The sequence below is a fragment of the uncultured Enterovirga sp. genome, from assembly GCF_964242715.1.
Lineage (GTDB): Bacteria > Pseudomonadota > Alphaproteobacteria > Rhizobiales > Beijerinckiaceae > Enterovirga.
Window position 1 is genome coordinate 1 of the sequence record NZ_CAXTAZ010000031.1, and the last position, 56,545, is coordinate 56,545.

The following is a 56,545-nucleotide window of genomic DNA, read 5'->3' on the forward strand; positions in this document are numbered from 1 at the left end:
GGGATTGAACCCCCGACCTTCGGTTTACAAAACCGCTGCTCTACCGCTGAGCTAAGCCGGCGTCCCGCGCGGTGCCGGGCTACCATGCGGGGGCCGCTCCGGGAAAGAGGCCGGAAACGAAGAACCCCGCCACGAGGGCGGGGTTCGGCATTTCTGGGTAGTGAAGTAATTGCTGTTAGCGGCGCTCGCCCTCGTAGGTGAAAATGTCCCGGTCCTTGGTCTCCGGCACGAACAGAAGACCGATCACGAAGGTCATCAGGGCGATCACGACCGGGTACCAGAGGCCGTAGAAGATGTCGCCGGTCGCCGCCACCATGGCAAAGGCCGTGGGAGGCAGGAAGCCGCCGAACCAGCCGTTGCCGATGTGATAGGGCAGCGACATCGCCGTGTACCGGATCCGGGTCGGGAAGAACTCGACCAGGGCGGCGGCGATCGGCCCGTACACCGCCGTGACGTAGAGGACCATGATCGTCAGGATCAGGATGGCCTTCAACGCCTGCCAGTTGAACAGCGCGGAGAAGAAGCCGTCCACCTTCACGATGCTCGGGTCGCCTGGCCGGGCGGGAGCAGTGGCCGTGGCCAAAACCGCACCCTGAGGATAGCCGGCATCGATGGCCGCCCGATTTAACCCGGCGATGTTGGCGTTGAGCGCAGAGACGGCTGGACGGGCCGGGGTGGCGGCCGTCGTGCCGGCCGCGGGCACGGCCGCAGCCGCCGGCGTGCCGGTCGAGATCGGCACGTCCTTGCCATTGAACGTGACTCTCGGCGGAGTGCCGGCGGGCCCCGGCACGAGCTCGTACTTCACGGCCGCGCGAGCCAGAGCCACCCGGGCGATGTCGCAAGGTTCGGTGAAGGTCCGGATGCCGACGGGATCGAACACCGAGCCGCAGACGGCCGGGTCGGCGACGACCTGCACCTTCACGTTGTCGAGCGCTGCCGACAGTTTCGGGCTCACGACGTTCGTCAGGGCCTGGAACAGCGGGAAGAAGGTGATCGCCGCGATGAGGCAGCCGCCGAGGATGATCGGCTTGCGGCCGATGATGTCCGACCACCATCCGAACAGGATGAACCCGCCGGTGCCGAGGATCAGCGACCACGCGACCAGGACGTTGGCCGTGAAGAGGTCGACCTTCAGGATCGATTGCATGAAGAACAGGGCGTAGAACTGGCCCGTGTACCAGACCACGGCCTGACCTGCGACGAGGCCGAGGAGAGCGAAGATCACGACCTTCGCATTCCTCCACTGGCCGAAGGCTTCGGTCAGCGGCGCCTTGGAGCGGGTGCCCTCGTCCTTCATCTTCTGGAAGGCGGGAGATTCGTTCAGCTGAAGCCGGATCCAGACCGAGATCCCGAGCAGCACGACCGAGAGCAGGAACGGGATGCGCCAGCCGGCGATCGGCCAGCCTTCGCCGGTGGTGAAGCCGGCCTCACCCATGAACACCCGAAGCGCGAGGATGACCATCAAGGACAGCAGAAGACCGACTGTCGCCGTCGTCTGGATCCAGCTCGTGTAGAAGCCGCGCCGACCGGGAGGCGCGTGCTCGGCGACGTAGACCGCCGCGCCGCCATATTCTCCGCCGAGCGCGAGGCCCTGAAGCATGCGCAGGATGATGAGGACAACCGGAGCGATCCAGCCGATCTGGGCGTAGGACGGCAGGAGCCCGACCATGAATGTCGACACGCCCATGATCAGGATGGTGATCAGGAAGGTGTATTTCCGGCCGACGAGGTCACCGATGCGGCCGAAGACGAGCGCGCCGAATGGACGAACCAGGAAGCCTGCCGCGAAAGCGAGAAGCGCGAAGACGTTTCGTGTCGTGACGTCAAAGGCGGAGAAGAACTGGTTGGCGATGATCGCGGCGAGCGACCCGTAGAGGTAGAAGTCGTACCACTCGAAGACCGTTCCGAGCGAGGAGGCCAGAATGACCTTCCTCTCCTCTTTCGTCATCGGCCTCTGGGCTGCTTGTGTCGTGGTCGCGGCTGCAACAGCCATGGTGGCGCCCTCCATCTCTCGTTCGTGTCCGACGGGTCTTGCGCGCGCCGGAACGTCGCCCCGAACCAGTCGGGACGCGATGTCGCAGCCATAGGCGCGGCATCGCAGCGCGTCGACGGGGATCGCCTCGGCATTTCGTCGTGCAACCTAGGTCTAACGTCGGCGTTCGTGTGATGCGGAGTCGTGGTGCTAAGGTTGCGGTGAGGAGGCCGGACCAGAGGGGTGTCGCTATGCGGCCTGTATTGTCCCGCCTTGTGTTGTTGACCGTCGCCGCCTCCGGCCTCGTCCTGGCCGGACTTGCCGAAGCGTCCGCGCGAAGCCGCGGGTTTGCAGGGCCCGGTTTCGCGGCCCGGCCGACCGGAGGCGTGCGGGCCGGGTACGGCGCCCGCTTCGGCCGACAAGCCGGCTTCCTGCGCTTCGAGGGCCGCGGCTTTCGCGGCGCCGGCCGGTTCGGCCAGCATCGTCGGTTTGGACATGGTCGCGGTCCTGGCCGGGAGGGCTACAGCTTGGCCGGCTTCGGCGGCTACGGCTTCGCCGGTGCCTACGGTGGCCTCGCCTACGGGGACGCCGGCTACGCCTCGCCGCGCCTCCCGCTTCCGCGCGAGCCGGGGCTGCCGGTCGCGGCCGGCATTCCGGCTCCCGCCGTCCTGCCGCCCGCGATCTACGTGATAGCGCCGAAATCCTCGCGCGTGGGCGCGAGTTCGCGCCGCTCCGGCCGCGCGGTCGCGGCACGGTCGGACGATGCCACGGGCGAGAGCGGCGTGGTGTCCTCCGGACCGCGCGTCACGCGTCTCCGCTGACCGGCTCGGAGCCCGGGCCGCACAGGGCATAGAGCGCGACGGCCGCCGCATTCGAGACGTTGAGGCTCTTCACGGCGCCCGGCATGTCGAGCCGAGCGACGACGTCGCAATTGTCGCGCGTGCGCTGGCGCAGGCCGCGGCCTTCGGCGCCGAGCACGACCACGGCCGGACGCCCCGGCGGCACCGCGCCGAGCGGCGTGTCGCCCTCCGAATCGAGCCCGATCCGCCGGAACCCGCGTTTCCCGAGGACGATCAGCGCGTCGGAAAGGTTGCGCACGCTCACGACCGGCACGTGTTCGAGCCCGCCCGAGGCGGCCTTCGCCAGGACGCCCGTGGCGGAGGGGCTGTGTCGGTTCGTGGTGATGATGGCGTCGACCCCGAAGGCGGCGGCCGTGCGGGTGATCGCCCCGACATTATGCGGGTCGGTGATCTGGTCGAGCGCGAGGACGAGCGCGTCGGGCCCGAGATCGTCGAGATCGAGGGACGGAAGCGGGTCGGCCTCGAGATAGAAGCCCTGGTGGACCGCATCCGCCTCGACGAGGCGGCTGATGGCGTCGGCCCGGACGATCTCGGGCTCGAATGCCAGTTCGGGATGCTCGGTCCGGAGCCGCACCGCCGCATTTTCCGTCAGGAGCAGGCGACGGATGCGGCGGCGGGGGTTGGCGAGCGCCTCGGCAACCGGGTGGAAGCCGTAGAGCACCACCTCGTGGCCGTCGGCCGGCGCGCCCCGCATGCGGGCTCCGGCCGACCTCGTGCCCGGCATTCCGGCGCGATCGTCTCCGGGGCGGTGATCTTTCTTCATCCGACGGTCATCGGGGACGCCTCGCCCATTGTCCAGGGGCGCCGGCGGCCGTCGGGTTGACACCCTCGGGACCGCTCACCATAACCCCGCCTCCCGGCGCCGTCAGGTTCCGGGACATGGTCGCGCGTGCGCCTGTGACGGGGGAATGTCCCGAGCGGCAAAGGGGGCGGACTGTAAATCCGCTGGCTATGCCTTCGTAGGTTCGAGTCCTACTTCCCCCACCATGGCGTCCCGCCCGATCAGCGGGTGTAGCTCAATGGTAGAGCAACAGCCTTCCAAGCTGATGACGAGGGTTCGATTCCCTTCACCCGCTCCAACCCTTCTTCGTCCTAGGCTCCGTCCGTGGGTCGGGCGTCGAGGATGGCCAGCAAGTCGAGTGCGTTCGCACAGGCGGCGCCCGAAGCCGTATTGTCGAACATGCACCAGGTCTCGACCGTGGCGCCGCGGAGACGCTCGGCCAGTCCGGACAGATAGTCCGAAACGTAGTCCGAATAGTACATCCGGGGCGCGCCGTGCAGGCGGATATAGACGAGGCCCGGCCACCCACCGGGCTCGGCGCTCGTGCCAGTCCGGACGGGATCGGCCGCGACGCGGGCCACGCCGAGGTCGCGCAGCATGTGGTCGGCCGGCTCGTCGAACCAGGTCGGATGCCGCGGCTCGCAGACAATCGGGCCGGGGCAGAGGTCGCGCAACTGCCGGAAGAAGCACTCGGCGACCGCTTCGTCGAAGCCGAGGCTCGCCGGGAGCTGGACGAGAAGCGGCCCGAGTTTCGGGCCGAGATTTTGGATTACCCCGACGAAACGCTCGAGTTCGGCCCCGGCGTCCACGAGCTTGAGGCCGTGCGTCACCGTCTTCGGGACCTTCACGGCGAAGCGGAAGCCGTCCGGCACGGAGGCCGCCCAGCCCGCATAGGTGCCGGGCCGATGCGGTCGGTGGAAGCTCGAATTGATCTCGGCCGCGCCGAACCGGCCCGCATAGCGCGCGAGCGAGTTCCCGGTCTCGGCGAAGCGGTCTGCGACCGCACGAGGGATCGCCCAGCCGGCCGTCCCGATCCGGAGGTCGTGGCTCATGCGGGCGAGAGCCCTCCCCTCGTCACTTGGCGAGGACGCCGACGATCGGGCCGAGAGGCTTCAGCGACATGTCGGTGCGGCCCAGCGCAGGGGCGTGCAGCGCCGAGATGGAGCCGTCGAGGAAGAGGGCGTTGCGGCAGCCGAGTTCGTCACGGAACAGGCGCGCGAAGGCCCCGAAGCTGACCGGTTCGTCGGAGATCGCAAAGACAACGCTGTTGGCGTCCCGCAACCCGACCCCGTTCCGGATCTTGCGGGACGGGCCCTCGTCGGAGAAGCGGGGATGGAGCCGCCCGTCGATGACCAGCATCGGGCCGGATTGCGTGGCGATCGTCGCCCGGAGACGCTTTTTCAGGAAGGCGCCGGTTTCGAGAAGGCCTGCACGGCCCTCCGCGACGTAGAAGACGCCGTTCGGCTTCATGTGGAAATTGCCGGGCCCCGCGGCCTGGTTCGCGGGCTTCAGCTGCCGCCCGTCCTCGACATAGAGGCCGACGGGCGAGAGGTCGTGATGATACATGCCGGCATTCATCGCCATCGCGAGATTGGCGCCCGCGGGCGAGCGCGCCAGATTGGCGAGGCTGCCATAGGGCTGGCCGTCGGCATTGCCGAGGAAGAGCTTGAGCGCGTAGCGGCGGAGGTCGAAGCTGCAGATCGTGTAGCTCGCGCCGCCATGGGCGAGCGCGCGGCAGCCGGAGGCCGGGACCGGCGCGACGGCGCGGGCCGGGGCGACTGCGACGAGTGCCAGCGCGACGACGAGGAATCCCCGGAGGAGGTTGCGGGGCCCCGGCCGTTCGGTCATCGGGGCGGGAGAGAGCGGCCGGAGATGCAGCATGGGCGGCGAGGAGGATCCCGTGAGGCGACGGTCGGAGTTGAGATTCGCCATGGCCGCGCTTGTCGCGACCGGTTGGGGCGGGAGCGTGGCCGCGCAAGGCGGGCCTTCCCCGCCTGATCAGGGCGCCGCCCTGGACGGCCAGGTCAGCGCCTCCGAATCGACCCTGCCGGGAGCCGGGATGAGAGTGACTTACCGCACCTTCCGCAAGGTGCTGACACGCGCCCGCTGCGCGACGGGCGAAACGCTGCTGTCGGCCTTCTGCCCGCCCGACTCGCAACCGATCCTGCTCGACGACGCGGAGGCGCCCGGCGGCAAGTCGGCGACATGTCGAACGGGACCGTTCACGCTGGTCTGCGCCCGCTAGGGATCAGGCCGGAGAGACCTTCGAACCGCCGCCGGCCCAGACGTCGTAGCTCGACCGCGCAGCGCCGTTCCTGGCCAGCGCCTCGGCGACCTCCGGCGACAGGAGGGCTGCGAATTCGTCGGCATAGCGGTAGCCCGGCGCATGCCCGTCGAAGCCGCCGGCCAGGGCCGGGTGCAGGTAAATCTCTGTGCGTCCCGGCGGAAGCCGTTCGAGCAATCCCGCGAGGCGGCCCGCATCCACGGCGCCCGACCAGGCGAGGCCGAAGACCTGGTCGGCGACCGCCAGACCCGCGGCGCGGGCCCGTTGCCGCAACGCGATTGCCCACCAGCCGACGAGCCGGGCCTCGACACCGAGACGGCCGCCGGGTTCGATGGCCAGCAGGGTCGTGCGCGGCTCGACCGGGACGCGGAGTGCCCGCATGCCGAAACGCGGGCCGATCTCGAGGAGAAGCCGCGCGATCGTCGGGTGAAGGTGAAAATGCTTGTGAGCGTTGACGTGGTCGAGCGGAAGCCCGGTGTCCCTGTAGCGTTCGAACTGCGCCGCGATCTCGGCCGCAACCTGCCGCTGGACCGAGGGCCGAAAGAATATCTCCGTGCCGTAGCGGGCAAGATCGGTGCGGAGACGTCCGTCAGGACCGAGGAGATCGGGGATCTCGCCGGGCGGCAGCACCGCCCTCCCCTCGACCAGTGTCAGATGCAGGCCTACGGCGAGGCCCGGAAGGGCGCTCGCCCGGAGAACGGCATCCGCAGCGGCCGGTTCCGCCACCATCAGGCTCGCGCCCGTCAGGATGCCGTCGCGATGAGCGATCTCGACGGCATCGTTGACCTGCGGCGCGAGGCCGAAATCGTCGGCCGTGACGACGAGGGATCGAGCTTCCCCCGTCATTCCGGGGCTCGCAAGGCGAGAACCCGGTACCTATGGAAGCATCTGTGTCTGGTCATGGGTTCCGGGTTCGCCTTCGGCGCCCCGGAATGACAAGTAGATCAAGCGGCGACGGCCCGGCGCTCCCTGAGGAAGCGGAAGAACTCGACCCCTTCACGTAGGCGGCGCTTCATCATGTCGGGCTGGGTGACCATCTCGCCGACGATCGAGGCGATTTTCGGTACCCGGAAATAGAAGCGCTTGTAGAAATCCTCGACCGACGAGAAGATTTCCGTGTGCGACAGGCCCGGATAGGTGAGCGGCGCGATCTGAATGCCGTTGTCGTTGATCAGCTCGGCATTGGCCGCATCGAGCCAGCCATTCTCGAGAGCCTGCTTGTACAGGAAGGTACCCGGATAAGGGGCAGCGAGCGAGACCTGGATCGTGTGCGGGTTGATCCGGGTCGCGAACTTGATCGTCTCCTGGATGGTCTCCTTCGTCTCGCCCGGCAGGCCAAGAATAAAGGTCCCATGGATCATGATGCCGAGTTCGTGGCAATCCTTGGTGAACTGCTCGGCGACCTCGATCCGCATGCCCTTCTTGATGTTGTGCAGGATCTGCTGATTGCCGGATTCATAGCCGACGAGCAGCAGCCGGAGCCCGCCGTCCTTCAGCACCTTGAGGGTCTCGCGCGGCACGTTGGCCTTGGCGTTGCAGGACCACATCACGCCGAGCTTGCCGAGTTCCTTCGCGATCGCCTCGGCGCGCGGCAGGTCGTCGGTGAAGGTGTCGTCGTCGAAGAAAAGCTCCTTCATCTGCGGATAGGCCTGGAGGACGAATTTGACCTCCTCGATCACGTGCCCGACCGACCGCGTCCGGTAGCGGTGCCCGCCGACGGTCTGTGGCCACAGGCAGAAGGTGCAGCGGCTCTTGCAGCCCCGTCCCGTGTAGAACGAGATGTAGGGGTGCTTCAGGTAGCCGATGAAGTAATTCTCCATCTTCAGGTCGCGCTTGTAGACGGGCGTCACGAAGGGCAGGGAGTCCATGTCGTGCATGACCGGCCGGTCTTCGTTGTGCATCACGACGCCCGAGCCGTTCCGGTAGGACAGCCCCTTGATCGTGGACCAGTCATGGCCGTCGGCGACGTCCTTGATGGTGAAGTCGAACTCGTTGCGGGCCACGAAATCGACGATCGGCGCCTCGGCGAGGCTCGCGTCGGATTGGACCGCGACCTTGGCGCCGATGAGCCCGACCTTGAGGTTCGGGTTCTCGGCCTTCATCGCCTCGATCACCTTCACGTCGGAGGCGAAGGAGGGCGTCGAGGTGTGGAGGACGGCGAGATCGAAATCGCGCACCTGGCCGACGACGTCGGCGAGCGTCGTCTTGTGCGGAGGCGCGTCGATCAGCTTGGAATTCTCGACCAGGGCGGCCGGCTGGGCGAGCCAAGTCGGGTACCAGTAGGACTGGATCTCGCGGCGCGCCTGGTAGCGCGATCCGGCGCCGCCATCGAAACCGTCGAAGGAGGGAGCCTGGAGGAAGAGGGTCCGCATCATAGGGGGTCGGGCCTCGTCTTGGGGATGAGCGCGCCGGACCGGGCCACCTCGTAGCGATAGCCGCGCCAGCTGACGCCGCGTCCGAGGAAGCTCGCGACGAACAGCGCGAACGACAACAGATCTCGTGCGGGCACGAGCCAATAGGGATGCGTCCTTAGGCTGAAACCCCTCTCCACGGCAAGGCAGAGCCCCACCCTGGCTGCGAGCGCAGTTAAAAGGATACCGGCCGCCACCGGGCCGGGATCGACCGCGAGCGCCGCGATCGCGAAGGGCAACGGATGGGTGAGGACGGAGCCCAGATGGCCGGCCGGCGCCACCTGCCGCACCGTGCGTTGCCAGCGCAGCTCCTGCCTGGCGAGTTCCCCGAGCGAGCGCTCGGGGCAGACATGCCCGATCGTGAAGGGCGTCAACGCGATGGAAAGTCCGAGCGCCCGCACGCGCGCGCCGAGTTCGTAATCGTCGGCGAGCGCGTCGGCCAGCGCCGGCAAGCCGCCGATCCGGTCGAGCGTGTCCCGGCGCAGCGCGATGGTCGAGCCCATGCAGGGCTCGGCCGCGCCAAGGCCGCTTCCGAGCGCCACGCCGGGCAGGAAATGCGTGTCGATCCCCAGCCCGGACAGTTTGGACCAGAGATGCCCGACCGGCAGCCCATGGTATGGGCAGGTCACGGCGCCGACGCCCGGCCGGGCGAGTTCGGCGACGAGGCCGGCGAGATAGGTCGGCCCGACCCGCATGTCGCTGTCGGCCAGCACGAGGACCTCGTGCCGGGCCGCGCCCATCATGTTGACGAGGTTCGAGACCTTTCGGTTCGTCCCGTGCTGCCGGCCGTCGATCACGAGGTCGATCAGGAGCGCGGGATAGGCCGCCTGCAGTTCCCGCGCGACCGCGATGGCCGGATCGGCCGGGTTCTGGACCCCAAGCACGATCTGGACGGGCGCTGCATGATGCTGGCGGGCGAAGGAGGCGAGATTCTCGAACAGCCCCGGCTCGGCGCCATGCAGCGGCTTCAGGATCGTGACCGAGGGCACCGCCGCAACGGTAGGAGCTCGCCGTAGGGAGAGGCGGGCGACCATCACGGCCGCGAGGCAGAGATAGACGATGCCGATCCCGGCCGGCAGCAGGAAGAGAGCGCCGAGGACGCTCACCCGCCGCGGCCGACGAAAGAGCTCGCCGCCGGATCGGGCACGGGCGGCGTTGCGCGCAGCGCGTGCCGGCCTTCCAGCACCTGCCAGACGGCCAGGAAGGGCAGGCCAAGGACGAGATCGGCCACCCGTTTCACGAGCGAGAGCGCGAGAGCCGGACCCGGCGGGATCCCGAACAGAGCGCAGAGCGCGACATAGCCGCCCTCCTGCACCCCGAGCCCGCCCGGGATGGCGAAGGCGGCGCCCCGGACCGCCTGGCCCAGGCTCTCGATCACGATCGCCTCGGCGACCGTAATCGGATAGCCCATGGCGTGCAGGGCGACATAGACCTCGACCGAGCCGAAGACCCACACGACGAGATGCAGGAACGCCGAGCCCGCGACCTGACGGGGACGGTCGTAGACGGCGCCGAGCCGCTCCCAGAGCCGCTCGACCAGCCTCACGCCGGCCCAGTCGCGGCCTCCCCCGACATGCTGGAGCGCGCCGCCGATCCAGCGCGATCCCTGCCGTCCCTGGATGAACAGGAAAGCGCCGATGCCGGCGGCCCCCAGCCCCAGCCCGAGCGCGGCGTAGCGGACCAGTTCGCCGTCTCCCTTCAGGACGAAGAGGATCACGAGGCCCGCCACCGCGAACAGGAACTGCGTCCCGGCCTGGATCGCGACATCGGCGAAGATGGTGGCCCCGGCGAGCGCGCCGTCGGTCCGCCAGAAGGTGGCCAGCCGTGCGCCCACGACGTCGCCGCCGACCGCCGCGACCGGAAGAAGCTGGTTCACGGCCTCGCGCACGAACCGAAGAAGGATGCAGATGCTCGTGCCGAGGCCCTGCCCGGGCGGGAACAGCATCTGCCAGGCAACCCCCTCCACGACGATCGCGACCGCGCGAGCCAGCACGACGATGGCGGTCGCCCAGCCGGCGCTGAGAACGGCCGCGCTCACATCGTGGAAGCCGGACCAGGCGATCAGCACGCTGAAGAGCGTGACGCCGACGAGGAATGCAGCGAGGGCGAAGCGTTTCATGACGTCCGGTCGGCCGTCGGCGGGACAGCGGCGAGTATTCCGTATTTTCGGCTCCTCTAGCCGAATCCCCGTATCGATGCCCGCGAATTGTCGCCACACCCCGCCTGAAAAGGTTGGATTGGTTAGGGCCTCTGCTATAGGACCCGGCCCGGCTGATCCCCGCGTCTGCGGGGATGCCGGTGGCGTCGTGCCGGAGGTTCACCTCGGCGCGCGCCGCCGACCCGCATTCCGGGCCATCCGCCGACGCCGTTTCGCGGCCGGTCGGAGCGGGACCCGAGAGGACCCGAGACCGAAGCCCATGCGCACGACCGACATGCCAGACCGCCCCGCCGCACTCAACGGCGCACCCGCTTCCGCCCGCCAGGATGTCCGCCTGCCGGCCGCCTCATCGAACGCGACGGTGATGTCCTGGACCGAGTGGGACCCGCTCGAGGAGGTGATCGTCGGACGGCTGGAAGGCGCGACGATCCCGTCCGACCACGTCACCGTCACCTTCAACCTGCCGCCGCTCGCGGCCAAGCTCTACCGCTTCGTCGGCGGCTACCGCTATCCCGCCTGGATGCGGAAGCTCGCCCAGAGGGACCTCGATGCCTTCATCGCGATCCTGGAGGGCGAGGGCATCACCGTGCGCCGGCCGGACGTGATCGACTGGAAGGCGAAGTTCTCGACACCGGCCTGGTCGTCGCGCGGCTTCTGCACGGCCTGCCCCCGCGACGGCTATCTCGTCGTCGGCGACGAGATCATCGAGAGCCCGATGTGCTGGCGCACCCGCTATTTCGAGGGCGACGCCTACCGGACCCTGTTCAAGGAATATTTCCGGGCCGGCGCACGCTGGACCTCGGCGCCGAGGCCGCAGCTTCTCGACGACCTCTACCGCCACGATTACCGCATCCCGGCCAAGGGCGAGGCGATGCATTACACCATCAACGAATGGGAGCCGGTCTTCGACGCGGCGGATTTCGTGCGCTGCGGCCGCGACCTCTTCGTGACGATCTCGAACGTGACGAACCGCTTCGGCGTCGAATGGCTGCGCCGGCATCTCGGCGACGGCTTCCGGATCCACGAGATCCCGAGCCTCTGCAAGCAACCCATGCATATCGACTCGACCTTCATGCCGCTCGCCCCCGGCAAGGTGCTGGTCAATCCGGATTATTGCGACGTCGAGAACCTGCCGGCGGCGCTGAAGAATTGGGACATCCTGGTCGCGCCGCGCCCCGACGCGGTCGAGGGCGTGATGGCGAAGATCTCGATGTGCTCCCCCTGGACCTCGATCAACGTCCTGTCGCTGACGGACAAGAAGGTGGTCGTCGACCAGTCCCAGCCGACGCTGATCAAGGCCCTGAAGGATTGGGGCTTCGACCCGATCCCTTGCCCCTTCCTCGGCTACGGCCCCTTCGGCGGCGCCTTCCACTGCGCGACACTCGACGTGCGCCGCCGCGGCACGCTCGAATCGTATTGCTGAAGCCCCGCCGCCTCACTGATGTCCGAAGAGCACAGGCGGCTCCGGATCGTGACGGAACGGTGGCAGGAGCGTTGAAGCCGTTCACCTGAAGCCGGTATTGGTGGAGCAGCAATGAGTCGCTGTGAAGCGTCGGTCGGGGACATTTGGATGACGTTTCGCAAGGTCGTGCTCGGACTGGCGCTCGTGTTGGCGGGCCCCATCGCCGCCTCGGCGCAGCAGGCGCCCATCCTGACGCGTTACCGTCCGCCCCCGGCTGGGACGAGCGACACCTACATCGTGACCCTGTCGGTCACAGGGGCCGCCGCTCCCTCCTATGTCGGATCGGACCAGATATCCGGAAACTTCTTCCCGTCCCTGAACTACCGCCGCTCGGACGAGCCGGCCCGCTTCCTCGCGCCCGATGACGGCGCATCGATCTCCATCATCGAGAACCCGTCCCTCCGCTTCGGGCCTGTCTTCCGCTTCCAGTCCGGCCGGAACCGGCGTGACGACCGCGGCCTCACCGGCCTGCGCAGCCGTCAATACGACGTCGAATCCGGCCTCTTCCTCGAATACTGGCCGCTGACCTTCATCCGGGCGCGGATCGAGGCCCGGCACGGTTTCCGGGACGACAGCGGCTTCACCGGCAATCTCGCGCTCGATTACGTGCATGAGATGGGTCCGTTCACCGCCTCGATCGGCCCGCGCCTGGCGCTCGGTGATTCCAAGCAGCACAACCGCTATTTCGGCGTGAGCCCCTTCGAGGCGGCGATCAATACGCGCGTCGGGCGGAGCTTCCGGCCGGACGGCGGCGTGACCTCGGTCGGCGCCTTGGCAGCCGTGACCTATCGCTGGAACGAGACCTGGGCGACGACCGGCTTCGTCGGCTACGACCGCCTCGTGAGCGACGCGGCCCGGAGCCCGATCGTCCGCAACATCGGCTCCGAAGACCAGTTCACCGTCGGCCTCCGGGTGTCCTACTCCTTCGCCTACTCGACCCGCTGAACGAAGCTGATCCGGCGGAGCCGGATCATGCATCGCATCGTCGTCCTGAACGGCCCGAACCTGAACCTGCTCGGGACGCGGGAGCCCGGGATCTACGGCGCGCTGAGCCTCTCGGACATCGAGCGCCGCCTGCGGGAACGGGCCGCGTCGCGCGCGGACCTCGCCTTCCACCAGTCCAACCACGAGGGTGACCTCGTCGGCTGGATCCAGGAGGCGGGGCTGGCCGGCGCGGGCGTGATCCTGAATGCCGGTGCTTATACCCACACCTCCGTCGCGCTCCGTGACGCCATCTCCGGCTCCGGCGCGGCCGTCATCGAGGTTCATCTCTCGAACGTTCATGCCCGCGAGGACTTTCGGCATCGCTCGCTGATCGCGCCGGTCGCGCGCGGCGTGATCGCCGGGTTCGGCGCCATGTCCTACGATCTCGCGCTCGAGGCATTGCTCGAAGGCGACCGCGCATGACCCACCTGAAACTCTGGGGCCGGCTCAGCTCAATCAACGTCCAGAAGGTCGTTTGGGCGCTCGACGAGCTCCATCTCCGCTACGAGCGCGTCGATGCCGGCGGCGCCTTCGGCATCGTCAACACGCCGGAATATCGGCGCATGAACCCGAACGGGCTCGTGCCCGTGCTCGAGGAGAGCGACGGCTTCTCGCTCTTCGAATCCAACGCCATCATCCGCTACCTCGTCGCCCGGCATCCCGGTTCGACGCTCCTTCCGGCCGACCTCCGGATGCGGGCCGACGCCGAGCGCTGGATGGACTGGCAGGCGACGACCGCGACCCCGGCGCTCCGCGACGTCTTCTGGCAGCTGGTCCGGACCAAGCCGGAAGCGCGCGACGCGTCCGTCATCGCGCAGTCGACCGGGGCGAGCGCGGCCATGGCCCACATCATCGACGCCCGGCTCGCCGACCGGCCCTACCTCGCGGGCGACAGCTTCAGCATGGGCGACATCCCGCTCGGCTGCCACGTGAAGCGCTGGCTGGCGTTGCCGATCGAACGCCCCTCGCTGCCGAATCTCGAGGCTTGGTTCGCCCGCATCTCCGAAAGGCCTGGGGCCCGGGTCGTGATGGCGGTACCGCTCAGCTGATCGTCAGCCGGCCGACCCTGGTCAAAACCTCCGCCACCTACGCCGGCCGTCCTCGCCCAAGCGGAGCCTGGGGTACGAGCGGCGGGCGACGGAGATCCCTGCAGTTCGGTCACGAGTTCGACGGGCTCGCGCGTTGTTATTAGGCCGCTTTTAGCGGCTGGTATTTCAGCACGAGGAGCTGGTCCTTTCTCAATGCGGCTTGCGCGTAGGTACGCCCCTCATCGTCCGAGAACTCGACCTCATAGACGTCGGGGGCAAGCGCCTCGACGATCGTACCAACCTGCCCTCGCAGCAATCCCGCACCAGGGAGGTCGGCGATGATGGCGACCATATCCAGAAGTTGAACGGTGGACGTCATGGTCGCTTCCGCCTGTCTTCCAACCGCATCACAGAACGTAACAGCTCGTCAAACGTAGCACATTCGTTCCGGTGATGACGATCCAGGCGGAACGGACCACTGCATGTCCGACGGCCGTGGTGATCGGGATATCCCATACGTAGCGCTGGCCGAAACCATCGGACGTCGAAAGCCTCAGATCGGGTCGATCCTGCGCAGCCGCGAGCATCGCATCACGCAGGAGGCTCGCATCCTGCGCCGAAAGCCCAAGTCGGGATCGGAACACGCGTGCATTGTGGCGACCCCGCGGATGTGTCTCACTCAAGCAGTAATCCCGAAGCTTCTCGAGGTCGACGACGATGCTGCTGAACCGCTGGTCCAAGGCTGACAGTCTCCGAATGCGGTCTTCACGATGACCCTAACCGCTCGCGCCTGACCGCGCATATTGACGGCTGGTGTTCATACGTGAATGCCTTCGGCCCTCGGACCCTTTCATGAGTGTCGCATGACTCAGGCCCACACCGTCACCGCGCACGGAGCCGCCATCCCGGCGATCGGGCTCGGCACCTTCAGGCTCGAGGGAGAGCGGTGCAGCGAGGCCGTGAAAGCGGCGATCGCGGCCGGCTATCGCCACATCGACACGGCGAAGATGTATGGCAACGAGCAGGCCGTCGGCGCCGGGCTGAAGCTGAGCGGGATCGCGCGCGCGGACGTGTTCGTGACGACCAAGATCTGGCTCGACGACATCGCCCCGGGAGACCTCGAACGGTCGGCCGAGGAAAGCCTGAAGCGGCTCGGGCTGTCCGAGGTCGACCTGCTGCTTATCCATTGGCCGAACAAGGCCGTGCCGCTGGAGCGCTCGACCGCCGCCCTTTGCGAGGCGAAGCGCCGGGGCCTCGCCCGCCATGTCGGGGTGTCGAACTACACCGCCGCCATGCTCGACGAGACTGTTCGGCTCGCCACCGAGCCGCTGGCGGTGAACCAAGTCGAGTATCATCCCTTCCTGGCCCAGGATTCGGTGCTGGCCGCCTGCCGCCTGCACGGCATGGTGCTGACCTCTTATTGCCCGCTCGGCCGCACGGCGGTTCTCGGCGAGCGCGCCGTCCGGGAGATCGCGACCCGGCATGGTAAGTCCGCGTCGCAGGTGATCCTGCGCTGGCACGTGCAGCAGCCCGGCGTGGTCGCGATCCCGAAATCCGGCACGCCGAGACACATCGCCGAGAATCTCGACGTGTTCGACTTCGCGCTCACGGCCGACGAGATGTCCGCGCTCTCCGCGCTGCGCCGGCCGGGCGGACGCGTCGTCGACCCAGAATTCGCGCCCGACTGGGACCGGGACGCCGCGTGAGGACCAGATCATGCCGCTCGACAAGGCCCTCGCCGACGCGCTCCGGGCCACCTCCACCGGAACGATCACCACGATCCTCCTGAAGAAGGGCATCCGGCGCACCTGGATGCGGGGGCCACGGCCGACCTTCCAGGCCGGCGAGCGCATCGTCGGGCCGGCCTTCCCGCTTCGCTTCGTGCCGGCTCGCGAGGACCTCGCCACACCCGAATCCTGGTCGTCGCCGAAATCCACCCGCGGCGCGATCGAGGCGATGCCGGACGGCGCAATCGCCGTCGTCGATGCGATGGGCGTGACCGAGGCCGGCATCTTCGGCGACATCCTGTGCGCCCGGATGAAGAAGCGCGGCGTCGCCGCCCTCGTGACCGACGGTGTCGTGCGGGATGGTGTCGGCGTCGAATCGACCGGCCTCCCCGTCTGGTGCGCCGGCATCGCGGCCCCGGCCTCGGTCGCCGGCCTCACCTTCGTCGGCTGGGGCGAGCCGATCGGTTGCGGCGGCGTGGCCGTCTTCCCGGACGACGTCATCGTGCTGGACGGCGACGGCGCCGTCGTGATCCCGGCCGCCTTCGTCGAGGAGGTCGCGAAGGCCGGGCCCGACCAGGAGCTGCTCGAACTCTGGATCATGAAAGAGGTCGAGCGGGGCACGCCCCTCCCCGGCCTCTATCCGCCGAATGCCGAGGCGAAGGCCCGTTTCGAGGCGGAGCGCAGCCGGAGCTGACGCAGGCCGCCGGCGACGGCGATGTTCGCCGTCTCGAAGGTCGCCGGGTATCTCGCGACGCCGTCGAACCTCCTCGTCATTCTGGCCCTGCTCGGCGCCTTGGCCGGGGCGAGGCGGTGGGGCCGGCGGCTCTGCCTCGCGAGCCTCCTTCTCCTCGCCTTTCTGGGGCTCGCCCCGGCCGGCTTCTGGCTGCTGCTGCCGCTCGAGAATCGCTTCCCGGCCTTCGGTGATGATTCCGGGTCGGTGGCGGGCGTGATCGTGCTCGGCGGCGCCGTGCATCCCAATACCGGGTTCGCGCGTGGCCAGCTCGTGGTGGGCGACGCGGCCGAACGGGTAATCGCGATGGCGGATCTCGCCCGCCGCTACCCGCAGGCCCGCATCGTCTTCTCCGGCGGCAACGGCGCGCTGATCAAGGGTGGCAAGCCGGAGGCGGACGCGGTCGAGCGGTTCGCCCCGACGCTCGGAATCGAGGCAAGCCGGATCATCTTCGAGAACCGCTCGCGCACCACGGCCGAGAATGCCGGGGAGGTCCGCAGGCTCGTCACCCCCCAACCGGGCGAGCGCTGGCTCCTCGTCACCTCGGCCTGGCACATGCCACGTGCGATGGGCGTCTTCCGGGCTGTCGGATTCGCCGTCACGCCCTATCCTGTGGATTACAGAAGCGGCGCGCGGAGCGACCTCCTGGCCGCGGGATCGTCGATGGCCTCCAGCATCGACCGCTTCGATCTCGCGGTCCGCGAATGGGTCGGCCTCGTGATCTACCGCCTGTCCGGACGCTCCGAGGCGCTGTTCCCGGGGCCGTCCTCACCCTCTCCCGTCGGTCCGGACAGGGTGTCGGCAGGCCCGATCCGGTAGACGCCCCGAAAATCGTCGGAGTCGACCGGGCGACCCTTGCGCCGGATCACCACCCGGCCGTCCTTCATCAGCGCGACCGCGACCCGCCGGACCGGCGTCATCAAGGGTCCCCATCCATCCGGATGAGGTCCGCCGAGAGCCCGGGCGACCTCGGACGGGCAGATCGTCTTGCCGGCGCCGCGCTCGGTGACGAGGTCGAGCATGGTGCGGGCGATGTCGTCGTCGGAGAAGGAGAGTCGGGTCATGGCCCGTCCGGCCAGGGGCCGCGCGACAGGGCGGCGACCGCGTCCGAGGCGAATTGGCGGTGCCACATCACGTAGAGCACGAATCCGGTGGTCGCGATCAAAACGTAGGCGGAGATGAACCAGCCCAGATAGGCGAGCGCGAAGAAGAAGGCCCGCTGACCGCGGTTGAAATGCCGTCCCGCGACCGTGTTCATCGAGGCCGCGCGCCAGGCCGCGAGCTCGGCCGCCTCGCTCGGCCCGAGACTCCGCTCCGGCACGGCCCCGATCAGGATCGCGCTGTAGTTGAACAGGCGATACGACCAGGCGAACTTGAAGAACGCGTAGACGAAGATGACCGTCAGACCCATCACCTTCGCGTCCCAGGCGAGACGCGAGGTCTCGAGCCCGAACGGGAGTTGCGAGAACAAGGTGACGGCCTCGTCAGCGGACCGGAGCAGCGTCAGCGAGCCGCCGATGGCGAGGAACGAGGTCGAGGCGAAGAAGGCCGTGCCGTTCTGGAGCGAGGCGTTGATGTTCGCGTCGATGATGCGGTTTTCGCGCGTGAGAAGGGCACGCTTCCAGGCGTAGCGGTGCCGGTTCATCAGGCGGTTCAGGCTGCGAGGCCCGGCGGAGCTCCGCTCCACGGCGAAATGGTAGGACAGCCAAGCCATCGCGAAGAAGCCGAGCGCGACGAGGTCGGCGACCGTGAAACCCGAACCTGCCATGCTGTCCGCCGTTGACCTCCCGCCGCGCACGGCCCCATCTCCCCCGGCGAGGAGACCGAGCGACCATGCCCCAGACCATCACCCACGGCTACAAGGCCATGATCGACGAGGCGAATGCCCGGATCGAGACCATCCCGGCCGCGGATGCCATCGCGCTCGCCGGCCGCGACGACGTCGTGCTCGTCGACATCCGCGACCCGCGCGAACTCGAACGCGACGGCCGCGTGCCGGGCGCCTTCCATTGCACGCGCGGGATGCTGGAATTCTGGATCGACCCCGAGAGCCCCTACCACAAGCCGGTTTTTGCCGAGGACAAGCGCTTCGTCTTCTTCTGTGCCGGCGGCATGCGCTCGGCGCTCGCGGCCGGGACGGCGCAGGAGATGGGGCTAAAGCCGGTTGCCCATATCGAGGGCGGGTTCGGCGCCTGGAAGAAGGCCGGCGGGCCGGTCGAGGCCTGGGCGCCGAAGAAGGTTTAGACAGACCTCGCCCCGCCAAGCTGGGAGAGGCAGTGCGCTACTCCGTCGGCAACTGCCTGAACCCTCCCTCCCCGGCCTCCTCGGCCGAGGCCGGATGCTCCGCGACCGCGTCCACGCGCGCGCCGGCCGGGCCCTGCCGGCAGGCTTCGAGCATCGCGGCGACGGCCTCGGCGGGTCCGGCGAACACGGCCTCGACCGAGCCGTCGCGGCGGTTACGCACCCAGCCGGCGAGGCCATGCCGCCCGGCTTCGCGCCCGGTCCAGTAGCGGAAGCCGACGCCCTGGACGCGGCCGCTTATCACGACCCGGATGGCGCTCACGGCGTCCAGCGCCAGCCCGTTCCGCCGACCGGCCGGGGCGGGTCGAGCGGCGTCCGCCGCGTCGGGCGGACGGCCGGGACCAGAACCGGCGCCCGTCCCTCGCCGCCCGGTCGCCCGGACAGGGCCGCGATCTCGGCCCGGTAGGGCTCGGGAAGGCCGGCCGCCCGGGCTGCCTCGATCACGCCTTCGAGATAGCCCGGTCGCGGCACGCCGGGCCCGGCATTGGTGCCGAGATAGACGAGCGCCCGGCGGGCTCCGACGCCCGTCATGACGGCGAGGTGGCGCTTCACGTAGAGCCCGCCCGAGACGCCCTCGTAGCGGTCGAGCGCCAGGACATCGGCCAGCGACAGGTCCCAGAGCAGGCCATGCACCGCACGGCGGGGGTCGTGGATGACGGAGGCATAGCCTTCCCGCATGATGACAAGCCGATGGCGTTCGAGCCGGGCGGGGCCGAGCGCCCGCGACGCCGGACAGCGCGACGCCATGGCATCGCGGTCCATGTTCGAACCATAGGCGAAGTAGAGCGGCATCGGGCCACTTCTCCCCGGCTGCCGCGAGATGTCCAGTCGCGCCGCCGCCTGCCCTGCCTTCGGGCCACGGCTTGACCCACATCACGGCCGGTCCGACAACGCCCCATGTTCCTGCGCTTCTTCACCGAGCTTCGCGCCGCGAAGGTGCCGGTCACGCTTCGCGAATACCTGACGCTGATGGAGGCGCTCGACCGCGACCTCGCCGAGAAGCGGATCGACGACTTCTACTACCTGTCCCGCGCCTGCCTCGTGAAGGACGAGCGCAATCTCGACCGCTTCGACCGGGTCTTCGGCCACGTCTTCCAGGGCGTGCAATCGCTGGCCCAGGCACTCGAACAGGCCGACATCCCGGAGGAGTGGCTGCGCAAGCTCGCCGAAAAATTCCTGACAGAGGAGGAGAAGAAGCAGATCGAGGCGATGGGCTGGGACAAGCTTCTCGAGACCCTGAAGGAGCGCCTGAAGGAGCAGAAGGAGCGGCACCAGGGCGGCTCGAAATGGATCGGGACCGGCGGCACGTCACCCTACGGCGCCTATGGTTACAACCCGGAGGGCATCCGGATCGGCCAGGACGGCAACCGGAATTTCCGGGCCGTGAAGGTGTGGGACAAGCGCGAATTCAAGGACCTGGACGACAATGTCGAACTCTGCGTGCGCAACATGCGGGTCGCGCTCCGGCGGCTGCGCCGCTTCGCCCGCACCGGCGCGGCGGAGGAGCTCGATCTCGACGGCACCATCCGGGAGACGGCCAGCAAGGGCTGGCTCGATGTGAAGCTGCGGCCCGAGCGCCGCAATGCCGTGAAGGTGCTGCTGTTCCTCGATGTCGGCGGCTCGATGGACTGGCATATTGAGAAGGCCGAGGAGCTCTTCTCGGCCGCCCGTTCGGAATTCAAGCATTTCGAGCATTTCTACTTCCACAACTGCCCCTATGAGAGGCTCTGGAAGGAGAACCGGCGCCGGCATAGCGAGACGACGGCGACGCTCGACGTGATCCGGACCTATCCGTCCGACTACCGGGCGGTCTTCGTCGGCGACGGCTCGATGAGCCCCTACGAGATCGCGATGCCGGGCGGGTCGGTCGAGCATTGGAACGAGGAGGCCGGTCAGGTCTGGCTCGACCGGCTCGTCACGCATTTCCCGAAATCGGTGTGGCTGAACCCGATCCCGAAGAACCAGTGGGGCTACACGCAATCGGTCGGCATGGTCGGCCGCGCCTTCGGCGGCCGCATGTTCCCGCTCACCCTTGAGGGGATCGACGGGGCGATGCGGGCGCTCGTCCGCTGAGGCGCCCGCAGCCTATCCTACCGGAGGCCGAAGAAGGAGAGGACCGCGAGGATGATGACGATGGCTCCGACGAGCCAGACGATGTTGTTCATGGAGACGTTCCTTCCAAGGGGCGCGCGGTCCAAACGTACTCGGTCCGGCCCGGTTCCGGACACCGCGGTATCAGCGGTGAACGGGGCGGTCCAGCGCGTCGGCGGGCGGGGACGCACCGCGTCAGCGGCCGCCGGACACCTTCAGCTTGGCGCCGGAGATGTAGGATGCCCCGTCCGACATGAGGAAGAGCACGGCCTCGGCGATCTCCTCCGGCTGGCCGACGCGGCCCATCGGGATCATCGGGGCAATGCGACCGACACGGCCCGCGTCGCCCGTCGAGCGGGCGTGGATTTCGGTGTCGGTGAGACCCGGCGCGACCGTGTTGACCCGGATGCCCTCGGCCGCGAGTTCCTTCGACAGACCCGCGGTAAGCGAGTCGACTGCGCCCTTCGAGGCTGCATACCAGACATATTCGCCGGGCGAGCCGATCTCGGCCGCGACGGACGAGATGTTGACCAACGAGCCGCCCTGTCCGCCCCGCTTGGTCGAGAGACGGCGGGCCGCCTCGCGGGCAACCAGGATCGCGCCCGTCACGTTGATGTCGATCGCGGACCGGATCACGGCCGGGTCGGTATCGGCGAGCGCCCCGGAGCGGCCGGTGATCCCGGCATTGTTCACGACATGATCGATGCGGCCGAATTCGCGGGCGGACTCGTCGAAGAGGCGGAGGACGTCGTCCTCGCGGGAGAGGTCGCCCGCGACCGCGATGGCGCGAGCCCCAGCCTCGCGGCACTCGGCCAGGGCCCGCTCGGCCGCGCCCGCGTCGCTGACATAGCTGATGGCGACATCATAGCCGCGCGAGGCGGCGAGCCGCGCGACGGCGGCCCCGATCCCGCGGCTGCCGCCGGTGACGATGACGACGGGACGTTCGCTCATCGGGGGTTCCTCAGCCTTGCCGCTCGGGGGTCCGGACGACGAGCCCTTCGAGCTCGGGCTTCACCTTGATCTGGCAGGACAGGCGCGACGTCGAGCGCACGTCGGAGGCGAAGTCCAGCATGTCGGCCTCCATCGGCTGCGCCGTCCCGACCGCGTCCATCCAGGCCTCGTCCACGTAGACGTGGCAGGTCGCGCAGGCGCAGGCGCCCCCGCATTCCGCCTCGATCCCGGGCACGTTGTTCTTCACGGCGGCTTCCATGACGGTCCAGCCGAGCGGCGCCTCGACGCTGCGCACGGCGTCCGCCATGTCGATGAAGGTGATCTTGGGCATGCGGTCTCCGATGGCGGGGCAGAGCGGGCCTCGCGCGGGCGAACCCCTTTAGGCGACCCGGTTCGGCTTGGCGAGGTCGGAGGTGCCGGAGGACGCGGTCTCTGCGAGGTACCGGCGCAGCGCGAGCCGGACCTCTGCGGACGCCTCCATCATGGCGGCCGAGACTGGGTCCGCCCTCCCCTCCTTGCCCGCCGCCCCGAGGCAGGCCTCGAGTTCCGTCGCGAGCGAGGCGATCCGGTATGCGCCGACGGCCCGAGCCGCCCCTGTCAGGGCGTGCGCCGCTTCGGCGCGCTCCCCCCTTGGGCATTCTCCTGTCATCAGCGGCACGAGGCGCGCGCATTGTCCGTCGAAGAGGACCAGCAGGTCGCGGGCGAGCTGATGGTCTCCGAAAGTCTGCCGATCGAGATAGTCGAGGTCGAGGATGGAGGGGTGCGGACGGGTCTGCGGCATGGGCGGAAGCCGGCTCGGTTCGTGCGGTCGTCCGTGGATAACCCGGCAAAGCTCGATCAATGATACGAAAACTCGCCTCGAAAGCCGGCAATTGGGCGGGCGTAGTTACCAGGACGTTAACGGTGTTCGAAGGTTGCGGCCTGGCTTGGGTTTCCATGGCGGCGGGTCGCCCATAGACTGGTTCATGGTAAATGCGGGTTTAACCGTCTCGTCGTGACGTCTGAGGAGGCGCGCGCGACGGATGGACAAGGCTCCGGCGCGCGACGACATCGCGCCCGCGTCGGAGCATGATGCCACCCGCGCGTTGCGTCATCGAGGCGGCTATGGCGACTGAACCGAAACTCACCCCCACCACGCAGGCCGGCATGTCGGCCGTGGAGCAGGCGCTCTTCGACGGCGAGGAGCAGGCCTCCGCCGCCCCTTCCACCGGTCCTGCTGCACGCCGCGCCGTGGTGGCCCCGGACCGGGATGCCGTCGCCAATGACGACCGGCAGGAGGTCGGGCTCCTCATGCAGGCGCTCCGGGTCCGTCCGTCGCGGGCCGCCTATGCGTGGGCGATCGTGGCGAGCCTCGCCTGGATCGGCGGCATCGTGGCGCTCGCCTGGTGGCAGTCGGGCGGCGAACTTCGCGCCTACGCGACGACGCTGTCGCCGCTGCAATCGGCGACCGCGGCGGCCGTCGCCCTCGGTCCGCTCGTCCTCTTTCTCATCGCCGCCATGTTGGCCGTGCGTGCGCAGGAGATGAAGCTCGTCGCCCGCGCCGTCGGCGAGGTGGCGATCCGGCTGGCGAAGCCCGACGATTTCGCGAGCGAAGGCGTCATGTCCGTCTCGCGCGCGGTCCGGCGCGAGGTCACGGCCGTCGGCGACGGCCTGGAACGCGCCCTCGCGCGCGCGGCCGAACTCGAGACCATGGTGCGGTCGGAAATCTCCACCCTGGAACGCGCCTTCTCGGACAACGAGAACCGGATCCGCGCCCTCGTCGGCGAACTCGTAACCCAGCGCGAGGAGGTGCTCTCCAACGCCGACCGGATCCGGGGCGCGATCACCGGCACCCATGAGCATCTCGCGGCGGACCTCGTGACCGCGGGCGGCCGGGTCGTCGAGGTGATCGAGGCGGCGGGCGCCCGGGTGGGAAGCAGCCTCGACAAGCGCAGCGACGATCTCGCCCGCGCCCTCGACCGGGCGGCCGCGAGCCTCGTCACGGATCTCGGCGAGCGGGGCGCGGAACTCGTCGAGCGGCTGACGGCCACCAAGGAGACCGTGACGCGCGACGTCAGCGCGGTCGGCGACGGCGTCACCGCAGCCCTGTCCCAGAAGGCTGCCGACGTGACCTCGGCTTTCGAGCGCACGGGCGATATCCTGACGCGCAGCCTCCAGGAAGGCGCGACCCGCGTCACCCGCACGCTCGCCGAGACGGGTTCGGAGGTCATCCGCTCGCTCGTCTCGCAAGGCGGCGAGGTCAGGGGCTCCCTCGAAGAGTCAGCACGGACCCTCGAGGAGAGCTTCGTCACCCGGGCCAACGAACTCAACCTGAAATTCGCGCAGTCGGGCGACATGATCCATGCGGGGATCGAGGCCCGGTCCGACACGGCCCGCCGCGTCATCGAGGCGGCCGGTCTCACGCTCGCCGAAGAGATCACCCATCGGGGCGAGGCGGTCCGGCAGGGGATCGAGGCCGCCGGCCATGCGATCTCCGAGGAGATCACGACGCGCGGCAGCGCCGTCCGGCAGGGCATCCAGACGGCCGGCCTCGGCGTCTCGGAGGACATCACCGTCCGGGGCGGAGCCGTGCGCCACGACATCGAGACGACCGGCTCTGCTATCGTCGAAACCCTGATCGGGCGCAGCGCCCGCCTTCGGGACGAGCTCGCCGCCATCGGCACGGGCCTCGTCTCCGAGATCGTGCTGCGCGGGGGCGAGGCCCGGACGGAGATCGACCGGGTCGGATCGGCCTTCCTCGACGAGGTCGCGACGAAGACGGTCGAACTGCGCGACGGCATGACCGCCGCGGCCCATGGTTTCGTGGACGGCATCTCGGCCCAGCATCAGGAGGCGCGCGGCGCCTTCGAGGCGAGCGTCGACGGCCTCCTGGAGCGCATCTCGACCCGCGGGCGCGAGCTGACCGACACCCTCACGGTGACCGGGGGCGAACTCGTCTCCGAGATTCGGGGCCAGAGCGAAGAGGCGCGAAGCGCCTTCGGCGAAGCCTCCGCTCTCGTCTCGCACGCGATCACGGATCGGACTCGCGAGCTGCACGAGGCGCTCTCGGCCGCCGGCAATGGGGCCGCCGATCAGATCCGGCTGCAGGGCAACGAGGTCCGCGACGGGATTGCTACGTCCGGGGCCGCGGTCGCCCGGGAGCTCGGCGTTCGCGGCCAGGCACTCGAGACGGTGCTGGAGACGGCGGGAACGCAACTCCTGTCCGAGTTCGACCGCGTCGGCGAAACGCTGCGCGAACGCATGCGGGAACTCGGCCGCGTCGGTGCCGAGGAGATCGGCGAGCGCGGCGAGGCGCTCGCGGCACGGTTCGACATCACGAGCCGCCGCATCGATGAGAGCATCCGCGTCCAGGGCGGCGCGCTCGAAACGAACCTCGCCGGCTTCGGCGAGCGCCTGAGCCACGCGCTCGAGACGCAGACGGCGGAAGCCAAGGGTGCGCTCGACGGCACCATCGGCCAGGTCACCCAGGATCTCGTGCGCCGCCTCCACGAGGCGGGAAGCGCGGTGGACGCGCAGGGTCGCCAGGTGGCCGAGGAGCTTGCCCGGCGCACGGCCGAGACGAACGACCTCCTGGCCGGCTCGGGCAAGGAGGTCGTGAGGGCGATCGCCCTCCAGACGGTGCGCATCCACGAGGTCCTGTCCAGGACCGGCGAGACACTGACCGAATCCATCGCGACGCGCGGCCGCGAGGCGGACGAGGCCTTCGCGGCCCGCCTCGCCGCATTCGAAACAACGCTGTCGACCCATGGCGTGCCGCTGGCCGAACGCTTCGGCCGCGACACCGCATCCCTGGCCGAGACGGTGAATGTCCGGCTCGAGGAGATGAACCGGCTCGTATCCCAGGATGGGCCCCGGCTCGCCGCCTCGCTCGGGGACAGCGCGGAGCAGACCCGGGCTGCGATCGAATCCGGGCTCACGGGCCTCGGCCAACAGACGGCCGAGCGCACGGCCGAAATCGGCCGCACGGTCGAGGCGCTTGCGCGTCAGCTCGACGACCAGTTGGCGAGCCGCACGACTGCCCTGGTCGACACCTTCACGACCCACACCTCCGACATCGGCCGCATCGTGGACGAGCAGGCGGGCCGGATCGAGGAGGAGATCGGAAACCGGACGACGGCGCTCGGCGAGATGCTGTCCGCCCGCGGCGCGGAGATGGGCCGCAGCGTCGAGGGCCTGACCGGCCAGCTCGATACGCAGCTGGGCGACCGGACGGCCGCCCTGTCGGAGACGCTCACCGCCCGGACGGCCGAGATCAACCGCACCGTGGAAGCCCTCACGGGCCAGGTCGAGGACAGGCTGTCCGGCCGCACCGTCGCGCTGAGCGACACCCTGGTCGAGCGGACTCGCGAGATGGCCCGGATCCTGGCCGAGAACGGCCGCGGGCTCGCCGGCCTTCTGGCCGACAATTCGCGCGAGGTCGGGGATTCGCTCAGGTCGCACGCGGACCGTGTCACCCACGAGGTTCTGGCCCGCACGGCCGATCTCACCGGCGCGCTCGCCGGCAAGGCCGACGAGATCGCGGCCACGCTCGAGGAGCGCATCGGCCGGTTCGAGACGCGGGTTGCAACCCCGCTCGGCGAACTCGCAGCCACCCTGGACGAGCGAGGACGCGCGATCGACGCGAGCCTCGGCACGCAGGCGACCGGCCTCGTTGCCGCCCTCGAGGAGCACGGCCGGGAGGTCGAGCGGGCCATGGGCGACAATGCCCGGAGCATGATCGCCGCGATCGAGGACAAGAGCCGCAATCTCACGACGACGCTGGACGAGCGCTCGCAGGATTTCGCCCGCGCGGCGGACGAGCGCGCGGCCGCGCTCGGCGCCCTTCTCGACGAGCGCAGGGGCGCCCTGTCCGAGGAGATCGACGGCGTCGGCCGCTCGATCTTCGGCACGCTCGGGGCCCGGATGACGGACCTCGCGGTGCTGTTCGACAAGGGCGGCGCCTCGATCGCCCAAATCCTGGAGCAGCGTGGCCAGGCGATCGTCGGCGGCTTGAACGAGCGCACCTCCGAACTCACCGAGACCATCGATCGCGGCGCGGAGACGCTGTCCGGCACGATCGCCGGCCGGCTCGACACCTTCACCCGCATCGTGGACGAGCGCAGCGCCGCCCTCGCCCACCTCTTCGACGAACGCGGCAGCGAATTCGCCAATCTCGTCTCGCGTCGCGGCGAGGAGATCCTCGGCACCTTCGGCAATCGCGTGTCGGAGACGATGCAGCTCCTCGACCAGAGCACCGGCTCGATCGGCACGCTCGTCTCGGAGCGCGGCACCGAGGTGGCCGACCTCATCACCGCCCGCGGACAATCCGCGATCGGAACGCTGGGCAACCAGACGGCCGAACTCGCGCTCCTGTTCGAGCAGCGGACGCAGGCTCTGGAGACCGTGATCGCGCACGGCTCGACGGGCCTCGTCGAGCGCCTCGACCGCGCCGGGCTCGAGGCGAGCACGCGGATCGAGGCGCAGGCGGACGCGCTCGAGACCGTCTTCGAGACGCGGACGACGAGCCTCGCGGCACTCATCGACGAGCGTGGCCATCACGCCCATGAAACCCTCGGCCGGCGCGGCGACGAACTCCTCGCTACGCTGGAGAAGCAGGTCGGCGCCACGGGCGAACTCCTCGACGACCGCATGGGCGCGATCGGCCGGATTCTCGACCAGCGCGGCGCCGGGCTGATCGAAGTGGTGGCCCGGCAGGGCCAGGGAATCACGACGTCGATCGGTGGCCAGATCGCGGACTTCACCCGCATCTTCGACACCGGCAGCGCGGAGTTCCGGGATCTGCTCGCGTTACGCGGGCCGGAACTCGTCCAGGAACTCTCGCGTCACGGCGAAGCCCTGACGACGTCGCTCGACCGGCAGGTCGGCGAGGTGGATCGCCTTCTCGGCGAACGAGGGGGCGACCTCGTGGCCGCGATCGAGCGCGAGGGACAGACTCTCGCCGGCCGCTTCGAGGGCCACATCGCGGGTGTCGAGCGGGAGAGCCAGGCGCTCGCCGCACGGCTCGACGGCCATCTGGCCGAGGTCGAGCGCGAAGGCCGCGCCTTCAGCGGCGAGGTGCAGGGTCATGTGGCCGAGATCGGGCAGAGGATCGAGGCGGGGCGGGCCGGCTTCTCGCAAACCCTCGCAACGGTCGAGCACGGCATGGCCCAGGATCTCTCCCGCGTCACGGCCGAGATCGGCGACCGGGTGTCCCAGCTCGCTCAGGTCTTCGACGAACGCGGCCGCTCGGCGGTGCAGGATCTCGCCCGGCAGGGCGAGGTGATCACGGCCGCCCTCGGCGGACAGATCGAGGAGGTCGCAGCGCTGTTCGACGGCGGCACGACCCGCTTCACCCATCTCTTCGGAGAACGCGGCCGGACCGCGGTCGACGATCTCTCCCGCCAGGGCGAGGCCGTGACCGCAACCCTCGGGAGCCAGATCGACAAGGTGACGCAGCTCTTCGACATGGGCTCCGACCGCATGTCCCGCCTCTTCGACGAGCGCGGCACGGAAGTCGCCCTCGGCCTCGGCCGGCAGGGCGAGCTGATCACCGGCGAGATCGGCAGCCGCATGGCCGAGGTGGCCCGTCTCTTCGACTCGGGCAGCGCGGCCTTCACGCGGCTCTTCGACGAGCGCGGCATGGCGATGGTCGAGAGGGTGGACGAGCGCGGCCGCGCGGTGACCGGCAGTGTCGAGGACGCGATCATGCGGGTCGAGCAGATGTTCGACACCCGGACCGCCGCCTTCACCCAGGTCGTGGAGGGCGGCGGCACGAATCTCGCCGACCTCGTCGGACGCCGCGGCCAGGCCGTCATCGCGACCCTCGGCAACCAGATCGCCGAAGTGACGCAGGTACTGGACCGCCAGGCCGGCGCCATCGCCGAACAGGCAGCGAGCGCCTCGCGCCTCATCGAGGAGCGGGCAACAGCCTTCACGGACCTCTTCGAAAGCCGCCGTCAGGCCGTCGTCGCGACGCTCGGCAACCAGATCGCCGAGGTCACGCAGGTGCTGGACCGCCAGGCCGGCGCCATCGGGGACCAGGTCGCGACCGTGTCCCGCATCATCGACGAGAAGGCGACCGCGTTCACGGACCTCCTCGACCGTCGCAGCGCGACCTTGGGCTCGATCCTGGAGCGCCGCAGCGACTCGATCGCACTCACGCTCGGCAAGCAGATGTCCGACATCTCGACCCTGTTCGAGGACCGGACCGGCGCATTCGCGAACCTCCTCGAGGATCGCAGCTCCAGCATGGCCGACATCATCGAAACCCGCAGCATCGCGGCAGCGGATCTCCTGGGAACGCGCGGCTCGGCTCTCGCCGCCGCGATCGACACGAGCAGCCGCAGCGCGGCCGAGCTGATCGAGGCGCGGAGCTCGGCTCTCGCCGCCGCGATCGACGCCGGCGGCCGCACCGTCACGGCGTCGCTCGCCGACCATACGCGCCAGCTCGAGACGGTTCTGGGCGAACGCACGGCCGCCTTGCACGACCTCGTCGACACGCGCGGCGTCGCGCTCGCCGACGCGATCGAGCGGCGCGGCGCGGCCGCGGCCGAGATCCTGGCCAGCCGGACCCGCGAGCTCGAGAGCGCGCTCGACGAACGCACCTCCGCCATCCGGGACATCGTGGAGGGGCGTGGAAACGAGCTCGTGGCCGAACTCAGCCAGCGCAGCGACGTGATGGCCGCCCATCTCGGCGAGGCGAGCGAGCGCGTCGTTCGGCTGCTCGACGAGCGGTCCGAGGCGATCCTCGCTTCGCTCCGCCAGCGCCTGGTCGAACTCACCTCGCTCTATACGGGCTCGGTCGACACCCTCCGGGCGGCCGTGGACGAGGGGACGGCCGATGCCGTCCGCAACCTGTCCGAGACGCAGGAGAGCCTCCGGACCGAGTTCGGCGCGATCCTGAACCGCCTGGACGACGCCAATCGCCAGCTCGGCCAGGTCTCGGCCGAAGCCAACGGCAATCTCGGCGCGATCGAGGACGGTCTCGCGGGCCGCATCCATCAGCTCCAGAGCCTCCTGTCCGACGTCTCGGTCGAGACCGTGCGGGCGGTGGACCAGCTCTCCGGCCAGGTGGACGCCCTCAAGGATGCCTCGGGCGGAGCGCTCCGTGACGTGTCCTCGCTCGTCGAACAGATGGACGAGCGCGGCCGAAACCTCGCCGTCGGCACCCGGAACCACCTGGCAGCCCTCGTCGAGGCGGCGAGCGAACTCGGCGAAGCGGAGAACCGCATCGGGGCCTCTCTCGCGGACCGCACCGCCGTGCTCGACGGCCTCCTCGAACGGGTGGACAGCCGCAACACCGCCTTCTCTGAGGAGACGCGCGCCTTCTCGAATGCCCTCGCCAAGGGTCTGGCCGGAGCGGAGAGCCGGGCGATCGAGATCGGCTCGGCGCTCGCCGCGAGCGCCGAGGCCGCGACCACCGCGATCGGGCAGCATTTCGAACGCCTTCGAACGACCTCGAGCGGCGACGCTCAGCGCTCGACCGAGGAGCTTCGAGAGGTCGTGGACGAGATCACGCGCGAGGTCAGCGACCGCCTCGGCCGCGCCCTCGACGGCTTCCGGCAATCCGCCGGCGAGCTGCGCGGCATGGCGGCCACGATCCACGACGAGCTCGACCGTACGCGCGAAGAGCTGAAGCGCGGCGTTGCCGGGCTGCCGCAGGAGACAGAGGCGACGACGGCCGAAATGCGCCGCGTCGTGGCCGACCAGATCAAGGCCTTGGGCGAATTGACGGCGCTCGTCTCGCGCTCGAACCGGAGCGTCGATGTCGCTTCGGCCCGCCCGCGCGGCGGCGCAGCCTTCGCGCCCGCCCTCGCCCCGGCCATGGCCGTCGAGCTTCGGCCGACGATCGCGCCGCCCCCTGCTCCGCGCCAGGCGCCGCCGATCGCGAGCCCGGCCGAGTCGCTCCTGGCTGAAGCGGTTCGGGGCGCCCGTGTCCCCGACGAGTCGGCCACCCGCGCCGCGGAGGAATCGCCCGTGGCGGCGGAGCGCGAGTTCCGGCCGGAGCCGGCGGCTGAAGCCCGCCGACCCGTCGGTGCACTCGAGACGATCTCGGCCGACGTCTCCCGCATGGTCGACGGAGAGCAGGCGCTCGATCTCTGGGATCGGCATCGCCGCGGCGAGCCGGGCGTCTTCTCGCCCGAACTCTACGCGCCCGGCGTACACCGGGAGCTGTTCGAGGACATCCAGCGGAAATATGCGGCAGAGATTGGTTTTCGCCGCACGGTCGACCGCTACGTGGAAGAATTCGAGCGGCTGCTGGACGGCCTTCCGAGCTATGCCAACGGCGACGAGATGCGGCGGGCCTATCTCACCTCCGAGACCGGGCGGGTGTTCCTGATCCTCGCCCATGCGAGCGGGCGCCTCGAATAGGTGATCCTGCGGGGCCGGAGACGCGAACCGCTCGGGCCGCGATTTCCGGCCGGAGCCCTCCTTGGGACCGCGTGAAAGGGTCCAGGTCCGGCAGGTCGGGGCGGCGAGTCAGCTGGTCCAACCAGCCGATCGCGAGAGGCTCGGTAGAGGGCCCTGAACGGGACTCGCCGCGCATATCCGCCCCACGTTCCGGGTGGCCATCGCAGGTAGGCCGTGCTTGCATGGCGGTCGGCCGCGCCTCTGCCTCGGCGGCCTGGAGCCCCATCCGGACGATGCCCCTCGATACCATCCTGAGCCAGGTCAGTGCCGACCGCATCCGCGCCCATGTTGAGCGGATCACGACCGAGATCCCGTCCCGCCTCGCCGGGTCCGAGAATGGCCGGCGCATGGCGGAATATAGCCGCGACGCCCTCACCGAGATCGGCGCCGACGCCGTGATCCACGAGATGCCCGGGCTCGTCAGCTTTCCCGAGAAGGGCGAGTTGCGGGTGCTCGCGCCGCGCGAGATCTCGATCGAGGCGAACACGCTCGGCCATTCCGTCCCCACCCTGCCGGACGGCATCTCGGGCGAGCTCATGGATGTCCGCACCGGCGCCTTCGAGGAATACGAGGGCCGCGAGGCGACCGGCCGGATCACGCTATCGGAACTCTCCTACCATCCGGCCCGCCACGAGAAGCAGCGCATCGCCGGGCTCCAGGGCTCGACCGGCTGCATCATGATGAACTGGGGCCACCCGGAGAACACGGCCGTGCCCTTCGGCTCGGTGAAGCCGGCCTGGGGCAACCCCACGCCCGAAACGATGCGGAGCGAGATGCCGACGCTCCCCTGCATCGGCATCGCCCGCACGGCCGGTTTGCAGCTTCGCGAGATGCTCGCGGCCGGGCCGGTCCGGGTCTGGTTCCGGGCCAATGTCGAGAATGGCTGGCGCCCGGTCCAGATCACGATCGGCGAGATCAAGGCCGAGGCGAGCGACGATTTCGTCATGGTCGGCGGGCACCAGGATTCCTGGGCCGGGCCGCAGGCGACCGACAACGCCGCCGGCAATGCCTGCATGCTGGAACTCGCCCGCGTCTTCCAGGCCCATCGCGGCGAACTCAGGCGCGGGATCGTCACCGGCTTCTGGACCGCCCACGAGACCGGCACCATGGTCGGCTCGTCCTGGTTCGCCGACCGGAACTGGGACCGCCTGCGCGAGCATGCCGTCGGCTACCTTCAGATCGACCAGCCCTCCTGCCTCGGCACGAGCGGGTGGAGCACGGCGTCCGCGATCGAGATGCGGGACTTCCACCAGCGGATCGAGAAGGAGCTTCTCCCCGGCCGCGACATCACGTGGCGGCGCTCGACCAAGACGGGGGATTCGTCCTTCTTCGGCCTCGGCATCCCGATGCTGACGGGCCAGGGCTATTACACCAAGGCCGAGCTCGACGCCTCCGCGCTCGCGACGCTCGGCTGGTGGCACCATTCGGTCGAGAACACGATCGACAAGATGGATTGGGGCTACATGCAGGACCACATCCGCATCTACGCGGCGTGGCTGTGGGAGATGTGCACGAGCGTCGTCCTGCCCTACCGGTTCGAGCCGGTGGCGGATGCCTTTCTCGAGCGGCTCGACGGGGTGTCCGGCGCCGGAGCACCTGTCGGGCTCGGCTCGGCGGCCGCCATCGCCCACGACTTCAAGGCCGCGGCGCATGCCTTCGACGACGCCTCGGCCGCCTGGCGCCGACGCTACGGCGAGGGCTATGCGGACGAGGAGGCGGCCGGGATCCTGAACGGCTGCATGAAGCGCCTCTCCCGCCTCCTGATCCCGCTCGCCAGCACCGCCAAGGGCACCTACGGGCAGGACGTCTACGGCTTCACCCCGCAAGGCTCCATGATCCCGGGGCTCTACGACGTCCCGGGGCTCGGCGGGCTGCCCGAGGGCGAGGCGCGCTGGATGCTCGAGACGAAGCTCGTCCGCGAACGCAACCGTGTCGCCGACGGCCTCGTGGATGCACGATCCGCGATCGAGGTCGCGCTCCGGAGCCTCGCATGACCATGCGCATCCTCTACCAGCTCACCTCGCCCATGGACCGGACCATGGGCGAGGGCGAGATCGCGCGCCGGCGCGCCGTCCTGGCGGACGCCGCTGCGTTCGGCACGGACATCGAATGCCGGCCGGTCGGCGATGGCCCGGCCGCCATCGAGGGCGCGGCCGATGCCGCCATCGTGGTGCCGGAGATGCTCAAACTCGCGCCCTCCTGGGCGGCCGATAGGGTCGATGCCGTGATCGTCGGCTGTTTCAGCGATCCCGGCCTCGACGCGCTGCGCGAGCGCACGCCCGTGCCCGTGATCGGGCCGGGCGCCGCTGCGCTGCATCTGGCTGCGCAGCTGGGCACCCGGATCTCCATCCTGTCGCCCTCGGGCCGGAGCCATGGCCGCGTCGCGGCGCGCCTGCGCGCACTCGGCCTCGCCGACCTGTTCGCTTCCGTCCGGGGCGTCGGCGCGAGCGTCATAGACCTGGCCGAGCAGCGGCCCGGCGCCTTCGAGCGCATCGTCGCGGCCGGGCGCGCCTGCGTCGAGAAGGACGGGGCGGACGCGATCGTGCTCGGCTGCATGAGCATGGCCTTCCTGCCCGGGGTGGCCCACCGCTTGCAGGCATCGGTCGGCTGCGTCATCGTCAACCCGGTGCTGGCCGCGCTGAAGACCGCCGAGATGACCGTTGCGCTGGGGCTTGGCCGACCCGTCCCGACGCATGTTGCCGAAGCCGCCGAGTAGGAGCCATCCATGAGTCTCACCCGACGCGAAGCCGGCGCGCTCTCGATCGCGGCGCTTCTCGCCGCCTCCGCCGAAGCCCGGGCCGCGACGCCCGGCGTGATGGTCCGGTCGGACAACCAGCCCCAGAATCTCGATCCCCATCAGGTCTTCGACGTGCCCATGATGGGCTATTCGCTGAACACCTACGACACGCTCTACCGCTATCTCGACAACCCGCCGAAGATCACGCCCTGGCTGGCCGAGAGCCACACCTCCTCGGAAGACGGGCTCACCTGGGAGTTCCGGCTCCGCTCCGGCCTCAAATTCCACGACGGTTCCGATCTCACGGCCGAGGACGTCGTCTACAGCTTCCAGCGCGTGCTGAAGCTGGGCCGGGCGCCCGCCGCCGCCTTCCTGCCGATCCTCAAGCCGGAACAGATCACCGCGCCCGATCCGAAGACGGTGCGGTTCTCGCTGACCCGCGTGTACGGCCCGTTCCTGGCCGCGATCCCGATCGTCTGCATCGTCAACCCGCGCCTGCTGAAGGCGAACGACAAGAACGGCGATTGGGGCGCGTCCTGGCTCGCTTCGAACGAAGCCGGCTCGGGCGCCTACCGGCTCGATCCGGCGAGCTACGGCCCGAACGAGAAATACGAGCTCAACCGCTGGGAGGCGCATTGGTACGGCTGGACCGACAATCCGAAGCCGATCCAGAAGATCGCCTCGCGGGTCGTCAAGGAGACCTCGACCGGCGTGCTCGGGCTCCTCAACGGCTCGATCGACATGACCGACAGCTATCTCCCGACCGACCAGGTCGAGCAGATCATGGCGAGCAAGGTCGCCCGGGTGGAGAAGAACGTCTCCGCCCGGACCTTCATCATCCGGATGAACAACGCCAAGGCGCCCTTCGACAACATCAATGCCCGCAAGGGCTTCGCGCATGCCTTCAACTACAAGGGCTTCATCGACGACATCCTGAAAGGCTATGCCGAGCGCGATGCCACGCCGATGCCGAACACGATCTGGGGCTTCCCGAAGGGCGTCGCCGGCTACGAATACGACCTCGACAAGGCCCGCGACTATTTCAAGAAGGCGGCGGCGGAAGGCGCGCCGATGAAGCGGCCGATCCAGATCCATATCCAGAACACGCTCGAACAGACGAACCAGGCCGCCCAGCTCTTCCAGAGCGACCTCGCGCAGGTCGGCGTCAACCTGAAGATCGTGAACGACACCTGGGCCAACATGACGACGAACACGTCGAAGCCCGACACCACCCCGGACATGTGGGTCCATTGGGTTTCGACCTATTTCGCCGACCCGGAGAACTGGGTCGGCCAGATGTACGACAGCCAGTTCCACGGCACCTGGAAGGCCTCGTCCTGGTTCAAGAATGCCGAGGTCGACGAGCTCCTCCGCAAGGCGCGCGGGCTCGTCAAACAGGAGGAGCGGGCACCGCTCTACGAGCAGGCGACGCGGCTCATCGTCGAGCGATGCCCGGACATCTTCGTCTACAACACGGTCGAGCTGAAGGGCGTCTCGAACAGGCTCTCCACCACCCGCTTCTCCCCGGTCGGCAGCGGCACCGAGATGCGCTGGGTTCAGCTGTCTTCGTGAGGGTCGGGTCACCCGCGCGCTCCGCCTCGCCCCGCGGAGCGGGGAGAGGTCTAATCCGCGGTCACGCGGACCGGGTGAGGGGCGACGGAAAGGTCCCAGTCGAAGGCGTGTCTCTTTGCCCCTCATCCGGTCGCGCCGACGCGCGACTCGACTTCTCCCCGCTGTCGCGGGGAGAAGCAGGCGCGCTCCCCTGATGCTGCGCTTCATCGCCCGCCGCGTCCTCCTCGCCATTCCGTCGCTCTTCGGGCTCCTCGTCGTCACCTTCGTGATGATCAAGCTCGTGCCGGCCGACCCGGCGGCCGCGCTCGCGGGAGACAATGCGACTCCCGAGCAGATCGCCCGCATCCGGGCGCAATACGGGCTAGACCAGTCCCTGCCCGTGCAATTCTGGCGCTACCTCTCCGACGTCGTACGGCTCGATTTCGGCGACAGCCAGTATTCGTCCCGACCCGTTGCCCAGGACATCGCGCAGCGCCTGCCCGCGACCCTCGAACTGACCTTCGTCGCCCTGTTTCTCGCGACCGCGCTCGGCATCCCGCTCGGCGTCGTGGCGGCGCTGAACCACAACCGCTGGCCCGATTTCCTGCTGCGCATCCTGTCGATCGGCGGCATCGCGCTCGCGACCTTCTGGGTCGCGATCATGTTCCAGCTCCTGTTTTCCATGCGGCTCGAGTGGCTGCCGTTGCGCGGGCGAAGCTCGGTCGGGATCGCGTTTTCGTCCGGGCCGACGGGCTTCCTCACCCTCGACGCGCTGCTGTCGGGACGCCTCGACGTCTTCACGGACGCGCTTCGCCATCTCGTCCTGCCCGCGCTGACCCTGTCGCTTGGCGGAATCGCGACCATCACGCGCTTCACGCGCGCCGGTGTCTTGGACACGATGCAGAAGGATTTCGTCACCTATGAGCGCGCGGTCGGCTATCCGCGCCGGCGGCTCGTGTGGGTGTATGTCCTGCGGAACTCGGTCGTGGCGAGCGTCACGCAGATCGGGCTTCTGTTCGGGTCGCTGATCGCGGGCGCCGTGGTCGTCGAGTCGATCTTCGACTGGCCCGGGCTCGGCTCCTACACGGTCAACGCGATCCTGACGGCCGACTTCAAGGTCATGCTGGCCGTGACGCTCCTGGTCGGCGTCATCTACGCGGCCGTGAACATCCTGACCGACATCGTGCACGGGCTGATCGACCCCCGCCTGTGGGACACCGCCTGATGCTCGTCGTCAGGAAATTCGCGCAGGACCGCTCGGCCGTGTTCGGGCTCCTGATCGTGCTCGCGATCGCCTTCATCGCGATCTTCGGTCCCTGGCTCGCCCCCTACCCCCAGGATGCGACCGTCTCGAACCTGTCGCGGCGCCTGAGGCCCCCGAGCGCGGCCTTCCCGTTCGGGACCGACAATCTCGGCCGCGACATCCTCTCGCGCGTGATCCTCGGCGCCCGGGGCGCGCTGAAGGTCGCGCTCCTCGTCGTCGCGGCCTCGATGGCGATCGGCGTGCCGCTCGGGCTCGCGGCCGGCTATGCCCGCGGCTGGGCGTCCGAGCTGATCATGCGGGTGACGGACGTCTTTCTCGCCCTGCCGCAGCTGATCCTCGCGCTCGCGCTGGCGCAGCTCCTCGGCCCCTCGCTCGAAAGCGCCATGATCGCGCTCGTCGTGACCTATTGGCCGTTCTTCACCCGCATCGTCTACGCCGAGACGCGGCGGCTCCGAACCTCGCTTTTCGTCGATGCGCTGGAAGGGCTCGGCGCGAGTCCCGCCCGGATCGTCTTCCTGCACATCCTGCCGAACGCCGCCTCGCCGATCATCGTTCGGGCGACGATCGGGCTCGGCTTCACGATCCTGGTCGCGGCGACGCTCGGCTTCCTCGGCATGGGCGCGACCCCGCCCGATCCGGATTGGGGCCTCGCCATCTCGCAGAGCCGCACCTTCCTGCCCGCCGCCTGGTGGTACGCGACCTTTCCTGGCCTCGCGATCCTGGTCACCGTGCTCGGCTTCAACCTCCTGGGCGACGGGCTGCGCGACATCATGGACCCGCGCCTCAGGCGCTCGCGCTGATGGCGGGATCCGTTCTCGCCGTCTCCGACCTGCGCGTCTCCATCCGGGGCGACGAGGGCGTCGCGAAGATCCTCGACCACATCTCGTTCGCGCTCGCGCCCGGCCGCATCCTCGGCGTGGTCGGCGAATCGGGCTGCGGCAAGTCCACCCTGATCAAGGCGGTGCTCGGCATCCTGTCCCGGGGAGCGACGGTCGAGCGCGGCCGGATCCTGTTCGAGGGCGAGGACCTCCTGCGCCTCGACGAGCGCCGCCTGAACCTCGAGGTCCGGGGCAGCCGCATCGGCTTCATCCCGCAAGACCCCTATCTCGCCCTGAACCCGGTCTTCACGGTCGGCGCCCAGCTCCTCGAGATCATGCGCTGGCATGCCCGGCCCGAACCCGGCCGGTCCCATCGCGACCGGCTGATCGCGCTTCTACGGCGCGTGCAGCTGCCCGATCCCGAGGCGGCGCTGGACCGCTATCCGCACCAATTCTCGGGCGGGCAGCGGCAGCGCCTCGTGATCGCGGGAGCGCTCGCCTCGGCCCCGACCCTGATCGTCGCCGACGAGCCGACGACCGCCCTCGACGTCACCACGCAGGGCCAGATCCTCGTGCTGCTGCGGGAACTCGTCGATGAATTCGGCCTCTCCATGCTGTTCGTGACGCATGATCTCGGCGTGGTGGCCGAGCTGTGCGACGATCTCTGCGTGATCTATGCCGGACAATCCGTCGAGACCGGGCCGACGGTCGAGGTGCTCGGCCATCCCGCCCACCCCTACACGCGCGCGCTCCTCGCCTGCCACCCGGACCGGAGCGAGCATTTCGTCGGGATACCCGGCCTCGTCCCCTCCCCGCTCAGTGCGCCGCCGGGCTGCCGCTTCGCGCCACGCTGCCGGAACGTGCGGCCGTCCTGCCCCGAGCGGCCGCCGCATTACCTGCCGGCCGGACCCGGCCACGAGGTCGATTGCATCCTGTACGAGGGGGCGGGGGCGTGACCTCGCAAGGCGCACGACCGCCCGATCCCTCCCCTGCAGGGGAGGGCCGAGTCGAAGCGGAGCTTCGAACCGGGGTGAGGACACCACGGCGGGGTAGAACCCCACCCCGGTCGGCTGCCGCCGACTCGCCCTCCCCTGGGAGGGGAGGGATCAGGGCGAGCCTTATCCGGCGGCGTGGCTCATGCTGACAGCCCCCGTTCTCGAGCTGGACGACGTCGCCGTCCATCTCGGCGGCAAGAGGCGCTGGTTCCGGCCCTCGATCCCGTCCGTGAAGGCGGTCGGCGGCGTGAGCCTCGCGGTGCAGGCAGGCGAAATCCTGGGCATCGTCGGAGAATCGGGCTGCGGCAAGACCACGCTCGGCCGGGCCATCCTCGGCCTGCAGCGGGAGACGCGCGGCACCATTCGGCTCGACGGCAAGGTCGTGAGCGGGCAAGCGCCACGTGAGGCGCGCCGGCTTCGGCGCGCCGTCCAATATGTGCACCAGGATCCGGGCGCCGCGCTCGATCCCTGGTGGAGCGTCGGGCACACGCTGGAAGAAGGCCTCGTCATCACCGACGGGGCGAAGCGGGCCGAGCGCCGGCCGAGGGTCGAGGCTGCGCTCGCGGCCGTCGGTCTCGAGCCGAGCGCGGGGAGGCGCTACCCGCACGAATTCTCAGGCGGCCAGCTCCGCCGCATCGGCCTCGCCCGAATCCTGATCCTGGATCCCCGGATCGTGATCCTCGACGAGCCGACATCCGGCCTTGACATGTCGGTCCAGGCAACCGTCCTGAACCTGCTCCTCGAGATCCGGGCGCGGCGCGACCTCACCTACCTCTTCATCTCGCACGACCTCTCGGTCGTGCGCCGGCTCTGCGACCGGGTCGCGGTCATGTATCTCGGCCGCATCGTCGAGATCGCGCCGGCCACCCGCACCTTCGGCCGGCCGCTTCATCCCTATACCCGGGCGCTCCTCGCCGCCGCGCCCCGGCTCGAGCCCGGCGGGCTGAAGCCCGTCCCGATCCGGGGCGAACCGCCGAGCGCCGCCCGCATCCCGCAGGGCTGCCTCTTCGCCGGCCGCTGCCCCTATGTGGAGCCTGCCTGCATCGCCGAGGAGCAGGTGCTGGCGCCGGCCGAAGACGGCCACGAGGTCGCCTGCCGCCGCTGGCGCGAGATCGAGGACGGCGCGCCGCCGACGCGGGACCTCGCCGCGTGAGACGCCGTTAGCCCGCCGCCACCGCGCCAAACACCTCGCCCATCGGCTTCAGCCGCACGCCTGCCCGCAGGCGGCGGAACGGGTAGGAGGTCGGGTCGGCCAGGTAATAGCCGGGTGCGAGCGCCACGATCACGGCGTCGGCGATCGGCTCGAACTCGGCCCGGAAGTGGCAGGTGCTCTTCAGCGCCAGGATGCATTGTCGGGCCGGCTCGATCCCGAGATGCCGGAAGGGCTCCTGGTCCAGGGCCTGCATCCGCTTTGAGGTCACGGCGACCGAGACGCCCCCGATGACGAGGAGCGCCATCGGGCCGAGATCGACCTCGCGCCGGCCCGACACCGCGCCCGAGGTGCGAAAGCGCCCTTCCCCGAGCCGCAGGACCCGGAAGGTCGCCTCGAACGGTACGACGCCCTCGGGCCCGGATCGACCGCCGAGAGCGAGCCGCAGCTCCGCGCCCTCCCCGGCCGCATGCGCCGCCGCGGCCGCGAGCGGATCGCAGAGGAAGCCCAGCGCCGCACCCTCGGCTCCGGCCTCGACGAGAGCGCGCAGGAGCCCGGTCGTATCCGCCGTGCCGCCGCAGCCCGGATTGTCCTGCGTGTCGGCGATGACGACCGGCCGGGTCGCGCCCGCGCCGACGAGCGCCATCGCCTCGGCGACCGCCTGCTCGGGCGGGACCATGCGCTCCGCGAAACGAGGCTCCTCGGCCTCGATCGCGGCCATCATGCTGTCCGCCGCGCCGTCCGCCTCCGCTTGGCTCCAGGCATGCGCGATCACGCTCGGGCCGCACCAATGCAGGTCGGAGGGAGGGAAGCCGGCGAGGTAGGAGAGGCTGACGAGCCCGCCCTCGCAGGTCCGGGTTCGGGCCACGACACCTTTCGAGGGCTCGACCAGGGTGCATTGCCCGTTGAGCGGGATCAGGAACGGCGCCTTTCGCAGGGCGCGGCCGGTGGGCCGCCCGCGGGCGAGAAGCGCCTCGACCACGCGCGCAGCCCGCCCCCCGGTCTCGGCCCGGTCCACATGCGGATAGGTCAGGTAGGCGACCAGGCCGTCGGTGTGGGCGACCATCTCGGGCGTGACATTCGCATGGTAGTCGAGGCTGATCGTGACCGGCACGGCCGGGCCGACCACCGCCCTAACCCGGCGCAGGAGTTCGCCCTCGCCGTCCTCGAAATCCGCGCTCACCATGGCGCCGTGCAGGTCGAGATAGACGGCGTCGACCGGCATGGCCTCGGAGAGACGGCCGACCAGCTCGCCCGCGATCCGCTCGAAGGCGTCCGCCGTGACCGGCCCGCCGGCGCCGCCGCTCGTCCAGACGAGCGGGACGAGGTCGTGGCCGCGCATCGCCGCCATGAAGCCGGACAGCGCGAAGCTCGTACCGGAGAGCCAGCTGACGACATCTTCGCCCCGCACGAGCGGCGGGCGATCGCGGTGGCTCGCGAAATAAGCGAAGTCGGTTTCCGGCAGGACGAAGGAATTCGTCTCGTGGTGGAAGCCGCCGATCGCGATCCGGGCCATGCCGTCAGTCCCGGCGGAGGAGGAGCGAGCCGGCCTCCAGCATCTCGGCGGTCCAGCCGGGCCTGACGAGCGTGGTCGCGTCCAACTGGACCACGATCGCCGGCCCCGTCAGGCGCGTCCCGACCCGAAGCGCCCCCCGCTCGTAGACCGGCGCCGGCTGCGAACCCTCCGGGCCATGCAGGTCGGTGGTGCCGATCGGCGTCGCCTCGCCCGTCGCCTGCGGGCTCGACCGGACCGGATCCGGCAGCGCGCCCTCGGCCTCGACCCGGAGCGTCACGAGTTGCACGGGCAATTCGAGGGTGAAGCCGTAGAGCGCCGCATGGGCCTCGGCGAAGGCACGCGCTGCGCCCGCCAGGTTGCCGGGCCAGGTTACGGCCACTTCGGAGCCCTGCCCTTCGTAGCGCATCAGCGCGACCCGGGTCGTCTTCCGATCCGGGCCGGCGACGCCCTCGGCTTCGAACCACGAGCCGGCCAGCGCCTCCAACTCGGCGAAGACCGTGTCCGGATCGGTCCCGAGACCCGCGACGGTGCGGCCGAATTCCTGCTTCCGGTCGGCCGCGAGCAGCCCTTCGGCGCAGAGGACGCCCGGCGCGGGCGGGACGAGCACGGTCCCGATGCCGAGCATCTCGGCCAAGGGGCAGCCATGCAGCGGCCCGGCGCCTCCGAACGGAACGAGCGTGAAATCGCGCGGGTCGTGGCCGCGCTCGACCGAGACGACCCGGATCGCCCCGACCATGTTCGAATCGGCGATCGCCAGGATGCCGCGTGCCGCATCGCTGAGAGAAAGGCCGAGCGGGTCTGCGACCCTCTCCTGCACGGCCCCGACGGCGAACTCGCGGCTGAGCGTCATCCGGCCGCCGAGGAGGCTCGGCGGAAGATGTCCGAGCGCGAGATGCGCGTCCGTGACGGTCGCGTCCTCACCGCCATGGCCGTAGCAGGCCGGCCCCGGCCGGGCGCCGGCGCTGGCGGGACCGACCGTCAGCGCACCGTCGGCGACCCGGGCGATCGAGCCGCCGCCGGCCCCGATCGTCACCATGTTGACCATCGGCAGCGGCAATGGCCACTCGCCCACCCGGCCGGATTGCGTGAGCGCGATGCGGCCGCCTGCGATCAGGCAGATGTCGGCACTGGTGCCGCCGATATCGACCGTGATGATGTCCCGGAGGCCGGCCGCGGCCGCCACTTCGCGCGCCCCGACCACCCCGGCCGCCGGCCCGGAGAGCGCGGTCACGGCCGGAGCCCGCCGGATCACGTCGGTGCCAGCCACCCCGCCATTCGACTGCATGATGAGGAGCGGTGCGGCGACGCCTTCCGCCTGCAACCGGTCGACGAGCCGGGCGACATAGGTCGAGACGGCCGGCATCACGGTCGCGTTCAGGACGGTCGCGAGGCTGCGCTCGTATTCGCGCACGACCGGCAGCACCTCGACCGAGGCCGTGACGGCCACCCCCGGCAGCACTTCGCGGAAGATCTCGGCCACCCGGCGCTCGTGGTCGGGCTGGGCGAAGGAATGCAGGAGGCAGATTGCGACGGCCTCGACTCCGGCCGCCCGGCAAGCGTCCGCCGCCAGCCGGACGCTGGCCTCGTCGAGCGGAACGAGCACGGCGCCACCCGCCGCGACACGCTCGCTCACCTCGAAGACGCGTGCCGGCGGCACGGGGCGGGACGGCTTGATCCAGCTGTAGAGATTGGCGGAGCGCGGGATGTCCTGTCGGCCGATCTCGAGCACATGCCGGAACCCTGCCGTCGTGACGAGCGACGTGCGGGCGCCCTTTCCTTCGAGGATCAGGTTCGTGGCGACGGTGGTGCCGTGCAGGACACCCCGGACCTCGCTCGCCCGGGCGCCCGCGGCCTCGAGGGCGAGCCTGAGCCCGTTCACGAAGGCGCGCGAGGGATCGTCGGGCGTGCTCGGCGTCTTCGCATGCCAGGACCGGTCTCGCCCGGGCTCCTGCAGCGTGACGTCGGTGAAGGTGCCGCCGATATCGACGGCAACGACGAGCGAACGGGCCACGGCCGAGAGATCAGACGCCACCGGCCGCCGCCTCCAGCACGCGTTCGCCGCGGAGCGCGGCCGTCCCAGCCATGTCGAGCCGGTCGCCGTCGAGCACGACGCCGTAGCGATCGCGCGCCGCCTCGCGCGACGTGAAGCCGTCGAGCACATCCGCCAGCACCTGCTCGGCCGGCCTGTCGCGCGGCGGGCCGTAGCCGCCACCTCCTCCGGTCTCGAGCCGCAGGATGTCGCCGCGGCGGAGACGGTTTCCGTCCGAGAGGGGCCGCAGCACGCGCTCGTCCGGCCGGCCCGGGTTGATCACGGCGCGCCCTGCCCCGCCCGACAGGGCGCCGCCGACGCCCCAGGTCGGATTGTCGACGCTGTCGATGCGCATGGAGAGGATCGCCTCGTCGCCCAGGAATTCGTATTCGCGGACGAGGCCGATGCCGCCGCGCCAGCGTCCGGCGCCGCCGGAGTCGCGGTTGATGCCGTAGCTCAGGATCCGCATCGGGTAGCCGAGTTCCAGGAACTCGACCGGGTAATTCTCCTGCGCGACGAAATAGACGGCATCGATCCCGTCGGCCGCAGGTCGGGCGCCGTAGCCGACCCCGACCCCGTCCGAGAGGAGGAAGGGCTTTCCCGCTGCCTTGCCGCGGAACATGATGATCACATAGGCCGAATGCGACGCAGGCGCGCCGCCGCCTCCCTGGTTTACGAGCCCGTTCAGCGCCGCCAGCAGCCGCATCATGGTGAGGCCCCGCATGCCGAGCGGCGCCGGGAAGCGGGGGGCGAGAAGCGAGCCCTCCCGCACCCGCACCTCGTCCAGCGAGCGCGGACCGCCGGCGTTGCAGACCTGACCCGGATCTCCGCCTAGGAAGAAGAGGCCGAGCGCCATCCCGGGCACGTCGGGATTCATCAGGAAGTTCACGGGACCGGGCGCCTGGTCGTCGGTGCGGGTCGTGTCGAGGATGAAGCGATCGTCCTCGGTCCGGGTCAGGTCGAGGCGGATGCGGAAGGGGCCGTTGCCGTGGCCGTCGGCGTCGATCGCATCCTCGAAAGACACGGTTCCGACCGGGAAGGTTTCGGCGAGGCGCCGGCGCACGAGCGCCTCCGTCCGGGCGAGGAGCTGGGCCAGCGCATCCGCGACGACCTCCCCGCCGAACCGCGCGAGGATCTCCGCCATGCGGCGCCGCCCGAGTTCGACGCTCGCCATCAGGGCGCGCGTGTCGCCCCGGTTCTGATCCGGGTAGCGCGAGTTGCGGTAGAAGATCTCGAGCGCCGCCTGGTTCGTGCGCCCCTCCTCGACGAGGCGGGTCGGCGGCACGATGATGCCTTCCTGGAAAATGTCGGCCGCGTCCGACGAGATGGAGCCCGGCCTGAGCCCGCCGATATCGGAGAAATGCGCCCAGCTCATTACGAAGGCGCTGAGCTGCCCGTCATGGAAGACGGGCGCGAGGAAGACCTGGTCGTTGGAATGCGAGACCGCGCCGTTCGAGCCGTAGCAGTCGTTGTACCAGTAGACGTCGCCGTCCTGCATCTCGGCGAGCGGGAAATGCTTCAGGACGGGCCCCGTCACGTCGCCGAAGATAGGCACGTTCGAGCCCACCGCCATGGCCCCTCCCGCGTCGAAGAGCGCGGTGTAGAAGTCCTTCTTCTCCCGGATGAAGGCCGAAATGGCGGTACGCTCGAGCAAAGCCTCCATCTCGGCCTGGGCTGCCCGGATGGCGCCCCGGATGATCTCCAGCGTCACGGGATCGCAGACGGGCACCAGGGTCTCCACGCTCGGGGGTCGAGCCGGGATCGTGCGGAGCGGGCCGGGCCCGCGTCAAGGCCGAGGCGAAACGAGAGGAGCATGGCTGCCCCGACATCAGGGCGCGCATGTTCCTTGCACCGCCGGGAAGGCCGTCCCTAAGGTGAGGCCGGCAGCAAGGTTGGGGTCGGCGTGGCAGGCAGCGTACGGATCGGGATCGATATCGGCGGCACGTTCACGGACCTGCAATTCCTGGACGAGACCACGGGCCAGCTCCACAGCCTGAAGACACCGACGACGCCCGAAGACCCCTCGGTCGGGCTGATGACCGGGATCGACGAGGCCGCGCGGCGCTTCGGCTTCGCACTGTCGGACATCCGCCTCCTCCTGCACGGGACCACCATCGCGACGAACGCGGTTCTCGAGCGGAAGCTCGCCCGCGGCCTCCTCCTCACGACCGAGGGCTTCACCGACGTGCTCGAGATCAGCCGGCATGTGCGGCGCGACATCTACGGGCTGAAGCCGAAGCGCGAGCCAGCGCTGATCCCGCGCGACCGGAGGCTGCCGGTGTCTGAGCGCGTGCGGGCCGACGGCTCGGTCGAGCGGTCGCTCGATGGGGCGGCGATAGAGGCGGTCGTCGCCGCCGTCCGGCAGCACGCGCCGGAGACGGTCGCGGTCTCACTCCTTAACGCGAACGTCAACCCGGCCCATGAACGCGCCTTGCGGAACGCGCTCGTCCGAGCCTTCCCGGACCTGCCGATCTCGATCTCGACCGATGTCAGCCCCGAGATCCGCGAATACGAGCGCACCTCGACCGTGGTGCTGAACGCGCTCCTCGTGCCGATCGTGCGCTCCTATCTCGACCGGCTCACGGCCCGGATGGCGGAGCGCGGGCTCGCGGCGCGTCTCCTCCTCGTCCAGTCGAACGGCGGCGTCTGCTCGCCCCAGGTCGCGAGCGAACAGCCGGTCCGGCTCCTCCTCTCCGGACCAAGCGGCGGGGCGCTGGCGGCGCAGCGCGCCTCCGCCCGGCTCGGGCTGCCGAACCTCGTCGGCGTCGACATGGGCGGGACGAGCTTCGACGTCTGCGTCGTCCAGGAGGGCGGGGTCACGTCGATGACGCAGGGCGAGATCGACGGCCTACCGGTCCGCCTGCCGATGATCGAGATCCGGACGATCGGGGCCGGCGGCGGCTCGATCGCCTCCGTCGATGCCGGCGGCCGGCTCACCGTCGGGCCGCGCAGCGCCGGCGCCCGGCCGGGATCCGTCTGCTACGGCCGGGGCGGCACGCTGCCGACCGTCACCGACGCGAATCTGGTCCTCGGCCGGCTCGACCCGGAATTCTTTCTCGGCGGCGCGCTCGCCCTCGATCTCGACGGTGCCCGGACGGCGATCGAGACCCAAGTCGCGACCCCGCTCGGGCTCGGCATGGCCGAAGCGGCGGAGGGGCTCCTCACGCTCACCAATGCCAGTCTCGCTTCCGCAATCCGGCTCAGCCTGTTCGAGAAGGGGCTCGATCCGCGCGCCTTCAGCCTGCTTTCCTTCGGCGGCGCCGGCGGCCTGCACGCCATCCCGGTCGCCGAGGAGCTCGGGATCGACCAGGTGGTCTTCCCGGCCGATGCCAGCACCTTCTCGGCGAGCGGCATCCTCCATTCCGACATCGTCCACGACCTCGCGGCGAGCCGGGTGCTCCGGGCCGGGCCCGACATCCTGCCCGATCTCGGCCGCGCCCTCGCCGGGTTGCGGCGGGACGGCGCGAGCCTCCTCGAACAGGACGGCGTTCCCGAAGCGAGCCGCGACCTCCTCGTCTCGGCCGACCTGCGCTATCACGGGCAGGCCTTCGAACTCGTCGTGCCCTGGCCGGATGCGGCGGCCGAACCGGAGGCGCTGGCGCGGCTCGTGGACGGCTTCCACGCCCTGCACCGCCAGCGCTTCTCCTACGCCAATCCGGGCGATCCGGTGGAGATCGTGACCCTGCGGGTGACGGCGATCGGGCGCCTGCCGCCGGCACAGGGCATGCGGCCGCCGGACCTCGCCGGCGAGCGCGGCCGGTCGGGCCGCCCGGTCTTCCTCGGCGGCGCCTGGCGCGAGATCGCCGTGCTGCACCGCGCCGAGTTGACCGGGCCGACCGCCGGCCCGGCCCTGATCGAGGAGGATTACACGACCGTCTTCCTCGCCGACGGTTGGACCTGCGCCCCGGCCGAGGGCGGCGACCTCGTCGCCCGCCGAAGCCAGGCCCGCCCGGAGGCAGGATCATGACTCAGCCGGTGACGCTCGGACCGATCGAACTCGAGATCTTGCGCAACGCCTTCACGGCGGCAGCGGCCGAGATGGACGTGACGGTCTGGCGGACGAGCCGCTCGACCATCGTCCGGGAGCTCCTCGACTATTCCACGGCGGTCTTCGACCGGGACGGCTACAACGTCGCCCAATCCGCCCGCATCCCGCAGCATCTCAACTCGATGAGCGCCGGCCTGCTCGCGGTCGCGGGCCAGTTCCTGCCGCTCGACGGCTGGGACGAGGGCGACGTCGTCATCACGAACGACCCCTATTGCGGCGGCCAGCACATCCCCGACATCCTGGCCTTCCGGCCGGTCTTCGCGGAGGGCCGGCGGATCGCGATCGTCGGCACGCTCTGCCACCATCTCGACATGGGCGGCATCTCGGCCGGCAGCTACGGCGCGACCGCGACCGAGGTGTTCCAGGAAGGCCTCCGGATCCCGCCGCTGAAGCTTTACCGGCAGGGCGTGCTGAACGACGAGGTTCTGGCGATGATGCGCCAGAATGTCCGTCGGCCGGACATGATGTGGGGCGACCTCCAGGCGCAGATCGCCTCGCTCAGCATGGGCGAGAGCAACCTGCGGAAACTCGCCGCCCGTTACGGCGCACCCACGATCGTCGCGGCCTCCGCCCAGATCCTCGATGCCTCGGAGCGTGCGATGCGGGCCATGATCGGCCGCATCCCGGACGGAACCTACAGCTTCGAGGACCTGATCGACGATGACGGCCTCGTCGACCAGTCGATCCGCATCCACGCCTCGGTCGAGGTCCGGGGCGAGGAGATGGTCGTCGACCTCTCGGGCTCGGGCCCGCAGGCGCTCGGGCCGATCAACGCGACGCTCGCCTCCTCGGGCTCGGCCGTTTCCTACGCCGTGATGGCCGTCTCGGACGAGCCGATCCCGGCCAATGCCGGCTGCTACCGGCCCGTCACCGTGATCGCGCCCGAAGGCTCGATCGTGAATGCCCGCCACCCGGCCCCGGTCGCGAACCGGATCACCGTGACGCACCGGCTCGCGACGACGATCCTCGGCGCCCTGCACCAGGCCGTGCCGGACCGGGTCCCGGCCGCCTATTACGGCGTCAGCTATGTCTGCGCCTTCCAGACGATCGGCGAGGCGGGCGAGCGCTCGGTCCTGGTCGAGATCGAGGTCGGTGGCGGCGGCGCCCATCCCGAGCAGGACGGGCCGAACGCCTATTCCTGCGGCATGCACAACAACGCCAACATCCCGGTCGAGATGATCGAGAGCGAGCTGCCGCTGTCGATCGCCCGCTACGAACTCCTGCCCGGGACGGGCGGATCGGGCCGCTTCCGGGGCGGGCTCGGCCTCGCCCGCGAATGGCGGGTCGATTGCCCGGAGGCCGTGTTCACGGCCAATCTCGACCGCTTCAAGCACCGGCCCTTCGGTCTCGCCGGCGGCGGCCCGGGCTCGGCCGGACGCCTAACGCTGATCCGGGCCGAGGGGGGCCGGGCGGAGGCACTGCCCTCCAAGATCGGCAACCTCCGCCTCCGGCGCGGCGACATCATCCGGCTCGAAACCTCGGGCGGCGGCGGGTTCGGCGAGCCGGCGGACCGGCCCGCGGCCGAGAGTGAGACGGACAGGACGCTCGGCTACGCGTGAGGCCGGGCGCCCACTGCCTTACGAGGGGAGCAGCGGCGGCCAGTCCGGCTCGACTTCGTCGCCCGATGTCAGGCCGCGATATGTGCCCCGGAAGAAGACGAGCGGCTCCTCGCCGCTCCGGGCCGAGAACCGCACCACCCGTCCGATGAAGACCACGTGGTCTCCGCCGTCGTGGTGAGCGTAGGGTTCGCATTCGAAATGGGCGAGCGCCCCGTGCAGCAGCGGAGCCTCGGCATGGCCCAGCGAATGGGAGACGTCGGCCCATTTGTCGCTCAGGGATTTCGCGAAGCCGTTCGCCAGCTCCTCCTGCGAGCGGGATAGGATGTTCACGGCGTAACCCCTCGCGGCCAGCATCGGCTCGAGGCTCATCGCGCGCCGGTCGACGCTGAACAGCACCAGCGGCGGATCGAGCGAGACCGAGTTGAAGGAGCTCATCGTGAGCCCGATCGCCTCGTCACTCGGCCCGCGCGCCGTGATCACGGCGACCCCGGTCGCGAATTGCGAGAGCGCCTGACGGAATGCCTTCGTGTCGAATGCCATGGCCTAGCCTAGTCGAGCGCGAAGCCCATGCGGACCGGCGTCGGCTGCGGCCGTTCGACCTCCGGCACGGCGGCCATCATCAAGACGGCGCCGCGAAACGCAGCATGACGTCGTCGAAGGGACCGTCGTCGATGATCCGGCCGTGGTCGAGCCGGATCGCCCGGGTGCATAATCGCGCGAGAAGGCCCGCATCGTGGGATGCCAGGACCAGGATGCCGGACCGCTCGACGAAGCGCCGCAGGCGCTCGTTCGCCCGTTCCAGGAATTTCGCGTCGCCGGCCCCGATCCCCTCGTCGAGAAGGAGGATCTCGGGATCGACGCTGGTCGAGACCGCGAAGGAGAGGCGCGTCTGCATTCCGGCCGAATAGGTCCGCATCGGCATGTCGAGGAAGGGACCGAGTTCGGTGAAGTCGGCGATCTCGTCGATCTTCGCCTCGACTTCGCGGCGGGTCAGGCCGAGATAGAGGCCGCGGATGCGGATATTGTCGTAGCCGGTCGCGTCGGGATCCATGCCGAGCCCGATGTCGAAGATCGGCGCCACGCGGCCCTCGACCCTGATACGACCCGTGAGCGGCGGATAGATGCCGGACAGCACGCGGAGCAGCGTCGTCTTGCCGGCGCCGTTATGTCCAACGAGCGCCACCCTCTCGCCATGGGCGATGTCGAGGGAAATGTCGTTCAGCGCCTCGACCACGGTGCGGGAGCGGGCGTCCGCCCCGATGCGCCCGCCCGTGGCGCTCATGACGAGGCGGTTCTTCAGCGAACGCGCCGACCCGCCGTAGAGCGGGAAGCTGACACTGACCTTCTCGACGCTGATCGCGCTCAAGCGACGCTCCTCACAGCCAATAGGGGATGCGGGAGCGGAACCGGGCATACAGCAGGAAGGCGGCAGCCAGGTTGACGGCCGTCACGGCCAGGACGACCAGCCACGTCATGGGTGCCACGTGCCCGCCCAGGAGCGGCGCCCTGACGAGTTCGACGAAGTGGTAGATCGGGTTGACCAAGGCAATCCAGGCGCGATCGCCCAGATTTTCGACGCGCCACAGGATCGGGGTGACGAAGAACAGGAGCGCGATGATGTTCGTCATCAACGGCGGAAGATCGCGGAACCGCGCCCCGAGGGTCCCGAGCGCGAGCGACACCGCGACCGCGTTCAGCGCGATGACGGCAACGCCCGCGAGAGCGGGCAGCAGGCCGAACACGAGCTCGAGCGGCTTCGCGAGAAGCGCGATGACGACGATGACGGCGTTGTGAGCCAGCACGATGAGCCCTCGCCAGACGACCCGATAAACGTGGACGCTCAGCGGTGCAGGCATCTGTTTCACGGCGACTTCGGCCGCCGAGAAGACGTTGCAGCCTTCGCTGAGCGCCACCGCGATGAAGGTCCAGATCACGATCCCGATCGTGACATAGGGCAGGAAGTCGAGGATCGGCTGGCGGAACAGGGTGGCGTAGGTGGTGCCGAGCGCGAGCACGAAGCCCGCCAGGCTGAGCGTGATCCAGAAGGGGCCGATCACGGAGCGGCTGTAGCGCTGGCGGATGTCGAACCATCCCATCGACCCCCACAGCTCGACCCTGCGGAAACCGGTCGCGAGATCCTTCCAGGCCAGGGAATATGGCGCCCTGCGCTGATCGTCAGCGCTGAGCACGGTGACGGTTGAGGACCTCACGGCGGCTCCAGGTCGAAGATGACGGCTCGGTCCTGCCGCTCGCGCCCGAGCCCGCTCTCCTCGGCGGCGGTCTCGAGCGGCTCGGGCCCGGCTCTACCAAAGGAGCCGCCCCGTGCCAACGGCTGGATCGGCGGGGTCGCGGCCCAGCCCCGTCTGGCACGGGTCGCCGGCGAACGATCGGGAGTTTCAGCCGCTTGGCGTCGCCAGACCAGCCGTCTCACATCGCGGGCCGCGGGCGACGGGTTGCCAAGCTCGGTCCGGCGTTCTATCTCCCCGGCTCGCGCACGGGACCACGTCCGGCGCGATCCGCGCCCGTAGCTCAGCTGGATAGAGCACCAGACTACGAATCTGGGGGTCAGAGGTTCGAATCCTTTCGGGCGCGCCATTTTGTCAATGACCTAGCTGCCCTGAGACTTGGCTGGTGCTTTCTGCGGACCCCACGGCGGACGCCCTTTTCTCCGGGGCTCGCTGTTGTCCCAGCAGGTGGCTCGAACGACCAGCACACCGAGACCGCCGCACTGAGGACAATCGACCTTAGCACGTTCAGCGGGGCACCCGACCTCTCCCCCTGGCGCCCGTGTTGCTCGCGCACAAACGAGCATAGAAGAGACTGCGTTCAGGCGCTGCCTGGCCGAGGCTTGGCGAACCGTCTGCCGGGCGCGCGTCTCAGTCCCTGTCCGTGTGCGGCTTGAGCCTGAAGTGATCCCGATGGCCGGTGATCAGGGTGACGATCTCTGCTTGCTGATCCATGAGCGTTTTAATCGCTGCCCGGGCCGGCGACTTGAGCGGGAGCTGCATGTGGAAACGGACCAGCTCGCTCCGGTGCCGCTCGATCACCTGGACGAAAGCCTGAGCTTCCGCCGGATCCATGTGCCGTCGAGGCAAGCTAACCATCGCTCACGTCCGCTTCAGCACGCCGCATCCTGTCTCCTACTGCTCGGGCGGGCGAGCCCCGCCGTCGGGGCTCGCCCGCCCGCCACGCGCATCGCACGTTTTGTTCCCTTTTTGTTCTCGCGAGCGCAGGCGAGTCAAGTGTCGGTCATGCGTCAGCGCCTCAGCGCGGCTCCTTCCGAGGTAGAAAGCTCGTTAGCTCCGTGCTAACGGCTCCGGCCTCAGCGTGTCAGCATGTCCCAGCCTCGAAAAAAGCACCCATCGAAACCGGCTGCAGAGCCTGAACGGCGTTCGTCCGGGTGGCGCTCGGCTGCCAGGGCACTCAGGCCCGAGCTGACCCGGCGCGGCGCCGTCAGGTTCGGGACCAGAGCAGCGCTTGCGTGTGGGATGGTCGGGATGCTGGCCGTCCTCGCGGCCTGGAACGCATCCGGTTTCCTCGACCCAGGCGGGCTGGATCGCCTCTTGCGGATGAAGAACACGTCCGCATCGGCACCCGCAGAGGGTCACGGCCAGCGCGGGCGCCTTGACCGAGGCAGGTTGAACTCGCTCCTGACCGCGACGGGCTTAGGCCGCTCGTAATCGCCTGTTTCGGCGGCCCGCAACGGTCCGATAGCTCCGCCTCAGGGACAACCGGCGCAGCAAATCACGGCTGCATGATCGCCGCGTCGCAAGTCCGGATTCCGACTACGAGCCATAGTGTGGCGGTGTAGATCGCAATCCAGATCAGCCCGTTGCGACGCCATCTCAGTTGCTTGCCGGCCATCGTGCTACGCTCCAGGCCTCACTGCCATTCCTGCTTCCCGTCCCAGGCATTGATCCGCCGTTGGCGCCTTTAGCATGAAGGCCCGATCTGCTGGCGGACAGTGAGATCGGCACCGACACGGATTCGGATTGGACGCCTGAGCCACCCTTGACCGTCCTCCGGCCTGATGGTCATGTGCAACCTCGGCTCGTTGGCGACAGGATACGTGGGCACGACGCTCGGCCTCATTCGCATAGCTTTTCTCGCGATCGCCACGATCTGGCTGTCCGGACCTATTCCGGATGGTCGCGCGAGCGAGCGCGGTGTCGCCTCGTACGCTGTTCGGTCTGCAGCCAGCGATACGGCAACTTTTCGACAGGCGCCGGTCCGCAACCCCAAGTTCGCGCAGTTCGGCGCAGACCTGGCGGACGATCCCGACGACGACGACGGTTGTAGCGCCCAGCCCCATACCGCAACTGTTCGGCCGGAGCGGATATCCCGGAGCAGCGCGGCTGCCTGGGCGCGGCTCCACCAGTCCACCCGTGCCCACCTCGCGACCGGCCCTCCGACCACCGCTTAAACTAGCACCGCTGGACCGCCGCCGCCCTTGCGGCTGGCACGGACCGTGAAGGTTCGTCGTCCCAGGTAGCCCCGGCCACCTGCCCGTTTCTCGCCACGTCCAGTCGCATCAGCCCGCGCCCTCAACCTGAGGCATAGCGCTGGCTTCGTCGTGTCATCCCTCAATTTTGATCCTGCACGCGCGGGCCGGTCTTCGGCGCGCAAGCGAGGAGTACGTCGTCATGGAAACGTTCGGACCTGATGCCCTGAAGATCCTGGAGATCGTCTGGGTCAACATCATTTTGTCTGGTGACAATGCGGTCGTCATCGCGATGGCCTGCCGCGGCTTGCCGCCCGACAAGCAGCGAATGGGTATGATCCTCGGGGCGGGCGTCGCCATCGTCCTCAGGATCGTTTTCACGCTTCTGATCGCGACCCTGCTGGCCACGCCCTATCTCAAGATCGCGGGTGGCCTGCTGCTCCTCTGGGTGGCTGTGAAGTTGGTGACGGGCGAGGAGGAGGACGAATCAGGGGTCAGGGTTTCTGACAAGCTCTGGCAGGCCGTGAAGACGGTCGCGATCGCCGATGCCGTGATGAGCCTCGACAACGTGCTGGCGATCGCGGCAGTCGCGAAGGATTCGACCTTCCTCCTGATCCTGGGGCTCGCGATCTCGATCCCTCTGATCGTCGCAGGCGCGTCGATCATCATCTCACTGCTCGAGCGCTTCCCGATTCTCGTTTGGGCAGGGGCTGCGCTCCTCGGCTGGATCGCGGGCGAGATGATCGTGACCGATCCAGCCGTCGTCAGCCGCGTCGGCCTCGATATCACGCATCGTGCCGAGATCCCGGCCGCGATCGTGGCCGCGATCTTTGTGGTCGGGCTCGGCTACCTGCTTGCGCGACGTCGCCCCGCCGAGAGTCGAGCCTGATTGCAGACGCGTGTCTGCGCCAGCTCACATCCGAAATCCTGATCAACCGAGGAGGTGGCCATGTTCCACTTCGACGCCCTGATTCTGTCCGCCCTAATCGCGTCCGTGTGGTTGAATTTGTACCTCTCAGCCGATCGGCTCGTAGCCGAGGCGAAGTCCCGGTTCCCTACCGCCCGGTCCGCCACGGTGGCGCTGGTTCCAGCGTCTCCCGAACCCGCAGAAACCGACGACACGTCGCCACGTGGCGCGTCTGCGGCGCAAACACCCGCTGCAAATGACCGTAGCAGCAGCATCAAGTAGATGCGCGCAATTCCCCGACCCATCACAGCAAGAACAGGATACCGGTTATGCACAGCGGCGTCGTTGTACTCTCCGCCTATGTAGTGTTTGCGATCGTGGGCGAGATCATAGCCTATTTCTTAGGTCGCCAGTTCGAATCATATTACCCGAGCTGGAGCCTGGGGGTGTTTCTCGCAATGTTTTTTCTGGCTCTGGTGATCGCATGGCCTTTGGCGGTGATGGTCACGCCGGAAGACAAGGAGCCTCCACCAGTTGTGTAGGCGCGGCTACCTTGCGGCTCGATCAAGTTGCTTTCCCCACCAGGGGATCCTGTCGCACGCCCCTCGCCACGACTCGGAGCGCGTCGGTCGGAAGCGGCCATCGTCTGCTGGGGCCATATCGGCCGGAACGAGCCCTGCCCCTGCGGCTCGGGCAAGAGTACAGGCATTGCCACGGCGGTTCACGGACTGACCTGTAAGGGTCTGGCGCCGCTGTGGCGCACAGGCCACGGAGCACCCGGATTCGTCCGGATTCGTCGCTACGGTCGGCCTTAACTATCTGTTAGCATTTGCAGAGATTGGCAGTGTCGGCATTGTCGCGCCCATTGCAGGGTGCGTCCATGTTCGAGCTGAGAGCGTCGGGTTGCAGCAACCAAGCCGACGCGGCTGAGGCGGGTCTCGGCCGGAGAGCAGGCCGCCTGTCGGGCCGGCGCCTGTTCGCCGTGCTGCGGCTCGCCTTCCGGTTGGTCGGCATGGGCCGGCAGCGGCAGCTCGGCCGGCTTGGCGGCGCGGCGGCTCTCGGAGCGCTTCTCGTCGCGATCGCACCGGCCCCCGCGATGGCCGGGCCGACATGCCAGTTCACCGCCGGCGGCAACGGGGCCGCCAACGCCGTCGGCCCGTTCGACTTCGCCTGTGGCACCAATTCGGTGGCGAACGCGCCCAATTCCTCGGCCTATCCGGCGTCGGCCTTCGGCGACACGGCGCTGGCGCTCGGCGACGGCGCGAGCTCGATCGGAGCCGGTGCGTATTCGGGCGCGACCTTTACCACCGCGATCGGCATCTACTCGCAATCCCAAGCGAACGGCGCGACGGCTCTCGGCGGCTTTGCGGCCGCCGGCGGAGCGGGAGCCCTCGTCGGGGCAACCCGCGGAGCCAGCCCCTTCCAGAACATCAATGCCACGGCGATCGGCGCAGGCTCCCAGGCCGGCTCCGGCGCCGCCGGACAGGACAACGCGACCGCTATCGGCGCCAGTGCCAGCGCCAATGCTCAACGGGGGACGTCGCTCGGCGCGTCCGCGTCGGCGAATGCCTCCGATGCCACGGCGATCGGGACCAATGCCAATGCCGGCGCCGCCAACGCGATCGCGATCGGAAGCAACGCCGCCAGCGGGGCCGGCAGCGCGGCCTTCGTGGCCGCGACATCTGCGAACGGCGTGGCCATCGGCAACCAGTCGCGCATCAACGGCAGCAGCGCCAACAGTGTCGCGGTCGGCTTCAACAACAGCGTCACGGGCGCGAATAGCGGCGCCTTCGGCACCGGCAACACGGTGAACGGCGCCGGCAGCTACGCGTTCGGCGACCCGAACGTCGTCAACGGCAGCACCAGTTTCGTGGTCGGGGACAACAACACGGTCAACGGCACGAACACGGCCGGCTATGGCAACAACGTCAACGTTTTCGGCTCGGGCAATGGCGTCGCCAACGGGGCGAGCCCGTTCAGCGCCGCCAATTCCAGCGTCGTCGGCAACAGCAACACGGTCGGCAGCACGGCAACGTCCACCGGCGCCGCAATGCTCGGGAACAGCAACACCGTCAATGCGAGCAACGCTGTCGCAATCGGCAACGGCATCGCCGTCACGGGCGCGAATGCGATCTCGATCGGGCAGAGCAGCCAGGCGACAGCGCTGAACAGCACCGCGGTCGGCCCGAACAGCTTCGCCTCCAACACCTCTTCATCCGCATTCGGTCAGGCCAGCCAGGCGAGCGGCAACGCGAGCACCGCACTCGGCGTGTCGAGCCAGGCGACCAACACCTCGGCGGTCGCGATCGGCAACACCGCAAGGGCAAGCGGCGAAGCCAGCGTGGCGATCGGCCGGAGCAGCGGCGCGTCCGGGTTGTCGAGCGTGGCGCTCGGCGAAGG

Annotated in this window: 48 protein-coding genes, 3 tRNA genes and 1 pseudogene (1 of these 52 cut by a window edge); 28 read left to right on the forward strand and 24 right to left on the reverse strand. The window is 69.3% G+C overall.

Annotated features, from left to right (window positions below):
- Window positions 1-175: 175 nt before the first annotated feature.
- Entirely contained in the window at window positions 176-1,993 is a 1,818-nt protein-coding gene (locus ACFE87_RS15335; RefSeq protein ID WP_375460522.1) for an MFS transporter, read from the reverse strand.
- A 254-nt stretch (window positions 1,994-2,247) separates the two neighbouring features.
- On the opposite strand from ACFE87_RS15335, the gene ACFE87_RS15340 reads away from it, so the two are divergent.
- Window positions 2,248-2,793 carry a hypothetical protein gene (locus tag ACFE87_RS15340; RefSeq protein ID WP_375460523.1) on the forward strand — a complete coding sequence of 182 codons (546 nt, stop codon included), beginning with the start codon at window positions 2,248-2,250 and terminating at the stop codon, window positions 2,791-2,793.
- On the opposite strand, the gene ACFE87_RS15345 is transcribed toward ACFE87_RS15340, so the two are convergent.
- Entirely contained in the window at window positions 2,777-3,556 is a 780-nt protein-coding gene (locus ACFE87_RS15345) for a TrmH family RNA methyltransferase (RefSeq protein WP_375460524.1), read from the reverse strand. The two genes, ACFE87_RS15340 and ACFE87_RS15345, sit on opposite strands and share 17 nt — an antisense overlap.
- Before the next feature lie 178 nt (window positions 3,557-3,734).
- On the opposite strand from ACFE87_RS15345, the gene ACFE87_RS15350 reads away from it, so the two are divergent.
- Window positions 3,735-3,819, forward strand: a tRNA-Tyr gene (locus ACFE87_RS15350).
- Window positions 3,820-3,837: 18 nt separating this feature from the next.
- Window positions 3,838-3,911 (forward strand) — tRNA-Gly (locus ACFE87_RS15355).
- Window positions 3,912-3,924: 13 nt separating this feature from the next.
- Here the strand turns inward: ACFE87_RS15355 and ACFE87_RS15360 are convergent.
- Window positions 3,925-4,665: a DUF72 domain-containing protein gene (locus ACFE87_RS15360; protein WP_375460525.1), complete on the reverse strand. Its 741-nt coding sequence runs from the start codon at window positions 4,663-4,665 to the stop codon at window positions 3,925-3,927.
- A gap of 22 nt (window positions 4,666-4,687) precedes the next feature.
- Window positions 4,688-5,461, reverse strand: coding sequence for a phosphodiester glycosidase family protein (locus ACFE87_RS15365; RefSeq protein WP_375460570.1), 774 nt, complete (start codon window positions 5,459-5,461; stop codon window positions 4,688-4,690).
- 82 nt (window positions 5,462-5,543) lie between these two features.
- On the opposite strand from ACFE87_RS15365, the gene ACFE87_RS15370 reads away from it, so the two are divergent.
- A complete protein-coding gene (locus ACFE87_RS15370) occupies window positions 5,544-5,858 on the forward strand; it encodes a hypothetical protein (RefSeq protein ID WP_375460526.1) in 315 nt (104 codons plus the stop codon).
- Window positions 5,859-5,861: 3 nt separating this feature from the next.
- Here the strand turns inward: ACFE87_RS15370 and hpnK are convergent, their stop codons facing one another.
- The 4 genes from hpnK to ACFE87_RS15390 all read right to left on the reverse strand — a co-directional run bounded on the left by hpnK (window position 5,862) and on the right by ACFE87_RS15390 (window position 10,427).
- Window positions 5,862-6,743, reverse strand: a complete 882-nt coding sequence (gene hpnK, locus ACFE87_RS15375; protein ID WP_375460527.1) for a hopanoid biosynthesis-associated protein HpnK — start codon at window positions 6,741-6,743, stop codon at window positions 5,862-5,864.
- A gap of 98 nt (window positions 6,744-6,841) precedes the next feature.
- Window positions 6,842-8,269, reverse strand: coding sequence for a hopanoid biosynthesis associated radical SAM protein HpnJ (gene hpnJ / locus ACFE87_RS15380; RefSeq protein ID WP_375460571.1), 1,428 nt, complete (start codon window positions 8,267-8,269; stop codon window positions 6,842-6,844).
- A complete protein-coding gene (gene hpnI, locus ACFE87_RS15385; RefSeq protein ID WP_375460528.1) occupies window positions 8,269-9,414 on the reverse strand; it encodes a bacteriohopanetetrol glucosamine biosynthesis glycosyltransferase HpnI in 1,146 nt (381 codons plus the stop codon). Before hpnI ends, hpnJ begins: the two co-directional genes overlap by 1 nt.
- Window positions 9,411-10,427, reverse strand: a complete 1,017-nt coding sequence (locus tag ACFE87_RS15390; protein WP_375460529.1) for a lysylphosphatidylglycerol synthase domain-containing protein — start codon at window positions 10,425-10,427, stop codon at window positions 9,411-9,413. Before ACFE87_RS15390 ends, hpnI begins: the two co-directional genes overlap by 4 nt.
- A 403-nt stretch (window positions 10,428-10,830) precedes the next feature.
- Here ACFE87_RS15390 and ACFE87_RS15395 point away from each other — a divergent pair, with 403 nt between their 5' ends.
- The 4 genes from ACFE87_RS15395 to ACFE87_RS15410 all read left to right on the forward strand — a co-directional run bounded on the left by ACFE87_RS15395 (window position 10,831) and on the right by ACFE87_RS15410 (window position 13,961).
- A complete protein-coding gene (locus ACFE87_RS15395) occupies window positions 10,831-11,889 on the forward strand; it encodes an amidinotransferase (protein ID WP_375460572.1) in 1,059 nt (352 codons plus the stop codon).
- 147 nt (window positions 11,890-12,036) lie between these two features.
- Window positions 12,037-12,873: a MipA/OmpV family protein gene (locus tag ACFE87_RS15400; protein ID WP_375460530.1), complete on the forward strand. Its 837-nt coding sequence runs from the start codon at window positions 12,037-12,039 to the stop codon at window positions 12,871-12,873.
- A gap of 27 nt (window positions 12,874-12,900) precedes the next feature.
- Window positions 12,901-13,335, forward strand: coding sequence for a type II 3-dehydroquinate dehydratase (gene aroQ / locus ACFE87_RS15405; protein ID WP_375460531.1), 435 nt, complete (start codon window positions 12,901-12,903; stop codon window positions 13,333-13,335).
- Complete coding sequence (locus ACFE87_RS15410; RefSeq protein ID WP_375460532.1) at window positions 13,332-13,961, forward strand: glutathione S-transferase family protein; 630 nt, start codon at window positions 13,332-13,334, stop codon at window positions 13,959-13,961. Before aroQ ends, ACFE87_RS15410 begins: the two co-directional genes overlap by 4 nt.
- Before the next feature lie 139 nt (window positions 13,962-14,100).
- Here ACFE87_RS15410 and ACFE87_RS15415 read toward each other — a convergent pair whose 3' ends face one another.
- Both ACFE87_RS15415 and ACFE87_RS15420 read right to left on the reverse strand, forming a co-directional pair.
- On the reverse strand, window positions 14,101-14,319 hold the full coding sequence (locus ACFE87_RS15415; protein ID WP_375460533.1) for a DUF4926 domain-containing protein: 219 nt from the start codon (window positions 14,317-14,319) through the stop codon (window positions 14,101-14,103).
- A 28-nt stretch (window positions 14,320-14,347) separates the two neighbouring features.
- Window positions 14,348-14,680 carry a DUF6883 domain-containing protein gene (locus tag ACFE87_RS15420; RefSeq protein WP_375460534.1) on the reverse strand — a complete coding sequence of 111 codons (333 nt, stop codon included), beginning with the start codon at window positions 14,678-14,680 and terminating at the stop codon, window positions 14,348-14,350.
- A 123-nt stretch (window positions 14,681-14,803) separates the two neighbouring features.
- Between ACFE87_RS15420 and ACFE87_RS15425 the strand changes: the two genes are divergently transcribed.
- Genes ACFE87_RS15425 through ACFE87_RS15435 form a run of 3 tightly spaced genes read left to right on the forward strand, consistent with a single transcriptional unit; the run spans window position 14,804 to window position 17,216 of the window.
- On the forward strand, window positions 14,804-15,646 hold the full coding sequence (locus ACFE87_RS15425; protein ID WP_375460535.1) for an aldo/keto reductase: 843 nt from the start codon (window positions 14,804-14,806) through the stop codon (window positions 15,644-15,646).
- A gap of 10 nt (window positions 15,647-15,656) precedes the next feature.
- The gene (locus ACFE87_RS15430) at window positions 15,657-16,361 is read left to right on the forward strand and encodes a ribonuclease activity regulator RraA (protein ID WP_375460536.1); all 705 of its coding nucleotides are present in this window, start codon (window positions 15,657-15,659) and stop codon (window positions 16,359-16,361) included.
- 21 nt (window positions 16,362-16,382) lie between these two features.
- Entirely contained in the window at window positions 16,383-17,216 is an 834-nt protein-coding gene (locus ACFE87_RS15435; RefSeq protein WP_375460537.1) for a YdcF family protein, read from the forward strand.
- On the opposite strand, the gene ACFE87_RS15440 is transcribed toward ACFE87_RS15435, so the two are convergent.
- Together ACFE87_RS15440 and ACFE87_RS15445 are read right to left on the reverse strand one after the other, a co-directional pair.
- Entirely contained in the window at window positions 17,120-17,461 is a 342-nt protein-coding gene (locus ACFE87_RS15440) for a DUF3253 domain-containing protein (protein ID WP_375460538.1), read from the reverse strand. The genes ACFE87_RS15435 and ACFE87_RS15440 overlap by 97 nt on opposite strands.
- Window positions 17,458-18,165 (reverse strand): DUF599 domain-containing protein, encoded by a 708-nt coding sequence (locus ACFE87_RS15445; RefSeq protein ID WP_375460539.1) that lies wholly within the window; start codon window positions 18,163-18,165, stop codon window positions 17,458-17,460. Before ACFE87_RS15445 ends, ACFE87_RS15440 begins: the two co-directional genes overlap by 4 nt.
- A gap of 65 nt (window positions 18,166-18,230) precedes the next feature.
- On the opposite strand from ACFE87_RS15445, the gene ACFE87_RS15450 reads away from it, so the two are divergent.
- A complete protein-coding gene (locus ACFE87_RS15450; RefSeq protein ID WP_375460540.1) occupies window positions 18,231-18,641 on the forward strand; it encodes a rhodanese-like domain-containing protein in 411 nt (136 codons plus the stop codon).
- Window positions 18,642-18,678: 37 nt separating this feature from the next.
- On the opposite strand, the gene ACFE87_RS15455 is transcribed toward ACFE87_RS15450, so the two are convergent.
- Both ACFE87_RS15455 and ACFE87_RS15460 read right to left on the reverse strand, forming a co-directional pair.
- Entirely contained in the window at window positions 18,679-18,960 is a 282-nt protein-coding gene (locus ACFE87_RS15455) for an acylphosphatase (protein WP_375460541.1), read from the reverse strand.
- A 128-nt stretch (window positions 18,961-19,088) separates the two neighbouring features.
- Window positions 19,089-19,490, reverse strand: a pseudogene (locus ACFE87_RS15460) (gamma-glutamylcyclotransferase family protein); the annotation flags it as partial.
- Window positions 19,491-19,595: 105 nt separating this feature from the next.
- Between ACFE87_RS15460 and ACFE87_RS15465 the strand changes: the two are divergent.
- Window positions 19,596-20,771: a VWA domain-containing protein gene (locus ACFE87_RS15465; protein ID WP_375460542.1), complete on the forward strand. Its 1,176-nt coding sequence runs from the start codon at window positions 19,596-19,598 to the stop codon at window positions 20,769-20,771.
- A gap of 213 nt (window positions 20,772-20,984) precedes the next feature.
- On the opposite strand, the gene ACFE87_RS15470 is transcribed toward ACFE87_RS15465, so the two are convergent.
- From ACFE87_RS15470 to ACFE87_RS15480, 3 genes are read right to left on the reverse strand one after another with little or no spacing between them, the layout of a single operon-like run.
- A complete protein-coding gene (locus tag ACFE87_RS15470; RefSeq protein ID WP_375460543.1) occupies window positions 20,985-21,740 on the reverse strand; it encodes a glucose 1-dehydrogenase in 756 nt (251 codons plus the stop codon).
- A gap of 10 nt (window positions 21,741-21,750) precedes the next feature.
- Window positions 21,751-22,071, reverse strand: coding sequence for a 2Fe-2S iron-sulfur cluster-binding protein (locus tag ACFE87_RS15475; protein WP_375460544.1), 321 nt, complete (start codon window positions 22,069-22,071; stop codon window positions 21,751-21,753).
- A gap of 48 nt (window positions 22,072-22,119) precedes the next feature.
- Window positions 22,120-22,521, reverse strand: coding sequence for an Hpt domain-containing protein (locus ACFE87_RS15480; RefSeq protein WP_375460545.1), 402 nt, complete (start codon window positions 22,519-22,521; stop codon window positions 22,120-22,122).
- 323 nt (window positions 22,522-22,844) lie between these two features.
- Here ACFE87_RS15480 and ACFE87_RS15485 point away from each other — a divergent pair, with 323 nt between their 5' ends.
- The 8 genes from ACFE87_RS15485 (at window position 22,845) to ACFE87_RS15520 (ending at window position 39,648) form a co-directional block, all read left to right on the forward strand.
- Entirely contained in the window at window positions 22,845-31,091 is an 8,247-nt protein-coding gene (locus ACFE87_RS15485; protein WP_375460546.1) for a hypothetical protein, read from the forward strand.
- Between the two features lie 272 nt (window positions 31,092-31,363).
- Window positions 31,364-33,124 carry a M28 family peptidase gene (locus tag ACFE87_RS15490; protein WP_375460547.1) on the forward strand — a complete coding sequence of 587 codons (1,761 nt, stop codon included), beginning with the start codon at window positions 31,364-31,366 and terminating at the stop codon, window positions 33,122-33,124.
- On the forward strand, window positions 33,121-33,846 hold the full coding sequence (locus ACFE87_RS15495; RefSeq protein WP_375460548.1) for an aspartate/glutamate racemase family protein: 726 nt from the start codon (window positions 33,121-33,123) through the stop codon (window positions 33,844-33,846). The genes ACFE87_RS15490 and ACFE87_RS15495 overlap by 4 nt, the downstream gene beginning before the upstream one ends.
- 9 nt (window positions 33,847-33,855) lie before the next feature.
- Window positions 33,856-35,439, forward strand: coding sequence for an ABC transporter substrate-binding protein (locus ACFE87_RS15500; protein WP_375460549.1), 1,584 nt, complete (start codon window positions 33,856-33,858; stop codon window positions 35,437-35,439).
- A 193-nt stretch (window positions 35,440-35,632) separates the two neighbouring features.
- A complete protein-coding gene (locus tag ACFE87_RS15505) occupies window positions 35,633-36,643 on the forward strand; it encodes an ABC transporter permease (RefSeq protein WP_375460550.1) in 1,011 nt (336 codons plus the stop codon).
- Complete coding sequence (locus ACFE87_RS15510; protein WP_375460551.1) at window positions 36,643-37,482, forward strand: ABC transporter permease; 840 nt, start codon at window positions 36,643-36,645, stop codon at window positions 37,480-37,482. The genes ACFE87_RS15505 and ACFE87_RS15510 overlap by 1 nt, the downstream gene beginning before the upstream one ends.
- Complete coding sequence (locus tag ACFE87_RS15515) at window positions 37,482-38,456, forward strand: ABC transporter ATP-binding protein (RefSeq protein ID WP_375460552.1); 975 nt, start codon at window positions 37,482-37,484, stop codon at window positions 38,454-38,456. The genes ACFE87_RS15510 and ACFE87_RS15515 overlap by 1 nt, the downstream gene beginning before the upstream one ends.
- A 181-nt stretch (window positions 38,457-38,637) precedes the next feature.
- The gene (locus tag ACFE87_RS15520) at window positions 38,638-39,648 is read left to right on the forward strand and encodes an oligopeptide/dipeptide ABC transporter ATP-binding protein (RefSeq protein ID WP_375460553.1); all 1,011 of its coding nucleotides are present in this window, start codon (window positions 38,638-38,640) and stop codon (window positions 39,646-39,648) included.
- 7 nt (window positions 39,649-39,655) lie between these two features.
- Here ACFE87_RS15520 and ACFE87_RS15525 read toward each other — a convergent pair whose 3' ends face one another.
- The 3 genes from ACFE87_RS15525 to ACFE87_RS15535 are packed head-to-tail and all read right to left on the reverse strand — an operon-like array spanning window position 39,656 to window position 44,919.
- Window positions 39,656-41,161 (reverse strand): M81 family metallopeptidase, encoded by a 1,506-nt coding sequence (locus ACFE87_RS15525; protein ID WP_375460554.1) that lies wholly within the window; start codon window positions 41,159-41,161, stop codon window positions 39,656-39,658.
- 4 nt (window positions 41,162-41,165) lie between these two features.
- Window positions 41,166-43,193 carry a hydantoinase/oxoprolinase family protein gene (locus ACFE87_RS15530; RefSeq protein ID WP_375460555.1) on the reverse strand — a complete coding sequence of 676 codons (2,028 nt, stop codon included), beginning with the start codon at window positions 43,191-43,193 and terminating at the stop codon, window positions 41,166-41,168.
- A complete protein-coding gene (locus tag ACFE87_RS15535; protein WP_375460556.1) occupies window positions 43,183-44,919 on the reverse strand; it encodes a hydantoinase B/oxoprolinase family protein in 1,737 nt (578 codons plus the stop codon). The genes ACFE87_RS15530 and ACFE87_RS15535 overlap by 11 nt, the downstream gene beginning before the upstream one ends.
- 174 nt (window positions 44,920-45,093) lie before the next feature.
- Here ACFE87_RS15535 and ACFE87_RS15540 point away from each other — a divergent pair, with 174 nt between their 5' ends.
- The gene (locus ACFE87_RS15540) at window positions 45,094-47,157 is read left to right on the forward strand and encodes a hydantoinase/oxoprolinase family protein (RefSeq protein ID WP_375460557.1); all 2,064 of its coding nucleotides are present in this window, start codon (window positions 45,094-45,096) and stop codon (window positions 47,155-47,157) included.
- Window positions 47,154-48,797, forward strand: a complete 1,644-nt coding sequence (locus tag ACFE87_RS15545; RefSeq protein WP_375460558.1) for a hydantoinase B/oxoprolinase family protein — start codon at window positions 47,154-47,156, stop codon at window positions 48,795-48,797. Before ACFE87_RS15540 ends, ACFE87_RS15545 begins: the two co-directional genes overlap by 4 nt.
- Before the next feature lie 18 nt (window positions 48,798-48,815).
- On the opposite strand, the gene ACFE87_RS15550 is transcribed toward ACFE87_RS15545, so the two are convergent.
- The 3 genes from ACFE87_RS15550 to ACFE87_RS15560 form a co-directional block, all read right to left on the reverse strand.
- Window positions 48,816-49,337, reverse strand: a complete 522-nt coding sequence (locus tag ACFE87_RS15550) for a flavin reductase family protein (protein WP_375460559.1) — start codon at window positions 49,335-49,337, stop codon at window positions 48,816-48,818.
- A 79-nt stretch (window positions 49,338-49,416) separates the two neighbouring features.
- Entirely contained in the window at window positions 49,417-50,163 is a 747-nt protein-coding gene (locus ACFE87_RS15555) for an ABC transporter ATP-binding protein (protein WP_375460560.1), read from the reverse strand.
- 10 nt (window positions 50,164-50,173) lie between these two features.
- On the reverse strand, window positions 50,174-51,007 hold the full coding sequence (locus ACFE87_RS15560) for an ABC transporter permease (RefSeq protein ID WP_375460561.1): 834 nt from the start codon (window positions 51,005-51,007) through the stop codon (window positions 50,174-50,176).
- Window positions 51,008-51,315: 308 nt separating this feature from the next.
- On the opposite strand from ACFE87_RS15560, the gene ACFE87_RS15565 reads away from it, so the two are divergent.
- Window positions 51,316-51,392: transfer RNA gene (locus ACFE87_RS15565), tRNA-Arg, on the forward strand.
- A gap of 281 nt (window positions 51,393-51,673) precedes the next feature.
- On the opposite strand, the gene ACFE87_RS15570 is transcribed toward ACFE87_RS15565, so the two are convergent.
- Window positions 51,674-51,877 carry a hypothetical protein gene (locus ACFE87_RS15570; protein WP_375460562.1) on the reverse strand — a complete coding sequence of 68 codons (204 nt, stop codon included), beginning with the start codon at window positions 51,875-51,877 and terminating at the stop codon, window positions 51,674-51,676.
- Between the two features lie 1,563 nt (window positions 51,878-53,440).
- On the opposite strand from ACFE87_RS15570, the gene ACFE87_RS15575 reads away from it, so the two are divergent.
- The 4 genes from ACFE87_RS15575 to ACFE87_RS15590 form a co-directional block, all read left to right on the forward strand.
- Window positions 53,441-54,127 (forward strand): TerC family protein, encoded by a 687-nt coding sequence (locus tag ACFE87_RS15575; protein ID WP_375460563.1) that lies wholly within the window; start codon window positions 53,441-53,443, stop codon window positions 54,125-54,127.
- A 347-nt stretch (window positions 54,128-54,474) separates the two neighbouring features.
- Window positions 54,475-54,687: a hypothetical protein gene (locus tag ACFE87_RS15580; RefSeq protein WP_375460564.1), complete on the forward strand. Its 213-nt coding sequence runs from the start codon at window positions 54,475-54,477 to the stop codon at window positions 54,685-54,687.
- 27 nt (window positions 54,688-54,714) lie between these two features.
- A complete protein-coding gene (locus ACFE87_RS15585) occupies window positions 54,715-54,960 on the forward strand; it encodes an SEC-C metal-binding domain-containing protein (protein ID WP_375460565.1) in 246 nt (81 codons plus the stop codon).
- Window positions 54,961-55,025: 65 nt separating this feature from the next.
- Window positions 55,026-56,545: part of a beta strand repeat-containing protein coding region (locus ACFE87_RS15590; RefSeq protein WP_375460566.1), annotated on the forward strand (this coding region is incomplete at its 3' end). Its footprint extends 2,186 nt past the window's final position; the window shows 1,520 of its 3,706 annotated nt.

Bases quoted from the DNA above. Each gene is read 5' to 3' on its own strand.
- ACFE87_RS15335 (WP_375460522.1), bottom strand. From the start codon at position 1,993: ATGGCTGTTGCAGCCGCGACCACGACACAAGCAGCCCAGAGGCCGATG.
- ACFE87_RS15345 (WP_375460524.1), bottom strand. From the start codon at position 3,556: ATGCCGGGCACGAGGTCGGCCGGAGCCCGCATGCGGGGCGCGCCGGCC.
- ACFE87_RS15360 (WP_375460525.1), bottom strand. From the start codon at position 4,665: ATGAGCCACGACCTCCGGATCGGGACGGCCGGCTGGGCGATCCCTCGT.
- ACFE87_RS15365 (WP_375460570.1), bottom strand. From the start codon at position 5,461: ATGACCGAACGGCCGGGGCCCCGCAACCTCCTCCGGGGATTCCTCGTC.
- ACFE87_RS15370 (WP_375460526.1), top strand. From the start codon at position 5,544: ATGGCCGCGCTTGTCGCGACCGGTTGGGGCGGGAGCGTGGCCGCGCAA.
- hpnK (WP_375460527.1), bottom strand. From the start codon at position 6,743: ATGACGGGGGAAGCTCGATCCCTCGTCGTCACGGCCGACGATTTCGGC.
- hpnJ (WP_375460571.1), bottom strand. From the start codon at position 8,269: ATGCGGACCCTCTTCCTCCAGGCTCCCTCCTTCGACGGTTTCGATGGC.
- ACFE87_RS15390 (WP_375460529.1), bottom strand. From the start codon at position 10,427: ATGAAACGCTTCGCCCTCGCTGCATTCCTCGTCGGCGTCACGCTCTTC.
- ACFE87_RS15395 (WP_375460572.1), top strand. From the start codon at position 10,831: ATGTCCTGGACCGAGTGGGACCCGCTCGAGGAGGTGATCGTCGGACGG.
- ACFE87_RS15400 (WP_375460530.1), top strand. From the start codon at position 12,037: ATGACGTTTCGCAAGGTCGTGCTCGGACTGGCGCTCGTGTTGGCGGGC.
- aroQ (WP_375460531.1), top strand. From the start codon at position 12,901: ATGCATCGCATCGTCGTCCTGAACGGCCCGAACCTGAACCTGCTCGGG.
- ACFE87_RS15410 (WP_375460532.1), top strand. From the start codon at position 13,332: ATGACCCACCTGAAACTCTGGGGCCGGCTCAGCTCAATCAACGTCCAG.
- ACFE87_RS15415 (WP_375460533.1), bottom strand. From the start codon at position 14,319: ATGACGTCCACCGTTCAACTTCTGGATATGGTCGCCATCATCGCCGAC.
- ACFE87_RS15425 (WP_375460535.1), top strand. From the start codon at position 14,804: ATGACTCAGGCCCACACCGTCACCGCGCACGGAGCCGCCATCCCGGCG.
- ACFE87_RS15430 (WP_375460536.1), top strand. From the start codon at position 15,657: ATGCCGCTCGACAAGGCCCTCGCCGACGCGCTCCGGGCCACCTCCACC.
- ACFE87_RS15435 (WP_375460537.1), top strand. From the start codon at position 16,383: ATGTTCGCCGTCTCGAAGGTCGCCGGGTATCTCGCGACGCCGTCGAAC.
- ACFE87_RS15440 (WP_375460538.1), bottom strand. From the start codon at position 17,461: ATGACCCGACTCTCCTTCTCCGACGACGACATCGCCCGCACCATGCTC.
- ACFE87_RS15445 (WP_375460539.1), bottom strand. From the start codon at position 18,165: ATGGCAGGTTCGGGTTTCACGGTCGCCGACCTCGTCGCGCTCGGCTTC.
- ACFE87_RS15450 (WP_375460540.1), top strand. From the start codon at position 18,231: ATGCCCCAGACCATCACCCACGGCTACAAGGCCATGATCGACGAGGCG.
- ACFE87_RS15465 (WP_375460542.1), top strand. From the start codon at position 19,596: ATGTTCCTGCGCTTCTTCACCGAGCTTCGCGCCGCGAAGGTGCCGGTC.
- ACFE87_RS15470 (WP_375460543.1), bottom strand. From the start codon at position 21,740: ATGAGCGAACGTCCCGTCGTCATCGTCACCGGCGGCAGCCGCGGGATC.
- ACFE87_RS15475 (WP_375460544.1), bottom strand. From the start codon at position 22,071: ATGCCCAAGATCACCTTCATCGACATGGCGGACGCCGTGCGCAGCGTC.
- ACFE87_RS15480 (WP_375460545.1), bottom strand. From the start codon at position 22,521: ATGCCGCAGACCCGTCCGCACCCCTCCATCCTCGACCTCGACTATCTC.
- ACFE87_RS15485 (WP_375460546.1), top strand. From the start codon at position 22,845: ATGGCGACTGAACCGAAACTCACCCCCACCACGCAGGCCGGCATGTCG.
- ACFE87_RS15490 (WP_375460547.1), top strand. From the start codon at position 31,364: ATGCCCCTCGATACCATCCTGAGCCAGGTCAGTGCCGACCGCATCCGC.
- ACFE87_RS15495 (WP_375460548.1), top strand. From the start codon at position 33,121: ATGACCATGCGCATCCTCTACCAGCTCACCTCGCCCATGGACCGGACC.
- ACFE87_RS15500 (WP_375460549.1), top strand. From the start codon at position 33,856: ATGAGTCTCACCCGACGCGAAGCCGGCGCGCTCTCGATCGCGGCGCTT.
- ACFE87_RS15505 (WP_375460550.1), top strand. From the start codon at position 35,633: ATGCTGCGCTTCATCGCCCGCCGCGTCCTCCTCGCCATTCCGTCGCTC.
- ACFE87_RS15510 (WP_375460551.1), top strand. From the start codon at position 36,643: ATGCTCGTCGTCAGGAAATTCGCGCAGGACCGCTCGGCCGTGTTCGGG.
- ACFE87_RS15515 (WP_375460552.1), top strand. From the start codon at position 37,482: ATGGCGGGATCCGTTCTCGCCGTCTCCGACCTGCGCGTCTCCATCCGG.
- ACFE87_RS15520 (WP_375460553.1), top strand. From the start codon at position 38,638: ATGCTGACAGCCCCCGTTCTCGAGCTGGACGACGTCGCCGTCCATCTC.
- ACFE87_RS15525 (WP_375460554.1), bottom strand. From the start codon at position 41,161: ATGGCCCGGATCGCGATCGGCGGCTTCCACCACGAGACGAATTCCTTC.
- ACFE87_RS15545 (WP_375460558.1), top strand. From the start codon at position 47,154: ATGACTCAGCCGGTGACGCTCGGACCGATCGAACTCGAGATCTTGCGC.
- ACFE87_RS15550 (WP_375460559.1), bottom strand. From the start codon at position 49,337: ATGGCATTCGACACGAAGGCATTCCGTCAGGCGCTCTCGCAATTCGCG.
- ACFE87_RS15570 (WP_375460562.1), bottom strand. From the start codon at position 51,877: ATGGATCCGGCGGAAGCTCAGGCTTTCGTCCAGGTGATCGAGCGGCAC.
- ACFE87_RS15575 (WP_375460563.1), top strand. From the start codon at position 53,441: ATGGAAACGTTCGGACCTGATGCCCTGAAGATCCTGGAGATCGTCTGG.
- ACFE87_RS15580 (WP_375460564.1), top strand. From the start codon at position 54,475: ATGCACAGCGGCGTCGTTGTACTCTCCGCCTATGTAGTGTTTGCGATC.